The organism is Rhizobium sp. KNZ2-6A, assembly GCF_056755475.1.
Map to the genome: position 1 here is coordinate 1 of NZ_JBNDIC010000036.1, position 56821 is coordinate 56821.

54 protein-coding genes and 1 other RNA gene (1 of these 55 cut by a window edge) are annotated in these 56821 nt (G+C 61.7%); 34 read left to right on the forward strand and 21 right to left on the reverse strand.

Features of this window, described 5'->3' with window-relative positions; genetic code table 11:
• The first annotated feature begins 408 nt into the window (after positions 1-408).
• Positions 409-615, forward strand: coding sequence for a hypothetical protein (locus ACPYOP_RS22405; protein WP_481412489.1), 207 nt, complete (start codon positions 409-411; stop codon positions 613-615).
• 65 nt (positions 616-680) lie between these two features.
• On the opposite strand, the gene ACPYOP_RS22410 is transcribed toward ACPYOP_RS22405, so the two are convergent.
• Positions 681-2033, reverse strand: a complete 1353-nt coding sequence (locus tag ACPYOP_RS22410; protein WP_481412490.1) for an ATP-binding protein — start codon at positions 2031-2033, stop codon at positions 681-683.
• Between the two features lie 3 nt (positions 2034-2036).
• Positions 2037-2756 carry a response regulator gene (locus ACPYOP_RS22415; RefSeq protein WP_481412491.1) on the reverse strand — a complete coding sequence of 240 codons (720 nt, stop codon included), beginning with the start codon at positions 2754-2756 and terminating at the stop codon, positions 2037-2039.
• Positions 2757-3119: 363 nt separating this feature from the next.
• On the opposite strand from ACPYOP_RS22415, the gene ACPYOP_RS22420 reads away from it, so the two are divergent.
• From ACPYOP_RS22420 to ACPYOP_RS22440, 5 genes are all read left to right on the forward strand, one after another.
• Positions 3120-3920: a pseudouridine synthase gene (locus ACPYOP_RS22420; protein WP_481412546.1), complete on the forward strand. Its 801-nt coding sequence runs from the start codon at positions 3120-3122 to the stop codon at positions 3918-3920.
• A gap of 13 nt (positions 3921-3933) precedes the next feature.
• Positions 3934-4617 carry a phosphoribosyltransferase gene (locus ACPYOP_RS22425; protein WP_481412492.1) on the forward strand — a complete coding sequence of 228 codons (684 nt, stop codon included), beginning with the start codon at positions 3934-3936 and terminating at the stop codon, positions 4615-4617.
• A 144-nt stretch (positions 4618-4761) separates the two neighbouring features.
• Positions 4762-5706: a phosphoribosylaminoimidazolesuccinocarboxamide synthase gene (locus tag ACPYOP_RS22430; protein WP_481412547.1), complete on the forward strand. Its 945-nt coding sequence runs from the start codon at positions 4762-4764 to the stop codon at positions 5704-5706.
• A 351-nt stretch (positions 5707-6057) separates the two neighbouring features.
• Positions 6058-7509, forward strand: coding sequence for an efflux transporter outer membrane subunit (locus tag ACPYOP_RS22435; RefSeq protein WP_481412493.1), 1452 nt, complete (start codon positions 6058-6060; stop codon positions 7507-7509).
• 934 nt (positions 7510-8443) lie between these two features.
• Entirely contained in the window at positions 8444-9262 is an 819-nt protein-coding gene (locus ACPYOP_RS22440) for an SH3 domain-containing protein (protein WP_481412494.1), read from the forward strand.
• A gap of 227 nt (positions 9263-9489) precedes the next feature.
• Here the strand turns inward: ACPYOP_RS22440 and ACPYOP_RS22445 are convergent, their stop codons facing one another.
• The 3 genes from ACPYOP_RS22445 to ACPYOP_RS22455 all read right to left on the reverse strand — a co-directional run bounded on the left by ACPYOP_RS22445 (position 9490) and on the right by ACPYOP_RS22455 (position 10337).
• On the reverse strand, positions 9490-9732 hold the full coding sequence (locus tag ACPYOP_RS22445; protein ID WP_120662521.1) for a DUF982 domain-containing protein: 243 nt from the start codon (positions 9730-9732) through the stop codon (positions 9490-9492).
• Between the two features lie 215 nt (positions 9733-9947).
• Positions 9948-10070 carry a hypothetical protein gene (locus tag ACPYOP_RS22450; RefSeq protein WP_257714005.1) on the reverse strand — a complete coding sequence of 41 codons (123 nt, stop codon included), beginning with the start codon at positions 10068-10070 and terminating at the stop codon, positions 9948-9950.
• Positions 10071-10148: 78 nt separating this feature from the next.
• The gene (locus tag ACPYOP_RS22455) at positions 10149-10337 is read right to left on the reverse strand and encodes a hypothetical protein (RefSeq protein WP_481412495.1); all 189 of its coding nucleotides are present in this window, start codon (positions 10335-10337) and stop codon (positions 10149-10151) included.
• A 352-nt stretch (positions 10338-10689) separates the two neighbouring features.
• On the opposite strand from ACPYOP_RS22455, the gene ACPYOP_RS22460 reads away from it, so the two are divergent.
• The 5 genes from ACPYOP_RS22460 (at position 10690) to ACPYOP_RS22480 (ending at position 18876) form a co-directional block, all read left to right on the forward strand.
• Positions 10690-13071 carry a transglycosylase domain-containing protein gene (locus ACPYOP_RS22460; RefSeq protein ID WP_481412496.1) on the forward strand — a complete coding sequence of 794 codons (2382 nt, stop codon included), beginning with the start codon at positions 10690-10692 and terminating at the stop codon, positions 13069-13071.
• 293 nt (positions 13072-13364) lie between these two features.
• Complete coding sequence (dnaK, locus tag ACPYOP_RS22465) at positions 13365-15281, forward strand: molecular chaperone DnaK (RefSeq protein ID WP_481412497.1); 1917 nt, start codon at positions 13365-13367, stop codon at positions 15279-15281.
• A gap of 82 nt (positions 15282-15363) precedes the next feature.
• Entirely contained in the window at positions 15364-16509 is a 1146-nt protein-coding gene (gene dnaJ / locus ACPYOP_RS22470) for a molecular chaperone DnaJ (protein WP_481412498.1), read from the forward strand.
• A 318-nt stretch (positions 16510-16827) separates the two neighbouring features.
• Positions 16828-17955, forward strand: a complete 1128-nt coding sequence (gene recF / locus ACPYOP_RS22475) for a DNA replication/repair protein RecF (protein WP_481412499.1) — start codon at positions 16828-16830, stop codon at positions 17953-17955.
• Between the two features lie 150 nt (positions 17956-18105).
• A complete protein-coding gene (locus tag ACPYOP_RS22480) occupies positions 18106-18876 on the forward strand; it encodes a molybdopterin-synthase adenylyltransferase MoeB (RefSeq protein WP_481412500.1) in 771 nt (256 codons plus the stop codon).
• 207 nt (positions 18877-19083) lie between these two features.
• On the opposite strand, the gene murA is transcribed toward ACPYOP_RS22480, so the two are convergent.
• The gene (gene murA, locus ACPYOP_RS22485) at positions 19084-20397 is read right to left on the reverse strand and encodes a UDP-N-acetylglucosamine 1-carboxyvinyltransferase (RefSeq protein ID WP_481412501.1); all 1314 of its coding nucleotides are present in this window, start codon (positions 20395-20397) and stop codon (positions 19084-19086) included.
• Between the two features lie 143 nt (positions 20398-20540).
• On the reverse strand, positions 20541-21542 hold the full coding sequence (locus ACPYOP_RS22490; RefSeq protein WP_481412502.1) for a 2-hydroxyacid dehydrogenase: 1002 nt from the start codon (positions 21540-21542) through the stop codon (positions 20541-20543).
• 190 nt (positions 21543-21732) lie between these two features.
• Here ACPYOP_RS22490 and ACPYOP_RS22495 point away from each other — a divergent pair, with 190 nt between their 5' ends.
• On the forward strand, positions 21733-22272 hold the full coding sequence (locus ACPYOP_RS22495) for an SH3 domain-containing protein (RefSeq protein WP_481412503.1): 540 nt from the start codon (positions 21733-21735) through the stop codon (positions 22270-22272).
• Positions 22273-22361: 89 nt separating this feature from the next.
• Entirely contained in the window at positions 22362-22970 is a 609-nt protein-coding gene (locus tag ACPYOP_RS22500; RefSeq protein WP_481412504.1) for a cadmium resistance transporter, read from the forward strand.
• A 95-nt stretch (positions 22971-23065) separates the two neighbouring features.
• Here ACPYOP_RS22500 and ACPYOP_RS22505 read toward each other — a convergent pair whose 3' ends face one another.
• Positions 23066-24058 carry an adenosine kinase gene (locus tag ACPYOP_RS22505; protein ID WP_481412505.1) on the reverse strand — a complete coding sequence of 331 codons (993 nt, stop codon included), beginning with the start codon at positions 24056-24058 and terminating at the stop codon, positions 23066-23068.
• A 402-nt stretch (positions 24059-24460) separates the two neighbouring features.
• On the opposite strand from ACPYOP_RS22505, the gene ACPYOP_RS22510 reads away from it, so the two are divergent.
• A complete protein-coding gene (locus tag ACPYOP_RS22510) occupies positions 24461-25405 on the forward strand; it encodes an AEC family transporter (protein ID WP_481412506.1) in 945 nt (314 codons plus the stop codon).
• Positions 25406-25583: 178 nt separating this feature from the next.
• Positions 25584-26741 carry a patatin-like phospholipase family protein gene (locus ACPYOP_RS22515; RefSeq protein ID WP_481412507.1) on the forward strand — a complete coding sequence of 386 codons (1158 nt, stop codon included), beginning with the start codon at positions 25584-25586 and terminating at the stop codon, positions 26739-26741.
• Between the two features lie 59 nt (positions 26742-26800).
• Here ACPYOP_RS22515 and ACPYOP_RS22520 read toward each other — a convergent pair whose 3' ends face one another.
• Positions 26801-27379, reverse strand: a complete 579-nt coding sequence (locus ACPYOP_RS22520) for a c-type cytochrome (protein WP_149635047.1) — start codon at positions 27377-27379, stop codon at positions 26801-26803.
• Positions 27380-27530: 151 nt separating this feature from the next.
• On the opposite strand from ACPYOP_RS22520, the gene ACPYOP_RS22525 reads away from it, so the two are divergent.
• Both ACPYOP_RS22525 and ACPYOP_RS22530 read left to right on the forward strand, forming a co-directional pair.
• On the forward strand, positions 27531-28286 hold the full coding sequence (locus ACPYOP_RS22525) for a 3-deoxy-manno-octulosonate cytidylyltransferase (protein WP_481412508.1): 756 nt from the start codon (positions 27531-27533) through the stop codon (positions 28284-28286).
• Between the two features lie 24 nt (positions 28287-28310).
• On the forward strand, positions 28311-29165 hold the full coding sequence (locus ACPYOP_RS22530; protein ID WP_481412509.1) for a prephenate dehydratase: 855 nt from the start codon (positions 28311-28313) through the stop codon (positions 29163-29165).
• Positions 29166-29478: 313 nt separating this feature from the next.
• On the opposite strand, the gene ACPYOP_RS22535 is transcribed toward ACPYOP_RS22530, so the two are convergent.
• From ACPYOP_RS22535 to ACPYOP_RS22560, 6 genes are all read right to left on the reverse strand, one after another.
• On the reverse strand, positions 29479-29877 hold the full coding sequence (locus ACPYOP_RS22535) for a VOC family protein (protein ID WP_481412548.1): 399 nt from the start codon (positions 29875-29877) through the stop codon (positions 29479-29481).
• Between the two features lie 346 nt (positions 29878-30223).
• Positions 30224-30592 (reverse strand): VOC family protein, encoded by a 369-nt coding sequence (locus ACPYOP_RS22540; protein WP_481412510.1) that lies wholly within the window; start codon positions 30590-30592, stop codon positions 30224-30226.
• Positions 30593-30719: 127 nt separating this feature from the next.
• Positions 30720-30956, reverse strand: a complete 237-nt coding sequence (locus ACPYOP_RS22545; protein ID WP_481412511.1) for a hypothetical protein — start codon at positions 30954-30956, stop codon at positions 30720-30722.
• Between the two features lie 82 nt (positions 30957-31038).
• A complete protein-coding gene (locus ACPYOP_RS22550; RefSeq protein WP_481412512.1) occupies positions 31039-31725 on the reverse strand; it encodes a helix-turn-helix transcriptional regulator in 687 nt (228 codons plus the stop codon).
• Between the two features lie 12 nt (positions 31726-31737).
• A complete protein-coding gene (gene nudC / locus ACPYOP_RS22555) occupies positions 31738-32697 on the reverse strand; it encodes an NAD(+) diphosphatase (RefSeq protein ID WP_481412513.1) in 960 nt (319 codons plus the stop codon).
• A complete protein-coding gene (locus ACPYOP_RS22560; RefSeq protein WP_481412514.1) occupies positions 32694-33104 on the reverse strand; it encodes an HIT family protein in 411 nt (136 codons plus the stop codon). The genes nudC and ACPYOP_RS22560 overlap by 4 nt, the downstream gene beginning before the upstream one ends.
• Before the next feature lie 91 nt (positions 33105-33195).
• Here ACPYOP_RS22560 and ffs point away from each other — a divergent pair.
• The 3 genes from ffs to ACPYOP_RS22575 all read left to right on the forward strand — a co-directional run bounded on the left by ffs (position 33196) and on the right by ACPYOP_RS22575 (position 35664).
• An RNA gene (gene ffs, locus ACPYOP_RS22565) (signal recognition particle sRNA small type) lies at positions 33196-33292 on the forward strand.
• A 67-nt stretch (positions 33293-33359) separates the two neighbouring features.
• A complete protein-coding gene (locus ACPYOP_RS22570) occupies positions 33360-35237 on the forward strand; it encodes a DNA polymerase III subunit gamma/tau (protein WP_481412515.1) in 1878 nt (625 codons plus the stop codon).
• 103 nt (positions 35238-35340) lie between these two features.
• Positions 35341-35664 carry a YbaB/EbfC family nucleoid-associated protein gene (locus tag ACPYOP_RS22575; protein WP_149635072.1) on the forward strand — a complete coding sequence of 108 codons (324 nt, stop codon included), beginning with the start codon at positions 35341-35343 and terminating at the stop codon, positions 35662-35664.
• 18 nt (positions 35665-35682) lie between these two features.
• Here ACPYOP_RS22575 and ACPYOP_RS22580 read toward each other — a convergent pair whose 3' ends face one another.
• Positions 35683-36159: an Lrp/AsnC family transcriptional regulator gene (locus ACPYOP_RS22580; RefSeq protein ID WP_481412516.1), complete on the reverse strand. Its 477-nt coding sequence runs from the start codon at positions 36157-36159 to the stop codon at positions 35683-35685.
• A gap of 113 nt (positions 36160-36272) precedes the next feature.
• On the opposite strand from ACPYOP_RS22580, the gene ACPYOP_RS22585 reads away from it, so the two are divergent.
• From ACPYOP_RS22585 to ACPYOP_RS22650, 14 genes are all read left to right on the forward strand, one after another.
• Positions 36273-36809 carry an RBBP9/YdeN family alpha/beta hydrolase gene (locus tag ACPYOP_RS22585; protein WP_481412517.1) on the forward strand — a complete coding sequence of 179 codons (537 nt, stop codon included), beginning with the start codon at positions 36273-36275 and terminating at the stop codon, positions 36807-36809.
• Positions 36810-36904: 95 nt separating this feature from the next.
• Positions 36905-37516, forward strand: coding sequence for a LysE family translocator (locus ACPYOP_RS22590; protein WP_481412518.1), 612 nt, complete (start codon positions 36905-36907; stop codon positions 37514-37516).
• 136 nt (positions 37517-37652) lie between these two features.
• Positions 37653-38258: a recombination mediator RecR gene (gene recR / locus ACPYOP_RS22595; RefSeq protein WP_481412519.1), complete on the forward strand. Its 606-nt coding sequence runs from the start codon at positions 37653-37655 to the stop codon at positions 38256-38258.
• A 34-nt stretch (positions 38259-38292) separates the two neighbouring features.
• Positions 38293-39753 (forward strand): lytic murein transglycosylase, encoded by a 1461-nt coding sequence (locus tag ACPYOP_RS22600; protein ID WP_481412520.1) that lies wholly within the window; start codon positions 38293-38295, stop codon positions 39751-39753.
• A gap of 159 nt (positions 39754-39912) precedes the next feature.
• A complete protein-coding gene (gene rimP / locus ACPYOP_RS22605) occupies positions 39913-40518 on the forward strand; it encodes a ribosome maturation factor RimP (RefSeq protein ID WP_481412521.1) in 606 nt (201 codons plus the stop codon).
• 62 nt (positions 40519-40580) lie between these two features.
• Positions 40581-42185 carry a transcription termination factor NusA gene (gene nusA / locus ACPYOP_RS22610; protein ID WP_481412522.1) on the forward strand — a complete coding sequence of 535 codons (1605 nt, stop codon included), beginning with the start codon at positions 40581-40583 and terminating at the stop codon, positions 42183-42185.
• Entirely contained in the window at positions 42182-42874 is a 693-nt protein-coding gene (locus ACPYOP_RS22615) for an RNA-binding protein (RefSeq protein WP_481412523.1), read from the forward strand. The genes nusA and ACPYOP_RS22615 overlap by 4 nt, the downstream gene beginning before the upstream one ends.
• A 101-nt stretch (positions 42875-42975) precedes the next feature.
• Positions 42976-45699 carry a translation initiation factor IF-2 gene (infB, locus tag ACPYOP_RS22620; protein ID WP_481412524.1) on the forward strand — a complete coding sequence of 908 codons (2724 nt, stop codon included), beginning with the start codon at positions 42976-42978 and terminating at the stop codon, positions 45697-45699.
• Positions 45700-45944: 245 nt separating this feature from the next.
• Positions 45945-46352 (forward strand): 30S ribosome-binding factor RbfA, encoded by a 408-nt coding sequence (gene rbfA / locus ACPYOP_RS22625; RefSeq protein ID WP_481412525.1) that lies wholly within the window; start codon positions 45945-45947, stop codon positions 46350-46352.
• 12 nt (positions 46353-46364) lie between these two features.
• Positions 46365-47297, forward strand: a complete 933-nt coding sequence (gene truB, locus ACPYOP_RS22630; protein ID WP_481412526.1) for a tRNA pseudouridine(55) synthase TruB — start codon at positions 46365-46367, stop codon at positions 47295-47297.
• A 92-nt stretch (positions 47298-47389) separates the two neighbouring features.
• Positions 47390-48241 carry an alpha/beta fold hydrolase gene (locus ACPYOP_RS22635; RefSeq protein ID WP_481412527.1) on the forward strand — a complete coding sequence of 284 codons (852 nt, stop codon included), beginning with the start codon at positions 47390-47392 and terminating at the stop codon, positions 48239-48241.
• 152 nt (positions 48242-48393) lie between these two features.
• Positions 48394-48663: a 30S ribosomal protein S15 gene (gene rpsO / locus ACPYOP_RS22640; protein WP_015338271.1), complete on the forward strand. Its 270-nt coding sequence runs from the start codon at positions 48394-48396 to the stop codon at positions 48661-48663.
• Positions 48664-48988: 325 nt separating this feature from the next.
• Positions 48989-51127, forward strand: a complete 2139-nt coding sequence (gene pnp / locus ACPYOP_RS22645) for a polyribonucleotide nucleotidyltransferase (RefSeq protein ID WP_481412528.1) — start codon at positions 48989-48991, stop codon at positions 51125-51127.
• A 307-nt stretch (positions 51128-51434) separates the two neighbouring features.
• Positions 51435-52451 (forward strand): class I SAM-dependent methyltransferase, encoded by a 1017-nt coding sequence (locus tag ACPYOP_RS22650; RefSeq protein WP_481412529.1) that lies wholly within the window; start codon positions 51435-51437, stop codon positions 52449-52451.
• Between the two features lie 39 nt (positions 52452-52490).
• On the opposite strand, the gene ACPYOP_RS22655 is transcribed toward ACPYOP_RS22650, so the two are convergent.
• The 5 genes from ACPYOP_RS22655 to fabA form a co-directional block, all read right to left on the reverse strand.
• Complete coding sequence (locus tag ACPYOP_RS22655) at positions 52491-53717, reverse strand: acyltransferase family protein (protein ID WP_481412530.1); 1227 nt, start codon at positions 53715-53717, stop codon at positions 52491-52493.
• A 157-nt stretch (positions 53718-53874) separates the two neighbouring features.
• Positions 53875-54453: a GNAT family N-acetyltransferase gene (locus tag ACPYOP_RS22660; RefSeq protein ID WP_481412531.1), complete on the reverse strand. Its 579-nt coding sequence runs from the start codon at positions 54451-54453 to the stop codon at positions 53875-53877.
• A gap of 77 nt (positions 54454-54530) precedes the next feature.
• On the reverse strand, positions 54531-55337 hold the full coding sequence (gene fabI, locus ACPYOP_RS22665) for an enoyl-ACP reductase FabI (protein WP_149635023.1): 807 nt from the start codon (positions 55335-55337) through the stop codon (positions 54531-54533).
• Between the two features lie 4 nt (positions 55338-55341).
• Entirely contained in the window at positions 55342-56565 is a 1224-nt protein-coding gene (gene fabB / locus ACPYOP_RS22670) for a beta-ketoacyl-ACP synthase I (protein WP_481412532.1), read from the reverse strand.
• A gap of 53 nt (positions 56566-56618) precedes the next feature.
• Positions 56619-56821, reverse strand: partial view of a 3-hydroxyacyl-[acyl-carrier-protein] dehydratase FabA gene (gene fabA, locus ACPYOP_RS22675; RefSeq protein ID WP_481412533.1) — the 3' portion only. The gene runs 313 nt beyond the window's last position; 203 of the gene's 516 nt are visible here — the last part of the coding sequence; its start codon lies off the right edge, out of view — the gene reads right to left on this strand; its stop codon occupies positions 56619-56621.

Here is a 56821-nt window from a genome sequence, read left to right on the forward strand (position 1 = left end):
TCCAGGAAACACTAGAGCGAAAGACTTCGTCGCCAGCAGCGCCGCCGCCCTCGTTCAGTGATCGGGCTTATAGACCCCACACCCGAACCAAGTCAACACTCCCATTGTAAAAATTCTGACATTTTTGTAACTGTCTGATTTGTAAAGGATATTTGTGATGACAGAGAAGGAAGGGGGAAAGTTTTCCTCAGAGGCCTCGAAAAACTTTGTCCAGATGGTCAAAATTTCCATGCCAGGTGCCTTATCGCCAGTTTTTGACGATTAAGCCCCTCTCAAACCCAACCATCACGCTCATCGGAACCGTCGGGCAGCGATACGAACGCGCCGATAGGGCACTGGCGCGCAAGCCTCATAAAAACCGAGATTTTACATGAGCTTTCTGCTATATATTAGAGAAGGGAGGAAACAATGGATACAACAAGACCGGAAAGCATTATCGAAGTCAGTTTCGACAGCGCCAATGGCCGACGCGCGCTCGGCATCATGAGCATGCGCCAAGCATTGGATCTGCCCGACCTGCCGAGCTTTACCTATACGCATCCGGATCCGCTGAAGGCGGCGGCCGGTATCGTGTTGAGCCAGGAAGAGCTCAGGAAATTCTTGACCTGCCACTGAGCGGGCACTGTTCGCACAGCACCTCGATCGCGCATCCGCACGATTGTCAAATAATCGTGCCTATTTCAGGCCGCCTTCCTTTCCATCACCGCCATCGGCAATAGAACAACGGCATTCAGTCCGCCGCCTTCGCGATCCTCGAGGCGGAGCGCGCCGCCATGCGCATCGACAATCTGGCGAACGATCGCAAGGCCCAGACCGCTGCCGCCGAGATCGCGGTTGCGCGATTCTTCCAGCCGCACGAAGGGTTCGAGCACTTCCTTGCGCCGATCCGCCGGAATGCCCGGCCCACGATCCCCCACAATGATGGCGGTTAGATCTCCGCGACGTTCGACGGCGATATCGGCTCGGCAACCGTAGCGCAGCGCATTGTCCATGAGGTTGTCCAGCACGCGCACCAGCGCAGTCTCGGTCATGGTCACCGCGAGCGGCTGCCCGATCGGCGTGAAAACGACAAGACCCTGCCCATCCTGCCGCTCCGCCAGGTGGCCGCAAATGGCTGCATCGAGATCGACAATGGTCTTGCCGTCCGAAACGACGGTGCTGCGGGCAAAGCCCAGAGCATCCTCCACCAGCCGCTGCATGGCTTCGACATCGGCAATTGCCCGATCACGATGCGGTGTGTCGGGCATCATTTCCATGCGCAGGCGGAAGCGGGTGAGATAGGTCCTCAGATCATGCGAGATCGCTCCGAGGATCAGGGTACGATTATTGACCAGGGCGGCGATGCGCAGCTGCATGGCATTGATCGCCTTGATCAGCATGCGCAGCTCGCAGGCTCCCCTTTCCGGAATACGAACCGGCTGCAATCCGTTGCCGATCGAGTTGACGGTACGGGACAAGCGCGTCAAGGGGCGGGTTTCCCGCGCCACTGCGACAATGGCAATGACTGCGACCAGCATGCCGAGGATGCCCGAGATAAGGCCGATGGGAATTCCGCGCAACCGCACGGTCGGCGTCTCGGGAAGATTGAAGACCGCAATCTTCCCGCCGGCAACGCCGATCGACACTTCCATGATCCGGTCGGGCGCACCGACCGAGAACCAGCCCTGCGGTCTTTCCGACAGCGAGCGCATGTTGAAGTAGCGGTTGCCGAAGGCGATATTGGCGAATTCGCGCGCCAGCTTGCCGGTGAGCGTCAGGTCCGAAGTCTCGTTCTTCTCACCGGGTGCCGGCGCATCGGCGAGCCGGATCGCCAGGCCATTGGCATTCAGCGCCCGCACGGCGATCGGCTGCGCCTCGGGCGGAACGGCATCGAGAAGACGGATCGCCGTCTTGACCCGCATGGCCGGCGACAACTCCGGATTGAAGGATGTATCCGGCTTCAGCTGGGCGGCGGCGAAAGCCGCGAGCTGTATGACGAACAATGCCACGGCGACGATCATGATGATGCGGGCGACGAGACCGAGTTTCAGCATGGCTCAGACATCCTTGACGTCCGTGGTGAGGAGATAGCCGGCATTGCGCACGGTGGTGATGATATGGGCGCCATCGGGCAGGCAATGCCCGAGCTTGGTGCGCAGGCGGGAGACCGTGACGTCGATGGTGCGATCGAAGGGATCGGCGCCGCGACCGCGTGTCCAGTCGAGCAATTGCTCGCGCGACAGGACGCGCCGTGGCCGTTCGAGAAAGCAGACGAGCAGATCGAACTCCGCCGTCGTCAGGTGCACGACGCGTTCGCCTTCCATTTCGATGACGCGGCCGTCGAGATCCACCGTCAAGCCGGCGAAACACTTACGGCGCGACGGGATGCTGACCTCTTCCGGCCGTTCCGGCCCGGATCGCCGAAGGATGGCGCGGATGCGCGCCAGAAGCTCGCGCGGATTGAAAGGCTTGCCAAGGTAATCATCAGCGCCCATTTCGAGGCCAAGGATGCGATCGATATCTTCCGTCTTCGCCGTCAACATGAGGATCGGCACCTTGCTGCGGGCGCGAATGCGGCGGCATGCCGACAAACCGTCCTCTCCAGGCAGCATCAGGTCGAGGATGATCAGATCGGGAAAACCCTTGGACAGAATGCGGTCCATGGCGGCGGCGCTGTCGGCCGCCTGCACGGAAAAACCCTCGCGGCTCAGGAACTCCTCCAGGAGCGCCCTAATCTCGCGGTCGTCCTCGACCAGAAGAAGCGATGCGAAAACCATGGCCCTTCCATGCGGGGCGAGAGGTCATTTTGGCAACAGGGAAACGGCCGGCGTTACAAACTGTAACAAATTTCCCGTCTTTTGAAAAATCCCAGCAAAAGAAGCAGTGCAGGTTTTCCGGGCAAGCGCGATCCCTCCGGAGCGAATGGCGGCAGCCTTGCCGCCTACCCGACCCCATCGCCCGCTCCGGCCCGCGGCAGGGCTCGCATCCACGAAATGCGAGCCCTGTCTGCTTTCAGCCCTGCCTACTCCTCGACAATGCGATTTGCGTCGCCGCCGCCGGCATGCGAAAGGATGTCTTTCCTGGGCGGAACGTCCGGCCACAGCAATGAAGACAGCAATGACGATCGTGAGGCAGAGCGGGTGAGCCAGCGGCAATCACCGCAAAGATCCGGCAGACCAGCGAAGCGCGCCCAGGAGCCCGAAGGCAAGCGCGTAACCTTGCCGCGAGCGCTTTCCAAGCTCGGCTACTGCTCCCGCACCCAGGCGGAGGCGCTGATTGCCGCCGGCCGCGTGAGCGTGGACGGCCGGAGGATCGCGGATCCCGCCACCTGGGTCGATCTGGAGCATTCGACATTCGCGGTCGACGGCATGGCAATATCGGCGGAAAAGAAGCTCTATTTCATGCTGAACAAGCCGCGCGGGCTGGTGACCACCCGTGATGACCCCGAAGGGCGGCCGACGGTCTATGATTGCCTCAAAGAGATCGATGCCCGCCATCTTGCCCCGGTCGGGCGGCTGGACAAGGCGAGCGAAGGGCTGCTGCTCTTTACCAATGATACGGTGCTCGCCCAGACACTTCTCGATCCGGTCAGCCATGTCGGCAAGATCTATCACGTGCAGGTCGACCGCATCATGGACCAGGAACAGCTTGCGCGCATGGAGCGCGGCATCATCGACGATGGCGAGCTTTTGACCGCAAGCTCCGCCCGCCTGCTGCGCGCCGGCGACCGCAACGGCTGGATCGAAGTGGAGCTCAAGGAGGGCCGCAACCGCCAGATCCGGCGCATGCTGGAGGCTCTCGGCATCGAATGCCTGCGGCTGGTGCGTGTCGCCTTTGGCGATATCGCGCTCGGCGATCTGCCGAAGGGCGGCGTGCGGGCCTTGACCGAGGCCGAAATCCTTGGGCTGCACCGGCGCGCCGGAATGAAAATCAACAGATAGAAGGCTGCGTGCGATGCTACCCAACGACTTCTGGCAGGAGCTGCATGCGCCCGGCAGCTTCGACCCGATGGAGGCGCGAGCGGATTTCCATGTGGCCGAACTGCCGGACGGACGGCAGCTGCGCCTGCCGATCCGCATGCTTGCCGACGGCGAACACGCGCTGGCATCGCTGATCGTCAATCAGGCGAGCTTCACCGTGCTGGAGGCGCTGGCGACAGCGCTGGCGGCGCGGATCGCGGCTCATGATATCGATGTCGTCGCCGGATTGCCGACGCTCGGCCTGACGCTGGCAGCCGCGGTGGCGCGCGCGCTCGGCCATGCGCGCTATGTGCCGCTCGGAACATCACGTAAGTTCTGGTATCGCGAGGAGCTGTCGGTTGCGCTTTCCTCGATCACCACGCCAAACCAGGAAAAGCGCCTTTATATAGATCCGCGGATGCTGCCGCTGCTGGAAGGAAAGCGCGTGGCGCTTGTCGACGACGTGATCTCCAGTGGCGCCTCGATCGTCTCCGGGCTTTCTCTCCTGACGTCCTGCGGCATCGAGCCTGTCGTGATCGGCGCGGCCATGCTGCAATCCGAGCGCTGGCGCGATCATGTCGATAGGGACGGCAGGCAATGGAGCGAGCGGATTGTCGGTGTCTTTTCCACGCCGATCCTCGAACGAAGCGAAAACGGTTGTTGGCGCCGGCCGTACTGACCGTTTTTCGCCACGGCAACCACGCGATCGGCAACGGATTGCATATTATATATGGGAAAACCGTTCCGCTTCCGGCCGCAATGCGCTAAGGGTCCGCTCAAGAAGCATCCGTCGGGCGGATGCACGAGCCTGTTGGTGGACATGTTGCGAATTCTCTCCGAAGCCCATTTTCCGGAATTGCCCAACTACTATCGCGGCAAGGTGCGCGAGAATTACGATCTGCCCGACGGCAGCCGCATCATCATCAGCACCGACCGGCTCAGCGCCTTCGACCGCATCCTCACCTGCATTCCCTATAAGGGCCAGGTCCTGACGCAAACGGCGCGCTACTGGTTCGAACAGACGCGCGATATCTGCCCGAACCATGTGATCGACTATCCGGACCCGAATGTCGTCGTCGGCAAGCGGCTGAATATTCTCCCCGTCGAAGTCGTCGTCCGCGGCTATCTCGCCGGCACCACCGGCACCTCCATCCTGACGCTCTATAAGAAGGGGCAGCGGAAGATGTATGGAATCACGCTGCCGGACGGCATGCGCGACAACCAGATCCTGCCGGAGCCGATCATCACGCCGACGAGCAAGGAATTCGACGGCGGTCACGACGAGCCCCTGACGCCGACCGAGATCGTCGAGCAGGGGCTTCTGACGCAAGAGCAGTGGCAGACACTGTCGGACTATGCCCTTGCCTTGTTCGCACGCGGGCAGGAGATCGCCCGCAAGCGCGGGCTGATCCTCGTCGACACCAAATATGAATTCGGGACCGACGAAAACGGGACCATCATCCTCGCCGACGAGATCCATACCCCCGACAGCAGCCGCTATTGGCTGGCCGACAGCTATCAGGAGCGCTTCGAAAAGGGCATGCGCCCCGAAAGCTTCGACAAGGACTTCGTGCGCGCCTGGGTCACCGAGCGCTGCGACCCTTACAAGGATGAGATTCCGGAAATCCCGACTGATCTCGTCGAACAGACGTCTAAGGTCTATATCCGCGCCTTCGAAGCGATAACAGGCACGCCTTTCGTGCCTGACGATCACGGCACGACACCGCGCGACCGGGTTCGCGCAAGCCTCGCCCGCTATTTCCCGTAAAAGACCGTCTGCACGGTCGTTTAGCTGAATCGACACGCCGAAACTTCCCGGAAGTTGTGGCGGCGACGGAGTTTTGTGCCGTTCACATCCCTTGATTGCGGATGCGAGGGTATGTTTTTTGCAACACTTCGGATTTTTTTTACCAATAAGCTGATATTTCGCCCGATCCTACATATGTTCGCTCCCGAGAATTCGTAAAAGCCTCTGTGCTATTGCTAAACTCGTTGCTAGATTGACGCCGACCGCTTCGGGTCATTGTTTGTATTGCGTAAGACTGGAGCACCGGTACATGGAGTCATGCTGACTCCGTTAAAGTCACTGATCATGTAAATTGAATTGTGGGACAATGTGATGGTTTCCATTCGTACTGCCGCCCCCGCCCTGCTGCTTATTCTGGCAGGTTGCGTCAGCGGCCCAGACCATAAGCCACCGGAAATGCCTCTGCCGGCCAAATTCTCGGAGGGCGGTACGAAGGTAAACGGCGATATCGCCGGTTCGCAATGGTGGACCGCTTTCAGCGACTCCAAGCTGAATGCCTTCGCCGCACAGGGACTTGGCCAAAACCTCACCATCCAGCAGTCACTGGAGCGCATCAACCAGGCTGAAGCGGCGGTCGTGACCGCGGGCGCTGGCGGCCTGCCGAGCCTGACGGTTACCGGCGACCATACGACCAGCGGCCAGAAGGGCTCGCTGCGCACGCAGACCGAAACGCGGAATATCACCGGTGGTGGCGCCTCGGTTTCGTGGCTGCTCGACCTCTGGGGCCAGTATCGCCGCGCAACGGAAAGCGCCAACGCCTCGCTCGATGCCGCCTACTCCAATGTCGATACTGCACGCCTGACCTATCTGCAGGATCTGGCCAACAGCTATGTCAACGCCCGCTACTACCAAGCGCTGGTGGCGATCGCCCGGGAAAACCTGAAGTCCCGGCGCGACACGCTTTCGCTGACCAAGTTCCAGCTCGAAGCTGGCGCTGCCTCACGCCTCGATGTCGTCCAGGCCGAAGGCCTCGTCAACTCGACGCTTTCAACGATTCCCGGCTTCGAGATCAGCTATCGCCAGGCGGTGCATCACATCGCGACGCTGCTCAACGTGCCTTCGTCCACGATCATCGCGCAGATGCAGGGCGGCGGCAGCCAGCCGGTATTCCGCGGCAGCGTCCGCACCGGTGTTCCCGCCGATCTCATCCGCAATCGTCCAGACATTCGCGCCGCAGAGCGTAATCTTGCCGCTGCTACCGCTCAGATCGGCGTCGCGGAAGCCAAGCTCTTCCCGTCGATCACGCTCAGTGGCGCGATCTCGCCGTCCTATATCCACAGTTCGTCCACGAGCGGCGGCCTCACTAGCTGGTCGTTCGGCCCGGCGCTGAACCTGCCGATCTTCGACGGCGGCACATTGCGCGCCGGCGTCAAGAGCGCGGAATCCTCAAGCCGCGAACAGTACATCGTCTGGCAACAGACGGTGAGGACTGCTGTCCAACAGGTGGAAGACGCCCTGTCGGCCGTCAGCCGCGATGCGCAGACGGTTGCGGCCCTGCACGCCCAGGTCAAGTCCTACCAGGAAGCCCTGCAGCTCTCGACCGCCAGCTATAAGGATGGTGCATCTTCGCTGCTCGACGTTCTGGACGCCCAGCGCAACGTGACCAGCGCTCAGCAGAGCCTTGCACAGGCCGTTCAGACGAGCGCCATCGACTATATCTCGCTGAACGTCGCCATCGGCGCCGGCTACGTTCCTGCCGGCAAGGCAACCGTGGCCGCAGCTCCGGCCAAGGTCGTCAAGGTCGCTGCCAAGAAGGCGAACTGACAAGGTCGCCCGGTCCGCCGGGCACTTTGCCGGAACCAAAAAGCTTGAATCGGAAAACCGCCGCATCCCCTGCGGCGGTTTTTCTTTTGGCGTCGCAGAGATGCTGACGCTCCAGAGCATTTCCGCGTTTCTTTGAATCCCGAAAACGCTCTATGCTCTTGTTTTTACGCATTCCGGACGGAAAACCGCTGCGCACTTTTCCTGGAAATGCTCCAGTGCCTAAACTGAAAATGGCGCGCCCCGCTTCCGCAAGAGCACGCCATCGCTAGAGCACTTTCCGCTTTTCTTCGAATCGCGAAAACGCCCTATCTTATTGTTTTGCTACGCATTCCGGACGGAAAACCGCTGCGCACTTTTCCTGGAATTGCTCTAAAAACAAAAAGGCCGGAATGACCCGGCCTTTCGCCATCCGCTATCGCATCAGTGCCAGTACATCCGTGGTCAAAGGCAACGCGGAACTGCAGCCAGATTGATCATGAAAGGTTAACCGAAGGTCAACTTCGCTTCCAAGACCACGATGAACGGAAACGGCTCGCTTTGAAGCGCGCCAGCCGCCATCGGCTGCATGACTGAGCCTGATATCGGTGGGCAAGGTGGCAATTTCAAGGCCGCATTTCACTTTCTTCGATCGATCTTTCCAGTGACCGCCGCCGATGACACCAAGATCTTGAGCCGCAACCAGGCCATATCAACGAATCCGGCAGATTTTCCGGCTGCCGCGCGCCATCGTTCAAGCTGCATTCATGCGAATACTTCTAAAACACATGTAAAGATTGAAGGCTTGCCGTGGAGTCCTATCAGATTCCGTGCATGCGAAGGCTTTTATCTTGCTGGATTTGGAAAGTCTTACCGAATAGCGCCGGGGTAGGCGCATGACATGCGGAAGACATTCGTTGGCGGTTTCGCGACGACGGTGCGCAAAGGGAGAGTATTCATGAGGTTCAAGGTTCTTGCCGCAAGCTTGCTGGCCGCTTTCGTTGCGCTGCCGGCCATTGCGGAAGCCGCGGAGGGCTTTGCCACCGCAAACGTCAACATGCGGTCAGGTCCGAGCACCGCCTATCCGGCGGTGACGATGATCCCGGTCGGAGCGCCGCTGCAGATCAACGGCTGCCTCAACGAGACGCCCTGGTGCGATGTCTCGTTCTATGGCGGTCGCGGATGGGTCGCCGGCCGCTATATCCAGGCCACCTATCAATCACGCCGCATCTATGTCGGCCCGCAATATTATCGACCGCTCGGCATTCCGACGGTGGTTTTCAACTTCGATGATTACTGGGGTCGCTATTATCGCGGCCGCGACTTCTATCGTGACCGCGACCGTTGGCGGCGCGGCCCCGGCTGGGTCGATCGCCGGCCCGACCGCGGCTGGGATCGCAATCCTCCGGGTTGGGATCGCGGATCGAACTGGGATAACGAGCCGGACCGTAACTGGGACCGCCGTCCCGATCGCAACTGGGATCGGCAGCGCGACGACAATCGTAACTGGGGCCGGCGGCGGCCTGATAATAACCAGGACTGGGATAACCAGCCGGATCGCCCGCGCGACAACAACCGTCCTCGCCCGGAACCCCAACGGCAGCAGGCTCAGCCGCAACCTCAGCCTCAGCCGCAGCCACAACCTCAGGCGCAGCCGCAGCCGCAGAACAATCCGCGACAGGATACGCGTCAGCCGGGACCCTATAGCCCGGATCATAAAGATTGTCCGGCCTCGGAACCGGATTGCCGCATGTCTGTAAGGGGTTCAAACCGCTAACAGCGCCTTGAAGATTCCGCAAAATCAAAGCCAGCGATCTTGGAGATCGCTGGCGTTTTTGATGCGCTATACGCCGAGGAGTGGCAATTGCCGACGCGCGACCCGCATCCGAACAGATGCTCGGACAAGCGGCATTCAAACGGAAATATCTTGAACGGAATCTTTGGCGCGCCTCTATCGGCTCGCAAGGCTCGAACGAGCAAACGGCTTGAAAATGCCGACCGGTTTCAGTGCATCTTCAGATGCGCTTCACGCGTCGCCGAGATGAACATTTCCCGCGCCTCTTCGGCGGACTTGCGACCGTCGATGGCGGCCCGGCAAAGGCTTCTTGCTGCAACATACAAGGGACCGCGCCGATCGGGCCAAAGATCGGCCATGCAATTCAATGCATCGGAAGGACCGGTCACTACCTGGAAACTACCATGAGCAAAACCGACTTCAATGGGATTGCTCCATTTAACGTGCCGCATGAATACTCCTCCTCACGCGCTGCCAATTACTTGGAACCGTCTTCCACGACGGCCACATGACAGTACTATAACCCTGATCAGAACTTTCGAAAATATGAAAGATTTCGAGCTTGCCGCGACATATCGGGCCTGTCTGATCGGGCAAGTACGGCTCGGATGACATGCCCGGGCTCAAGCTTTCCCGAGGGAACGGTCATCGATGCATCGCATACGATTTATTTCTCACGGGCGATGCGCCTTGCCTCGTCCGGGGAAAACCCTGCCCGGCGGGCGAGCCGCTCCAGGCCGAATATCCGGTCGATCTGATCGACCAACCATAGTTCGAAACGTTTCCACATTGGCGCAGCCTCCTCCACTGCCAACCCTGCGGTCGTAGCGGCCCACGATGTCCATCGCGCCCAGTCTGCCAATTCCTTTCAGCGAAATTGCGGCGGCCTCTGGGCGTTGGAGAGCAGTTCCTGCTTTGTCGCAAAGTCGCCGAACAGCTTCTTCAGCCGGGCTTCCTCCTCCTTGCAAAGCCGGTGGCGGCGGGCAAAATCCTGGACACTCCAGACTTCCCGCAATCTGCTCCTGTCGACTTCCTCTACTTTGATCAATGAACTCATGTGCTCGCCCTCTTTGTTCTTGTCATTTGTTAATGCCTAAAAGGGCGAAAAGTTCCCTCAACGGCCCGCCGCCCAGGGGGCCGGAGCCGGCCCGCCGGCTCGGGTTGGAATTGTTCTTAATCCCTCCTTAAATCGCCGCATTTACAGTTCAGGCGGGATTTGATGTCTTCACGAGGGTTCGTGAACAAATGGCGGGTAGCCCCTCGACAGCCGATATCGGCTCTCGGGCGATGCGCCCGGCTTAAAGCGCGGCCGAACGGGCGCAAGGATTTCTGCCGCAGCTGCGATCAACCTTATAGAAGACATAGGAATACTGGGGAAATAATGGGCACCGAGGTACGACCGGCCGGCAATGGCAGATAAGAAGAAATCACGCCAGAGAATAGAACCATCCTTTTCCAGCGGCCGGGAACGCATCGATGACGGATTCAATGCCGGCGAGCGCATCGTCGGCAGCAGGCGCTCGGCCAAGACATATTACCAGGAGCCGGAACCGGACGAGGAAGAAGATGAGGACGACGAGGACGAACCCGTGGTCCAAAGGCCTCGCCGCGCCCGCAGCCGCCGCAAACCCGCGCGGCGCGCGCGTCCGCGACGCGGCTTCTTCGGCTTTATCCGGTCCACGATCTATTGGGGTCTGGTGCTTTGCCTCTGGGCCGGCATCGGCCTTGCGGGCCTTGTCGCCTATTACGGCTCGCGCATGCCGAGCGCCAGCACCTGGTCGATCCCCGAGCGGCCGCCGAACGTAAAGATCAACGATCTCGACGGCACCCTGCTCGCCAATCGCGGCACCACGGGCGGCGAAGCCGTGGCGCTTGGAGACATGTCGCCCTACATACCGGAGGCGATCGTCGCCATCGAGGACCGTCGCTTCTATTCCCACTTCGGCTTCGACCCGATCGGCCTTGGCCGCGCGGTCGTGACGAACGTCCTGACCGGGCACGCCGTCCAAGGCGGCTCGACGCTGACGCAGCAGCTCGCCAAGAACCTGTTCCTATCCCCGGACCGCACACTGGAGCGCAAGGTGCAGGAAGTACTGCTGGCGCTGTGGCTGGAGCACAAGTACACCAAGGACCAGATCCTGACGATGTACCTGAACCGCGTCTATTTCGGCTCCAACGCCTATGGCGTCGAGGCGGCCTCGCGGCGCTACTTCAACAAGTCGGCGAAGGACGTGAACCTCGGCGAAGCGGCGATGCTCGCCGGCCTCGTCAAGGCGCCTTCGCGGCTGTCGCCTGCCCGCGATCCCGCCGCCGCCGAGGCCCGCGCGCAGCTGGTGCTGCAAGCCATGCATGATCAGGGCTTCATCTCCGAGGCCGACATCAAGACCGCCATGTCGCAGCCGCCGACCCGGTCGAAAAGCTATTGGACGGGCGCCGAGAACTATGTCGCCGACATGGTCATGGACCAGCTTCCGAAGCTGATCGGCGGCGACATCAAGGAAGACCTGATCGTCGACACCACGCTCGACATGTCGCTGGAGGAGAAGGCCGAGAAGGCGCTGGAAGACGTGCTTGCCAAGGACGGCAAGAAACTGAGCGCCTCGCAGGCTTCGCTCGTCTCCGTCGACGCGACGGGCGCGATCCGCGCGCTGGTCGGCGGCCGGGACTATGCGCAGAGCCAGTTCAACCGCGCCGTGACGGCCAAGCGCCAGCCGGGCTCGGCCTTCAAACCGTTCGTCTATACCGCTGCGCTGGAAGCCGGCCTGACGCCCAACTCGATCCGCAACGACATGCCGGTCAAGATCGGCAATTGGGCGCCCGAGAACTACGAACAGCGCTATAGCGGCCCGGTGACGCTCGCCACCGCGGTGGCCCACTCGTTGAATACGGTCGCAGCCCAGCTCGTCGCCGAGGTCGGGCCGGATCAGGTCATCAAGGTCGCCCGCAGGCTCGGCATCGAATCGGACCTACAGGCCAATGCCTCGATCGCGCTTGGCACGTCCGAAGTGTCGCTGCTGGAACTGACTTCCGCCTATGCCACCTTCATGAACGGCGGCTTCAAGGTGGCGCCGCATGTCATCACCAAGGTGACGACCGCTTCCGGCAAGGTGCTCTACCAGGCCAATACCGATAATCCAGAGCGGGTGCTGAACCCGGATATCGTTGCCAACATGAACGCCATGATGGCCGGCGTCATCGCCTACGGCACCGGCAAGGCGGCGCGCCTTCCCGGCTGGCAGGCGGCCGGCAAGTCGGGAACGACGCAATCCTTCCGCGACGCGCTGTTCGTCGGCTTCACCAGTCATCTGACCACGGGCGTCTGGTTCGGCAATGACGACGGCAAATCGATGCGCAAGGTCACCGGTGGCGGGCTGCCGGCCAAGGCATGGAAGGAATTCATGGTCGCCGCCCACAAGGGCATCACGCCGACGACGATCTTCGGCGGCGGCCAGATCATCGACAACGGCCCGCCGATGGCGCAGGCGCCGAATGGCGACCAGCCGACGACGATCGGCAGTATCATCTCGGGCGTTGCCGACGGCGGACAGGGCGTGCAGCAGCCGACACTGCAGCAGAGGCCGGTCCAGCCGCAGACCGTCAACCAGACCGCGATCAATGAAGACGTACAGGACCTGCCACCGGCAAACCTCGCGGACGATACCAATCCCTACAGTTCCAACCCTTATGACAGCGGCGATATCCCGCCCGCGGATATCGGCGACAGCGGCGCTCCGGTCGCAACGGCGCGGCCGCATCGCTCCTCGCTGCTCGACGTCATCCTCGGCCGATAAAATCGCAATTTTGCACCTTGCCGCTTGCATGGCCGCTGCAAGGCTGCTCTGATACGCGGTCGCGTCAAATCCACGTGTCCTCGGCGCACATGGGGCTGAATGGAAATTGCGCGACAAACCATTTGTTTTGCTGGATTTCGGGCAATTTCCTGCCTTGCAGTCAGTAAAACCGCTACTTATATACGCGGCATCACCGCAGTCATGGCTGCGCAATCCTCAAGACCATCCCGTAAGGGGCTGTCAATGGAATGCCTGACAGGGGTTCCGACAGCTTGCTTCAAGGAGAGAATGACATGGCAAAAGTAATTGGTATCGACCTTGGAACTACGAATTCCTGCGTCGCCGTCATGGACGGCAAGGACGCGAAAGTGATCGAAAATGCCGAAGGCGCCCGCACCACCCCCTCGATGGTTGCCTTCACCGACGACGGCGAACGTCTCGTCGGCCAGCCGGCCAAGCGCCAGGCTGTCACCAACCCCACCAATACCCTCTTCGCTGTCAAGCGCCTGATCGGCCGCCGCTACGAAGATCCGACCGTCGAGAAGGACAAGCACCTTGTTCCTTTCACGATCGTCAAGGGCGATAATGGCGATGCTTGGGTAGAAGCGCAGGGCAAAGGCTATTCGCCCGCACAAGTTTCCGCAATGATCCTTCAGAAGATGAAGGAAACCGCCGAATCCTATCTCGGCGAAAAGGTCGAAAAGGCCGTCATCACCGTTCCCGCATACTTCAACGACGCGCAGCGCCAGGCAACCAAGGATGCCGGCAAGATCGCCGGTCTCGAAGTTCTGCGCATCATTAACGAGCCGACGGCCGCAGCTCTTGCCTACGGTCTCGACAAAAAGGACGGCAAGACCATCGCCGTTTACGACCTTGGCGGCGGCACCTTCGATATCTCCATCCTGGAAATCGGCGACGGCGTCTTCGAAGTGAAGTCGACCAACGGCGATACCTTCCTCGGCGGTGAAGACTTCGACATGCGTCTCGTCGAATACCTCGTTGCCGAGTTCAAGAAGGACAACGGCATCGACCTCAAGGGCGACAAGCTCGCTCTGCAGCGCCTGAAGGAAGCTGCCGAAAAGGCCAAGATCGAACTCTCCTCTTCGCAGCAGACCGAAATCAACCTGCCCTTCATCACGGCAGACGCGACCGGCCCGAAGCACCTGACGCTGAAGCTGACCCGCGCCAAGCTGGAAAGCCTGGTCGACGATCTCGTTCAGCGCACCATCGCGCCTTGCAAGGCAGCGCTCAAGGATGCCGGCGTCACCGCCGCTGAAATCGACGAAGTCGTTCTCGTCGGTGGCATGAGCCGCATGCCGAAGGTTCAGGAAGTCGTCAAGCAGCTGTTCGGCAAGGAGCCGCACAAGGGCGTCAATCCGGATGAAGTCGTGGCGCTCGGCGCCGCGATCCAGGCCGGCGTCCTGCAGGGCGACGTCAAGGACGTTCTGCTCCTCGACGTGACCCCGCTGTCTCTCGGCATCGAAACGCTGGGCGGCGTCTTTACCCGTCTGATCGAACGCAACACGACGATCCCGACGAAGAAGTCGCAGACCTTCTCGACTGCCGACGACAACCAGTCGGCCGTGACCATCCGCGTTTCGCAGGGCGAGCGCGAAATGGCTGCCGACAACAAGCTGCTCGGCCAGTTCGACCTCGTCGGCCTGCCGCCGGCACCGCGCGGCGTGCCGCAGATCGAAGTCACCTTCGATATCGACGCCAACGGCATCGTCCAGGTTTCGGCCAAGGACAAGGGTACCGGCAAGGAACAGCAGATCCGCATCCAGGCTTCCGGCGGTCTTTCCGACGCCGACATCGAAAAGATGGTCAAGGATGCAGAGGCCCATGCTGCCGACGACAAGAAGCGTCGCGAAGGCGTCGAAGCCAAGAACCAGGCTGAGAGCCTGATCCACTCCAGCGAGAAGTCGCTGAAGGATTACGGCGACAAGGTCACGGAAGCCGATCGCACCGCGATCTCCGACGCGATCGCAGCGCTCAAGACGGCAACCGAAGCTTCCGAGCCGGACGCCGAAGACATCAAGGCCAAGACCCAGACGCTCATGGAAGTTTCCATGAAGCTCGGCCAGGCAATCTATGAAGCCCAGCAGGCGGAAGCTCCTTCGGCCGATGCCTCCGCAGCCGGCAAGGACGATGTCGTCGATGCCGACTACGAGGAAATCAAGGACGAAGACGACCGCAAGCGGTCTGCATAAGCGCGAACCGAAAGGTTCTAGGAGACTTAAATCCGGCTGCCTTCGGGGCAGCCGGAAATCCATTTCCGGGGTCTAGTCCTTAATGGCAAAAGCGGATTTTTACGAGACATTGGGCGTCTCAAAAACAGCGGACGAGAAAGAGCTGAAGAGCGCCTTTCGCAAGCTGGCGATGCAATTTCATCCGGACAAGAACCCGGACGACAGCAATGCCGAGCGGAAGTTCAAGGAAATCAACGAAGCCTACGAAACGCTCAAGGATCCGCAAAAGCGCGCAGCCTATGACCGCTATGGCCACGCAGCCTTCGAACATGGCGGCATGGGCGGTGGCGGCGGCTTCGGGGCCGGTTTCGGCGGCGGTGGCTTCTCCGATATTTTCGAGGATATTTTCGGCGAGATGATGGGTGGCGGCCGCTCGCGGGCGCGCTCTTCCGGCGGTCGCGAGCGCGGCGCCGATCTCCGCTACAATATGGAAATCTCGCTGGAGGAAGCTTTCAGCGGCAAGACGGCGCAGATCCGGGTACCGACGTCGATCACCTGCGATGTCTGTTCCGGCTCGGGCGCCAAGCCCGGCACGCAGCCGAAGACCTGCGGCACCTGCCAGGGTTCCGGGCGCGTTCGCGCTGCGCAGGGCTTCTTCTCCGTCGAGCGCACCTGCCCGACCTGCCATGGCCGCGGCCAGATCATTCCCGATCCCTGCACCAAGTGTCATGGGCAGGGCCGCGTGACAGAGGAGCGTTCGCTCTCCGTCAACATTCCCTCGGGCATCGAAGACGGCACGCGCATTCGCCTGCAGGGCGAAGGCGAAGCCGGCACGCGTGGCGGACCCGCAGGCGATCTCTACATCTTCCTCTCCGTCAAACCGCATGAATTCTTCCAGCGGGATGGCGCCGATCTCTATTGCGCGGTGCCGATTTCGATGACGACGGCGGCGCTCGGCGGCACCTTCGATGTCGCGACGCTCGACGGCACCAAATCACGCGTCACCGTTCCCGAGGGGACGCAGGTCGGCAAACAGTTCCGCCTGAAGGGCAAGGGCATGCCGGTGCTGCGTTCCAGCCAGGTCGGCGATCTCTATATCCAGATCCAGATCGAGACGCCGCAGAAGCTGACAAAGCGCCAGCGCGAGCTGCTGCAGGAATTCGAGCAGATCTCTTCGAAGGACAACAATCCCGAATCGACGGGCTTCTTCGCCCGCATGAAGGATTTCTTTGATACGTTCAGCGACTGAAGCCGCGAATCAAAAGTGTTTCACATGAATCCGGCCGAATCATCGGCCGGATTTTTTGTTTTGGTACGCGAATCACCCGCCCTCGTGATTCGAGACGGCCCGATGGGCCTCCTCACCATCAGGGCTCATCCCCTCGCCTTGCCCGTAACTTTCCCAGGCCTGTGGCTCACTCCACCCTCATCCTGAGCCCGTCGAAGGACGAGGGTGGCCTCTCAACTCGCCCCAATCCGCCTTGCGCCCATAGCCATCGGCAAAAACCTTGCACTTGGGCGGGGTTCGGCATACCCCTCGCCCATCGACCAAGATTCCGAAAGACCGATGCCGAACAAGGTTTTCATCTCGCGCCTGAAGCTCTCAGACTTCCGCAATTATGCGGCGGCGACGCTGACGCTTGACGAGCGGCATGTGGTGCTGACCGGTGACAATGGCGCGGGCAAGACCAATCTCATGGAGGCGGTGTCGCTGCTGTCGCCCGGCCGCGGGCTGCGCCGCGCCGCCTATGCCGATGTCACCCGGGTCAACGCGCCGGGCGGATTTTCGATCTTCGCCGAGCTCGAAGGCATGGAGGGTGCCGTCGAAATCGGCACCGGCATCGATGCGACCGACGAATCAGCCGCGCGCCGGCTCAAAATCAACGGCACGCCGGCCAAGACCGTCGACGAACTGACCGATCATTTGCGCGTTCTCTGGCTAACGCCGGCCATGGACGGCCTGTTTACCGGCGGTTCCTCCGAGCGCCGCCGTTTCCTCGACCGGCTGGTGCTTTCGCTCGATCCCGCCCATGGACGCCGCGCCAGCGATTTCGAGCGTGCCATGCGCAGCCGGAACAAGCTGCTGTCCGAAAGCCGGTTCGATCCATCCTGGCTTGCCGGCGTCGAGGAGCAGATGGCAAGCCTCGGCATCGCCATGGCGATCGCGCGCCAGGAAATGCTCGGCCTTCTCTCGCGGCTGATCGCCGAAACGCGCGAGACGACGCCGTTCCCCTCGGCGACACTGGAGCTTTCCGGCTTCCTCGACGGACAGTTCGATCGGCCGGCCGTCGATCTGGAGGATGCCTATGCCGATATGCTGCGCGAAGGGCGTTATCGCGACGCCGCCGCCGGCCGCACGCTGGACGGGCCGCACCGGGCCGACCTTCTGGTGCGGCATCGCGAAAAGGACATGGAGGCGGAACGCTGCTCGACGGGCGAGCAGAAAGCCCTACTCGTCGGCCTTATCCTTGCCCATGCGCGTCTTGTCGGCAATCTCACTGGCTATGCGCCGATCCTGCTGCTCGATGAGATCGCCGCGCATCTCGACGAGGGACGGCGCGCAGCACTCTTCGATCTCATCGATGGGCTCGGCGGCCAGGCCTTCATGACCGGCACTGACAGGTCGATGTTCTCGGCCCTTGGCGAGCGCGCGCAATTCTTTACCGTGGCGCATGGCGGCATTACGAAATCCTAGAGCATGATGCCGAAAAGCGTGAGCGGTTTTCGGACGACATCATGCTCTACTTATTTGATTGTAGAGCCGGATTCAGATTTTAGGTCGAATAGACCTAAAATCATCCGGTTCTAGCGCCTCCTTCGCCGCGATTGTGATAGACTCGCGCCTATGGACCCTTTGACCTCAGACGAAATCGCCCGCTATCACCGCCATATCCTTCTGCCGGAGGTCGGCGGCGCCGGTCAGCAAAAATTGAAGGCGGCCCGGGTGCTTGTCATCGGCGCCGGCGGCCTTGGCGCGCCGGTGCTGCAATATCTCGCTGCCGCCGGCGTCGGCACGCTCGGCATTGCCGATGACGACCGCGTTTCGCTTTCGAACCTGCAGCGGCAAGTGATTCACGACACGGGCACGATCGGCGAGATGAAGACGCAGAGTGCGGCCGACGCGATCGCGAGGCTGAACCCGCATGTGCGCACCATCCGCTTCGAGGAGCGGTTCAGCCCCGATACGGCCGCACGGCATCTTGCGGGTTTTGACATCGTCATCGACGGCTCCGACAATTTCGATACGCGTTATGCAGCGGCCGATGCGACAGAGGCGGCGCGCCTGCCGCTGGTGACCGGTGCTGTCGGTCGCTTCGACGGATCCGTGACCACCTTGAAGCCTTACGAAAGCGATGCTGACGGCAACCTCAATCCGCGCTATCGCGATCTGTTTCCCGCCCCACCGCCGGAAGGCCTGATCCCGAGTTGTGCGGAAGCAGGTATCATCGGCGCCTTGACCGGCGTCATCGGTACGCTGATGGCGATGGAGGCGATCAAGCTCATCACTGGCATCGGCGAGCCCCTGATCGGCCGCCTGCTGCTCTATGACGGCTTGGCGGCAAGGTTTGAAACCATCCGGTACAAGCGCAGGAAAGCGCGGATCGCTGCGGAGTGACGCGCTTCGATCGGCGTTGCCGGCCCGCCCTTGTGGTTCGAGGGCGCTTGCGCGCCACCTCACCCTGAGGGCTGCCTATTCTGCCGCCAAAGAGCAGCAAGCCCTACCGAAAACCGAGCCTGCTCCACCTCATCCTGAGGTGCGGAGCTCGAAGAGCGAAGCCTCGAAGGGCGAGGTGGCCACCGCTGCCCACCCGTCCTCGAAAAATCAGCTCTCGCGGGGCGGGATGCGGGTGATGCGGGCGCCCATGGCATTCAGCCTTTCTTCGATGCGCTCATAGCCGCGCTCGATCTGCTGGGCATTGTTGATGACGCTGGTGCCCTCGGCGCACATCGCCGCGATCAGCATCGCCATGCCGGCGCGGATATCGGGGCTTTCGAGCTGGGCGGCGCGCAGCTTCGAGGGGCCGGCGACGATGGCGCGATGCGGGTCGCACAGCACGATGCGGGCGCCCATGGCGATCAGCTTGTCGACGAAGAACATGCGGCTTTCGAACATTTTTTCGAACATCAGCACGACGCCGTCGCATTGCGACGCGGTGACGATGGCGATCGACATGGTATCGGCAGGGAAGGCCGGCCAGGGCTGATCCTCGATCTTCGGAATATGACCGCCGAAATCAGGCTGGATCTTCATTTCCTGACCAGAGGGAATGACCAAATCGTCACCTTCGATGCGGCAGCGGATGCCGAGACGCTCGAAGGTCATCAGGGTCGAGCGCAGATGCTCGACGCCAGCACGGCGGATGGTGATTTCCGAACCGGTGACGGCGGCAAGGCCGATCAGCGATCCGACCTCATTGTGATCCGGGCCGATCCGGTGCGTGACAGCGCCGAGCGGATGGCCACCATGGATGGTCATCATATTAGTGCCGACGCCCTCGATTCGAGCGCCCATGGCAATCAAGAACCGCGCGAGATCCTGTACATGCGGCTCGGAGGCGCAATTGCGCAGGATAGTCGTCCCCTCGGCGAAAACCGCAGCGCAAAGCGCATTTTCCGTCGCCGTCACAGATGGCTCGTCCAGGAAAACATCGGCACCGCGCAGCCCTTCCGTGCGGAAGCTGTAGACGCTGTTGACTTCGATCCTGGTACCGAGCTGTTCCAGCGCCAGGAAATGCGTATCGACGCGCCGGCGGCCGATGACGTCGCCGCCGGGCGGCGGCAAGGTGATCTCGCCGCAACGCGCCAGCATCGGACCGGCAAGCAGGATGGAAGCACGGATGCGGGCGCAGAGATCGGGATCGAGATTGGCGGGGCGAAGCTCCCGCGCCTCGATTTCGAGCTCGTTGCGACCGAGCCAGCGCACCCTGGCGCCGACCGACTGGATCAGCTCCACCAGCGCCTCGACATCGCGGATGCGCGGCACGTTGCTGAGCTCGACGCGTTGATCGGTCAAAAGCGAGGCGGCGATGATCGGCAATGCGGCATTCTTGTTGCCGCTCGGTTCGATCTCGCCCGACAGCTTGAAGCCGCCCTCGACCACATATTGAATCCGCTCATGCGGCAGCGCCCGCGCCATCGTTTCCGCCCTTCCTGATTTGTGTTTGCCGACACCTCTGAGCCGGCTTTGTGACATGCACATGACCGACCGGAGGCAAGAAAGATCGAATTTGAAGCCGACACTATCGGCTTCGTTTTGGCCGGAGAATCAGAGCGATTCGCTTATCGGAACGGCAGCACGCGGTTGGGTGGGCGATGGCCGTCGATGAAGGTGCGGATGTTGATGATGACCTTGTCGCCCATGTCGATGCGGCCCTCGAGCGTGGCCGAACTCATATGCGGCAGGATCACCACCTTGCCCTCATTGGCGAGCTTCACCAGCTTCGGATTGACTGATGGTTCGTTCTCGAACACATCGAGCCCCGCGCCGGCGATCTTCCCCTCGCGCAGGATCTTGATCAGCGCCGTTTCGTCGATGACATCGCCGCGCGCGGTGTTGACGATGTAGCTCGTCGGCTGCAGCAGCGCCAGGCGGCGGGCCGAGATCAGATGATAGGTGGCCGGTGTCGAGGGGCAATTGACCGAAACGATATCGACGCGGGCCAGCATCTGGTCGAGGCTGTCCCAATAGGTCGCCTCCAGCTCGTCCTCCGTCGCCGGATTGACGCGCTTGCGGTTGTGATAGTGGATCGAAAGGCCGAAGGCCTTGGCGCGGCGGGCAACGGCGGTGCCGATGCGCCCCATGCCGACGATGCCGATACGCTTGCCGTGAATGCGGCGGCCGAGCATCCAGGTGGGCGACCATCCGGCCCATTCGCCGGGGCTGTCGGTCAGCACGCGCGCACCTTCCGCCAGCCGCCGGGGCACGGCGAGAATAAGTGCCATGGTCATGTCGGCGGTGTCTTCGGTCAGCACATTCGGCGTGTTGGTCACGGTGATGCCGCGGCGGGCGGCGGCTTCGACATCGATATGATCCGTGCCGTTGGAGAAGCTGGCGATCAGCTTCATCTGCGGGCCGGCCTCGTCGATCACCTCCGCGTCGATGCGGTCGGTGACTGTCGGCACCAGCACATCGGCCGACCGGACGGCCTGGATCAATTCGTCCTTGGTGCGCGGGCGATCGTCGATATTGAGTTCGGCATCGAAGAGTTCGCGCATCCGCGTCTCCACCGCATCCGGCAGTTTGCGCGTGACGTAGACCTTCGGTTTTTTCTTCGTGGTCATGGAGAGCGGCGACGCCTTGTTCAGATGTTCTTAACCAAGAAGCGGGATAATTTTCCCGTTCCGGGCATTTCTACCAGACCCGCAGGCGAAGACAAACAAAACTCGCTGACGCGATCCGGGGATTTGCCGCTCACCGGAGCGAAAGGTTGCCGGAACGGCGCCTTTGTCATGACGAACGAACGGAATCCCCATGCGTGGCAAAGTATTGAAGTCCTGCGCCATTTTCGCAATCGGCCTGTTGATGGCCGCTGCTTCAACGGATCTTGCCGCCGCCCAGGCCGCTAAGGGGCCTAGCGGATTGCCGCTGCCGCGATTCGTCACGCTGAAGTCGAAGCGGGTCAATCTGCGCATCGGTCCGAGCGCCGACTATGCAGTGTCGTGGCTCTACCTCAAGCAGGGGCTGCCGGTCGAAATCATCCAGGAATATGATAATTGGCGGCGCGTGCGCGATGCCGACGGCACGGAGGGCTGGGTCAACCAGTCGCTGCTGTCGGGCCAGCGCTCGGCGATTGCCGCACCGTGGATGAAGGGCAAGGGCAAGGCCGTCTTCGTCAATATGCGCCGCGAATCCCAGCCATCCGCCTCCGTCATCGCCAAGCTTCAGCCCGGCGTGATGATGAACATTCGCGAATGCACCGGCGACTGGTGCCATGTCTCCGCCGACGGCACCGAGGGCTGGGTGGCTCAATCCGAGATCTGGGGCGCTTACCCCGGTGAGGCCTTCAAGTAACCAAACCCGCACCGTTCCACGATGAATGCAGCCACGCGATTTTCCCGGCGCAGTGATATACCCGGTATCGCAAAGAGAGAGCGGCGATCTTGGGTTATGCACTTGGTGTTTTCGGCGTTGCCATCGCCACGTTCGTGTCGACGAACATAGACGACATCTTCGTTCTTCTCGGCTTCTTTTCCGATCCCAAATTCCGGTTGAGGCAGATCGTCATCGGCCAATATCTCGGCATTGGCGCGCTCTATGGCTTCAGCGCCGTCGCCTCGCTGCTCGTCCTCGTCATTCCCGCCGCCTATATCGGCCTGCTCGGCCTTGCTCCGATCTATTTCGGCCTGAGGCGATTGTGGGAGAACTGCAACGGCATCGAGACGGGGGGCGATGCGGAAGATCACCAGAAAGCTTCAGCCGGGCACGGCAACATCGCGGCCGTCGCGCTCATTACGATCGCCAATGGCGGCGACAATATCAGCATCTATACGCCGCTCTTCGCCACCCGCTCCGCTTACGAGATCCTGACCATCGGCTGCATCTTCGCAGTGCTGACGGCGGTTTGGCTGGGCGCGGCCCACTCCCTCGTCAATCATCCGAAGCTCGGCGCGCCGATCAGGCGACACGGACACAGGGTCGTGCCGTTCGTGCTGATCGCGCTTGGTATCCTCATCCTGTATGAGGCGGGAACCGCGACGCTCTTTTGGTGATGGCCTAATTCGGCCGCTTCATAATAAAAGCCGCCCCAGCGATCTGCTGAAGGCGGCTTTCAAGGTCTGCCGATGAGAATCTGAGGGCGCCACTATCAGAGCAGCCCGAACTCCTTTGCGGCTTCCGAGAGCGACCGCATCGGCCGCGGGCCGATCTGTTCGATGACGATGGCCGCGGCGAGGTTGCCGAGCTTGCCGCAATCTTCCAGGCTACGGCCCTTCGTATAGCCGAACAGGAAACCGGCGGCGAAGAGATCGCCGGCGCCGGTCGTATCGACGCGCTCCTCGATCGGATGGGCATCGACCACATAGCGTTCGTTGCCGCGCACGATGACGGCGCCGTCCTTGCCTGTCGTCACGGCTGCAATCTTGCAGTCGGCCGATATCAGCGTCAGCGCCTTCTCGAAATCATCGGTTTCGTAGAGCGACAAGGCCTCGTCGCGATTGGCGAAGACGATATCGACGGTGCCGGACCGCATCAGGTCAAGGAATTCGTGCCGATAGCGGCCGACGCAGAAGCTGTCGGACAGCGTCATCGACATTTCCCGGCCATTGGCGTGGGCGATGCGGGCGCAGTCGCGGATAGCTTCCTTGGCGCGTGGCGGATCCCAGAGATAGCCTTCGAAATAGGTCACCTTGGCATCGGCGACGACCTCTTCCTCGACATCTTCAGGGCCGAGTTCGACGCAGGCACCGAGATAGGTGTTCATCGAGCGCTCGCCGTCCTCGGTCACGAAGATCATCGAACGGGCGGTCGGCGGGAAGGTGCCCTTCGCCTCGGTCTCATAATGCACGCCCTGGGCGCGGATATCATGCGCGAAGATCTGCCCAAGCTGATCCTCCGCAACCTTGCCGAAATAGGCTGCCCTCCCGCCGAAATTCGCGACACCAGCCGCCGTATTGCCGGCGCTGCCGCCCGAAGCTTCCAGAGCCGGGCCCATGCGCGAATAAAGAAGCTCGGCGCGCTCGGCGTCTATGAGGTTCATCGCGGCTTTGGTGATCTCGTTGTCGATCAGGAACTGATCGTCGCAACGGGCGATAATGTCGACGATGGCATTGCCAACGGTCAGTACATCGAAGCGAGTCATCTATTGGAGGATCCCGGTATTGGTGATAGCCGGTATCCGGTATTATCGGTTTTTCCGAAGTTTGGAAGAAAAATCAGCGCCGGCGCGGCCAACTAAATTCCAATCAGTCATTTGCCTGTCACTTTCTATCTCTAAATGCTTATCTAGCGGCTGGGATGGGAAGCTCACAAGGCTTCCGAGCCAGCCTGGGAAGGGATGATACCTTCCGCCTCACCGGTACGCGGGCCGACCACGGATGAACTGGCGGCATGTGCACCGGGGGGACTTTCCGGCGGGGCCGGACACATAAGCGGGCATTGCCCGCTTTTTTGTTTTTTACGGGTTCCCACCTGTAGGCGAGCTGCTACAACTCCTGGATCACCCTTCCGCCCTTATCCACGATTTTCACGAACCCCGCCCGGCATGTCCGAAATCTTCACCGACGTCCTCCCGGTCTTCCTGCTGATTCTCGTCGGCTGGGTCATCGTGCGCACCGGCCTTCTGAAAGCCGAGGTCGGCGAGGCGATGAGCGAGTTCGTCTTCAAGATCGCCGTGCCGCTCTTGCTGTTCCAGACCATCGCCGAGGCGAATTTTCGCGGCGCTTCGCCGTTCCGGCTGTGGATCGCCTATTTCTCCGGCGTCGCCGTCACCTGGACCGCCGGACATATCGTCGCAACGCGGATGTTCGGCCGGGACGCGCGGATCGGCGTGCTTGCGGGCGTGTCATCCGCCTTCGCCAATACGATCTTCATCGGCCTGCCACTGGTGGGACGCACCGTCGGGCCGGACGGCGTCATGGCGATGTCGATCCTGATTGCCGTGCACCTGCCGACCATGATGATCGCCGGCACACTGTTGATGGAGCAGGCCGAGCGCAAGGAGAATGCCGGTGCCGGCCGCAGCACCGGCGAATTGCTGCGGCAGGTCGGCAGGAACCTGGTGCGCAATCCGCTTGTCATCGGGCTTTTCTGCGGACTCGTCGTTCACCTCACAGGCATTCCCATCCCCGCGCCGCTCGGCGCCGTGGCCGACAGCATCGCCAATATCGCCGGCCCGGCGGCGCTGATCTCGCTCGGCATGGCGCTGCGCCAATACAGGCTGTCGGGCAATCTCGGCATCACCAGCGTGATTGCCGGTTTCAAGCTGCTTCTGCTGCCGGCCTGCGTACTGGCGGCCGGCCTTCTGCTCGGGCTGAGCCCGGAATGGCGGGCGGCGCTCGTGCTCACGGCGGCCGTTCCCACAGGTGTGAACGCATGGCTGATTGCCAATCGCTTCGGCGTCGGTCACAGTCTCGCCGCCTCGACGATTACCTTGACGACTGCGCTCGGGGCATTCTCGGTGTCGCTCTGGGCCTATTTGCTCGCCTAGAGCAATTCCGGGAAAAGTGCATAGCGGTTTTCCGCCCGGAATTGCGTAGAGTTCTAGCGCCGGTCCGGACCCGCCGATTCGCAATGGCATCTCTCCGCATTCGGAGAAGCAGGCAGGAAAATGGTCATATATTTGCGCATCCCGGCTTTCCCACCCGGAGCGCAGCAAAGGATGGCACATGAATATTGCAGCCCCACTTAGCAATCCCGCTTCAGCCTATTCGCAGAAGGTATTCGTGCTGCAGGGCGGCGGCGCGCTCGGCTCCTACCAGGCAGGTGCCTTTCAGGCACTCCGAGAACAGAATATCGAACCGGACTGGATCGCCGGCATCTCGATCGGCGCCATCAACGCCTCCATCATGGCCGGCAACGTGCCGGGCGAGCGGCTCAAGAAGCTGAGCTCCTTCTGGAACAAGGTCACCATCCAGCTTCCCGTCGACCTCCTGATGGAGCGGCAGCGAGAGACGAACCCTTTCTATCGCACCGTCAGCAGCTGGTGGGTATCGACCTTCGGCGTGCCCGGATTCTTCTCCCCCTGGCAGCTCCCGGCCTGGTTTCAGGCGCGCGGTTCCGCAGGCGCTACCAGCGTCTACGATACCGAACAATTGCGCCAGACGCTGCTCGACCATGTCGATTTCGACCGAATCAACCATGGCCCGGTGCGCCTCAGCCTCGGCGCGGTCAACGCGCGCACCGGCAACTTCGCCTTCTTCGACAACCGGGACATCAAAATCACACCGGAGCACGTCATGGCGAGCGGCGCGCTGCCACCCGGCTTTCCGGCGATCAAGATCGGCGGTGAATATTACTGGGATGGCGGCCTCGTCTCGAACACGCCGCTGACCTACGTGCTGCGCAACGGTGCCGCGATCGATACGGTCGTCTTCCAGGTCGATCTCTTCAGCGCCATAGGCCCGCTGCCGCAGGACCTGGAAGAGGTGGAAGAGCGGCGCAAGGACATCACTTATTCCAGCCGCACCCGGCTCAATACCGATCTCTTTCTGGAGCGTCATCGCCTGCGGCGGGCAATATCGGAGCTTTATGCGCGCCTTCCCGAAGAGGCAAAGGCCGATCCGGACATCAGCAAGCTGGAGCGGCATTGCTCCGACTACGGCGTCACCATCATTCACTTGATCTACCGCAACAAGCAGTTCCGCTCGCATTCGAAGGACTACGAGTTTTCGGCGCTATCGATGCATGAGCATTGGGAGGCCGGCCTGCGCGATGCCCGCAAGGCGCTGGTCGCGGAAGACTGGCGCATGCCTCCGAGCGCCGAGGATGGCCTCAAGGTCTTCGACCTCGATCAGAGGACGAAATCACGCCGCCATTCGGCCTGAATAGCAACACGAAAACCCGGCTCCGACGGCCGGGTTTTCAATCCATTATTCAGATTATCTCAGTTCGTGGCAGCCGGCGCGTTCGGATCCGGCAGCGGCACCTGCGTATCGGCGAGCGTGCGCAGATAAGCGATCACGTTGGCGCGATCCTCTTCTTTCGGCAAGCCGGCAAAGCCCATCGCCGTACCGGCGACGAACTTCTTCGGAGCCGCCAGGAAGTGATAGAGGTGGTCGTAGGTCCACTTTTCCGAACCGCCCTTGGAGAAATCCTTCATGCCGGCCGAATAGGCAAAGCCCTCATGCTCGGCCACCGGGCGGTCGACGATGGCCCAGAGATCGGGGCCGACCTTATTCGGTCCTCCCTTCTCCCCGGAATGACAGGCCTGACACTTCTTGAAGATGGCTTCGCCGGCCTTGGCATCAGCCTTCTGCAGCAGCTGGGCGATTGGCGTTTCCGCCTTGGCGGCCGCACCCTTGTCGCCGCCCGCAGCCGGTTCTTCGGTCGCGACAATGGCGAAACCGGGCTTTTCCGGCGTCTCTGAATGGAAAATAAATCCTGACGCGAGCGACACGGACTTCAACACGAACAGCGTGGCCAAAAGCGCCCCGACACCCATGTTCACGTAGGATGAATTCATCTGCTATGCTCCCCTCGCCGCCAGCATCCTCCGCCGGCCCATCTTGAATTCGCGCGAAACCTATGTCTTTTGGCTGTTTCTTGCAACTCTGGAAACGGCCTCCACCGTGAGACGTTTTGACACTTTTCCTGCGGGAATAGAAGGCCCAACAATGACAGATCCAAATTTAGACAAGACGCTGGTCCTCATTCCCGCCCGCATGGCTTCCACACGCCTGCCGGGCAAGCCGCTCGCTGATATTTGCGGCCTGCCGATGATCGTACAGGTTGCCAAGCGCGCGCGCGAGGCGGCGATCGGTCGCATCGTCGTCGCCGTCGACCATGCGGATACCTATGCTGCGGTCGCTAATGCCGGTTTCGAGGTGGTCATGACACGCGGCGACCATCAATCCGGCTCGGACCGCATCTACGAGGCGCTGCAGGCCGTGGACCCGCAGGGCCGCGCCGAAATCGTCGTCAACGTGCAGGGCGACCTGCCCACGATCGATCCCGACACCATCCGCGCCTCGCTGCGCCCGCTCGAAAACCCCACCGTCGACATCGCCACGCTGACTGTCGAGATCAAGGACGAGGAAGAAAAGACCCTGCCGAGCGTCGTCAAGGTCGTCGGCTCGCCGATCTCGGACAGCCGCCTGCGCGCCCTCTATTTCACCCGCGCCACCGCACCCTACGGCAAGGGGCCGCTCTACCACCACATCGGCCTCTATACCTATCGCCGCGCCGCGCTGGAGAAATTCGTCAGCCTCGGCCCTTCGACACTGGAAAAACGCGAATCGCTGGAGCAATTGCGGGCGCTGGAAGCCGGCATGCGCATCGATGTCGAGATCGTTGACACGGTTCCGCTCGGTGTCGATACTCCCGCCGACCTCGAAAAGGCCAGACGCATCCTCTCCGCCGCCTCTCTTTGACGGCAGTCCTCCAAAGGCAGTTCCATGATCAGCAAGACCAACAAGATCTCGTTCCAGGGCGACTACGGCGCCAATTCCGACATGGCCAGCCGCGACATGTTCCCGACCATGGAGCCGCTGCCCTGCCAGACCTTCGAGGATGCCTTTTCCGCCATCGACAACGGCGAGGCGGATCTGGGCATGATCCCGATCGAAAATACGATCGCCGGTCGTGTCGCCGATATCCATCATCTGCTGCCGGAATCGCGCCTGCATATCGTCGGCGAATATTTCATGCCGATCCGCTTCCAGCTGATGGTGTTGCCGGGGGTCAAGAAGGAAGAAATCCGCACGGTGCACAGCCATATCCATGCGCTCGGCCAATGCCGAAATATCGTGCGCGCCAACGGCTGGAAGCCTGTCATCGCCGGCGATACGGCGGGTGCTGCCAAGCTGGTGCAGGAAACCGGCGACCGCAGCATGGCGGCGCTGGCGCCACGACTCGCAGCCGATCTCTACGGCCTCGAAATCATCGCCGAGAATGTCGAGGATACCGAAGACAACATGACGCGCTTCGTCGTTCTGTCGCGCGACGAGAACTGGGCCGAGCGCAGCTCGCCGGACGAGAAGATCGTCACCACCTTCGTCTTCAACGTCCGCAATATTCCCGCCGCCCTCTACAAGGCGCTCGGCGGTTTCGCCACCAACGGCATCAACATGACGAAGCTGGAAAGCTACCAGCTCGGCGGCCGTTTTGTAGCAACGCAGTTCTATGCCGACATCGAAGGCCATCCTTCGGATCCGCATGTGCGCCGCGCGCTGGAAGAACTGCGCTTCTTCTCGGAGAAGGTCCGCATCCTCGGTGTCTACAAGGGACATCCGACGCGGGGCGATCTTTAAGAGCTGATCTCTTAAGCCTGATGGCGTCGGAGGCCACCTCGTCCTTCGAGGCTCCGCTCTTCGAGCTCCGCACCTCAGGATGAGGCGGGGCGAGTTTCGTTATTGACGCAGGAGGTCGGTCCTCATGGTGAGGAGGTCTGCAAGGCCGTCTCGAACCACGAGGGCGGGTGGCTAGAGCCGGATGATTTTAGGTCTGTTCGACCTAAAATCTGAATCCGCTCTAGAATCAAAAAAGTAGAGCATGATGTCGTCCGAAAACCGATCACACTTTTCGGCATCATGCTCTAGGTCGCGACAATTTTCGCCCGATTGGTTATCCTTCGGCCTTGGTAATGACCTCGATACGATGCCCATCCGGATCGATGACGAAGGCGGCGAAATAATTCGGCCCGTAATGCGGCCGGAGACCAGGCGGCCCATTGTCAGCGCCGCCGTGAGCCAATGCGGCTTTATGGAAGAGGGCGACGGCATCTCGACTCGGTGCCGCGAAGGCGAGATGAAAGCCCGAGCCGGGAGCTCGCGCGTCCTCTCCCCGCAGCTTGATGGCGAACTTATCGCCCCCATCCGGCGGACCATATCCGATCGCCTGGTCGGGCTCGCCGGGGTTCAAGTCTTCCCAAACCCTGACATAGCCGAGCGGTGCGAAGGCGGCATCGTAGAACGCGGCGGATTTTTCGATATTCGACACGCCGAATGATATGTGATGGAGCAATTGTTCCTCGCGTGGCTCTGGATTTATCAATCAGTCTCTTCTGCGAATGCCGCAAGTCAACTCGGAGGACGGCGCGGATGCTTCAGCAACGCCGAATGCTTCGTAAGGATGCGGCAAGCAAGGAAGCTCCACCCGAAGCGACGAGAGCTTTAACATCCAACATGAGCCCAGGCCACCTCGTGGTTCGAGGCACCACCGTTTTCGCTGCGCTTAACGGCGCTGCACCCTCACCATGAGGTGGAGCGAGTTTCGCTATTGACGCAAAAGGTTAGCCCTCATGGTGAGGTGCGAAAGCCCGCAGGGCTGCAGCCTCGAAGCACGAGGGCGGGTGGCTTGGGAGAGAAACTTACTTATCCGGCTCACAAACACGAAGACGATGACCGTCGGGATCGAGGACGACGAAGGTCGGGCCGAAATCCATCATCGTCAGTTCCTGCGCGATCGGCAGGCCGCGCGCCTTCCAATCCTTGTAATGCTGTTCGACGGCGCCGGCGCCTTCGATCATGAAGCCCAGTTCGCCGCGATTGCCGATGGCGGAGGGTTGCGGCTCGACGCTGCTGCGGCGCCAGAGGCCGAGACTTAAGCCGTTGTCGAGCGAGAAGGACACGAAGTTCGGCGAGGCAAAGGCCGGCTCGCGGCCGAGTAGGTCGCGATAGAACGGCGTGCTTTCGCCGGGGTCCTTGACGTAGAAGATGATGAGATTCGGGCTGGTCATTTGGATATTCCTCTGGTTTTTGATGGATATAAGGGCATGAAGATGCGATCCGGCAGGCAGAGCGGAGCCTGCCGGTAGAAGGGCAATGGATCGTGTCGATAGGTAAGCCTGGAATTGGCGGATGCGTTCAGCGCATCCGGTCTTCCTCACGGTAAGGGGCGCGGCCGTCCAGGAAGCCCAGGTCGCGCTTCACGGAATTCGGCGTTTCCTCGATATCGAGGCGATCCCAGCGGCGGATAAAATAGCCAAGCGCAATCTGCGAGAGGCGAGCGGGCCATGCCGGCGTCGAACGGTTTTTGTCTTTGCGCACCCTGACGCCACCGTGATGCAGTTGCTTCGTGGTGATGACAACATTGCTTGCCATGATCGGTCCTCCTTCCTGCTTGGATGGTGCCCATCATAGTCGCCCCTACTGACAGTTTCTGGCAGTAGTGTACGCCAGCACGTCAATCGTGGACCATGCCCTCGCGGGCGTGCCATTCCCTTGCGAGCGCGATACGGCGGCGCGGGTAGCGAGCCTCCAGCACCGCGAAATCGACGATGCGGTCGGCGCGGAAATGGCGAAAGTCCTGGCGCAGCTCGCACCAGGCCATGACGATGCGGGCATTGTCGAAATAGCCGAGCGCGAAGGGCCAGATGCGCCGGGTCGAGATGGCGCCGTTCACGTCGCCATAGGTCAATTGCACCATGCGCTCGGTGCGGATCGCCTTGCGCATGAGGGAAAGATCGGCCTTGTCCTCCGTTATCCGCCGCGTGGCGACGACCACCGCGGCCTGATCGATGGCCTCGCGCATCTCTGCCGGCAGCACGGCGGCAATCTTGGCAAGCGCGTCGGTTCCGGCGGCCGCCAGACGCGCATCGGTCGCGCGCGCCACCCATCTCGACCCCAGCACCAGCGCCTCGATCTCATCCTGCGAAAACATCATCGGTGGCAGCATGAAACCCGGCTTCAGAACATAGCCGATGCCGGGCTCGCCCTCGATCATGGCGCCCTGCGATTGCAGGCTGGCGATATCGCGATAGAGCGTGCGCAGGCTGACGCCGGTTTCCTCCGCCAGAACGGCACCGCTCACCGGACGACGATATCGCCGCAGCGTCTGCAGCAGCGTCAGTAAGCGTTCGGAGCGGGCCATGGCAGGATAGTCCTAGCGCTTCCACTCCACCCAGTCGCGCATCAGGCGATGGGCGATGGCGCCCTTGGGCGGAGAGGTGTTGCCGGATGCCGAGACGCGATCGAGCATGGCAAGCGTCTCTTCCGGCGTGAACCAGCGGCAATCCTCGAGCTCTGCCTCGTCCATGTGGATGTCCGTCGACTTCGCCTCGGCATAGCAGCCGATCATCAGGGAATGCGGCATGGGCCAGGGCTGCGACGCATGATAACGCACCCGGCCGATATGGATGCCGGATTCCTCGTGCGTTTCGCGGCGCACCGCATTCTCGATGGTTTCACCCGGCTCGACGAAACCGGCGAGACAGGAATACATGCCCGGCGCAAAATGATGGCTGCGGCCGAGCAGGCAGCGATTCCTTTCCTCGTCAATCGTCAGCATGATGACGACCGGATCGGTGCGCGGGAAGATCATATGTTCGCAGGCCGTACAGACCCGCTTATAGCCGCCGATGCGGCTTTCCATTGCCGAACCGCAGCGGCCGCAGAAGCGATTGTCGCCGTTCCAGCGGATGAGGCTCATGCCCTGAGCCGCCTCGCCGAGGATTTCGCCTTCGAGCAAAAGATCGCGCCAGAGCGCGCGCATGTCGGCCGGCTTGTACTGGCTGGCAAGTTCGTCGGCATGGACCCGCACCGGCACGGCAAGCCTGGGCTCGCCGGTCTTGCGATAGCCGAGCAGCACGGCTTCCTCCCAATTCGGATCGAGCTCCTGCAGCTCGTAGCGGGCAAACAGCGGGTCGAGCACCTGCCCGTCATGCTTCAGGACAAGCCGTTCCTGAGCAAAAGCGAGGATATGCGTGCCCTCCTTGGCGAGCGCATGCTTGATCGATTCCTCGTCGCGATGCTCGGCATCCCGGTTGAGCTGGTTTTCCGCAAAGGCGGTGAGACTGCTGGCTTCCGGATGGGGCGCATCCGAGGAAAAGATGGATTGGCTCATTGTGAAAGCGTTTCCCGCAACTTGGCTATGAGGCTGTTCATGTCTTCGTCGGAATAGGGTTCCGCCTTGCCGTAGCCCCAGACGGGACCTGGCCAGTTGGCATCACCTTCGAACCGCGCAATGACATGAACATGAAGCTGACGGACGATATTTCCAAGTGCCCCGACGTTGATTTTTGTCGCCCCCGTCACCGTCTTCAGCGCACTTGCGACCTTATCCGTTTCGAAGGTCAGCAGGATCCGGTCGAGCGGTGTCAGCTCGAAAGCCTCCGCTTTGCCCGGCCGGCGGGGGATCAACACGAGCCATGGCCAGCGGCGATCCTTCATCAGCCGCACATCGCAAAGGCCTGTCATCGCGACGGAAACGCTGTCATTCGCCAGACGGTCGTCGAGCGTAAACTCCTTCAAGGGGACATCCTCCATTGTTTTATCAAATGTTTAGCAGTTTTTTTTGACCTTGGCTTGCTTTTGATGACGATATTGCCGATATGTGCATCCGGGAGGTTGGTGGTGGACGAGCCACTCGCCAACCGGGTCAGGTCCGGAAGGAAGCAGCCCTAACGAGCCCGGCACGGGTCATCGTGCCAGCCTCCCACCCTTTCCGAAAGCAAGACCCGGCTTTCGCCGGACAATAAGCTGGGCACCGGGCAAAAAAGCAGGGCGATGAGCGACAGCGAGCGACAAGCAAAAGATGCCGTCTCGACCGGCACCGGTTACCGGGTGCTGGCCCGCAAGTACAGACCCAAGGACTTCACGGATCTGATGGTCGGCCAGGAGCCGATGGTTCGCACGCTGACCAACGCGTTCGAGACCGGCCGCATCGCCCAGGCCTATATGCTGACCGGCGTGCGCGGCGTCGGCAAGACCACCACCGCCCGCATCCTGGCACGCGCCCTCAACTACAAGACATCAGTGGTCGATCGGCCCACCATCGACCTGCGCGAACCCGGCGAGCATTGCCAGGCGATCATGGAAGGCCGGCATGTCGACGTCATCGAAATGGACGCCGCCTCGCACACCGGTATCGACGATATCAGAGAGATCATCGAGCAGGTGCGCTACCGGCCGGTTTCGGCCCGCTACAAGGTCTATATCATCGACGAAGTGCACATGCTGTCGACGGCGGCCTTCAACGGCCTGCTGAAGACGCTCGAAGAGCCGCCCGAGCATGTGAAGTTCATCTTCGCCACGACGGAAATCCGCAAGGTGCCGATCACGGTGCTGTCGCGCTGCCAGCGCTTCGACCTGCGCCGCATCAGCGCTTCCGATCTCGTCGGGCTGTTCACCACCATCGCCGGCAAGGAAGACATCGAGGCCGAGCCCGAAGCGCTTGCCATGATCGCCCGTGCCGCCGAAGGCTCCGCGCGCGACGGCTTGTCGCTGCTCGACCAGGCGATCGCCCATGGCAGCGGCTTCGTCGCCGCCGACGCGGTGCGCGCGATGCTCGGACTTGCCGACCGCGCCCGCATCGTCGATCTCTTCGGCCATATCGTCAAAGGCGATGTTTCGGCAGCCCTTGCCGAATTCAACAGCCAGTACGAGGCCGGCGCCAATCCCGTCGTGGTCCTGACCGATCTTGCCGATTTCACCCATCTCGTGACCCGCCTCAAATATGTGCCCGATGCCGCCGACGATCCGTCTCTCAGCGAAATCGAGCGCACGAAAGCGGCGGAATTCGCGCAAGGCGTCGCCGTGACGGCGCTTTCCCGCATCTGGCAGATGCTGCTCAAAGGCATTACTGAAACCGAGAATGCCTCGCGCACCGCGGGTGCTGCCGAAATGGTGCTGATCCGGCTCGCGCATGCCGCCCATCTTCCCGCGCCTGAAGATGCGGCGCGCAGGCTGGCGGAATTTTCCGACGGCAATGGCGGCGCACGCGCACCATCGGGTGCCCCCACCGGCAATGGCGGCGGATCACCGGTTTCCTATCAAGGCAGTGCGGTGGCGAGAGCCATCGAAACATCGGCGCCGCGGCCCATGCCTTCCGCGCCGGTCGCCATGCTGCGCGCCGTGCCGAATACCCAGCCGGATTCGCAGCCCGTCGGCCGCATCGAGCAGAAACCGGCCGAGGCGCCGAAGCCGCTCGTGCCGGTCAATTCGATGGCCGATATTGCCGAACTTGCCAGCCAGAAGCGCGATCCGAAGATGAAGGCGCTGGTGCGCGCCTTCGTGCGCCCCGTAAAGCTGGAGCCGGGCCGGCTCGATGTCAGTCTGGCACCGGGCGCTCCCGGCACGCTGCTGAACGAGCTTGCCGTCAAGCTTAAGGAATGGACCGGCATTCATTGGATCGTCAGCCTCAGCCGCGAGGAAGGTCAGCCGACGCTTGTCGAAGCAGAGGCGAACGCCCAGAAGCAGCGGGTCGCCGACGCGCGGCAGGATCCCGATGTCGCCGCGATCCTGGCGCAGTTTCCGGGCGCAAAGATCATCGACGTGCGGGTGCGGGCGCCCGAGACGGACGATGAAGAGGAAGCAGCCGCCCCGCCGGCCGTAGCCGAATCCGTCGATGGCGATATCCTGCCGGGCGACGACATAGAATTCTAAGGGTAAGATAGAGGGTAGCGGAACCGCTCGGCGACGACCGTGGCGGCCGACGGCACATCTGAGCCGATGGAAATAGAAGCATAGAGCAGAAGGACCAATGACGATGCGCGACATCATGGGCATGATGGGCAAAGTGAAGGAAATGCAGGCCAAGATGGAGAAGATGCAGTCGGAGATCGCCGACATTCGCGTCGAAGGCAAGGCCGGCGGCGGCCTCGTCACCGTCACCGTCAACGGCAAGAGCCAGATGCTGGGCCTCAAGATCGATCCGTCGCTCTTCAAGGAAGACGATGTCGAAATCCTCGAAGACCTGATCGTCGCGGCCCACAAGGACGCCCAGGAAAAGGCCGAGGCATTGGCCGCCGAAAAGACCCGCGAACTCACCGCCGGCCTGCCGATCCCGCCCGGGTTCAAGCTGCCGTTCTGAGACCGACGCCTGACTCCATCACCGGGCGGTCGCCTTGCGGATGAGATCGCGGCCGATCGCCTTTGCAGGTTCGTTTCGCAGCACCAGCGACGTCGTCACCGCGCCATGGCGGGCAATGGAATCGACGATGGTTTCAAGGTCCGATGGTGTCGGCACGAGAACCTTGAGCAGAAAGCAATCCTCGCCCGTCAGCCTCAAGACCTCGATGATCTCGGGCATTTCGGAAAACTGCTTCAGATAGGGCCGGATGTGCTCATGCGTGGTGCGCAGCCGGATGACCGCCATCATGCCGAGCCCGACGGCGGCGGGATCGACGACCGCGCGGTAGCCGGCGATGACGCCGCGCTCTTCCAGCCGCTTCAGCCGCTCCGAAGCAGCCGGCTGCGAAAGGCCGACGCGGCGGCCGAGTTCCGACACCGAAATTCTTCCATCCTGCTGCAGGATCTCAATGATCGACAGATCCGTCGGATCCAGCCCTCTTTCGATACTATCCATCACTCACCTTCAATTCATCGGTTCGTAAAAACTTTATCCGATGGATTGCAATGTCAATCGATGAAACGACATGCCAGTTTTTCTCCATCGTAGACTATGGAGAAAGGATTGACGTGAGCGATATCATCATGCTTCCGGGGCTTGGCGGCTCGGACGAAGGCCACTGGCAGACATTGTGGGAACGGCAGGACCCCAACATGCGCCGCTTCCAGCCGTCGAGCTGGGACAGACCGATGCTCGCGGACTGGATTGCCGCGCTCGAGCGGGAAATCTCCCGTTCAAGGACGCCGCCGATCCTGATCGCGCACAGCCTTGCCTGCCAGCTCATCGCTCATTGGGCACCGATAAAGAAAACGGCGATCCTTGGCGCCCTCCTGGTGGCCGCCCCCGACCCCACCGGCGAAATCTATCTTGCCGAAGCCGGCAGCTTCGCCAACCCGCCGCGGCAGCGGCTGCCTTTTCCATCCCTGCTTGTCGCCAGCACCGACGACCCCTTCGGCTCCCTCGACCATGCGCGCCACAGCGCCGAAATCTGGGGCAGCGCCTTGGTCGATGTCGGGCCACGCGGGCACATCAATGCGGCATCCGGACTGGGCGACTGGCCGGAAGGCAAGGCAATCTTCGGGCGTTTTCGCGCCGAGCTTGGCTGAACGCAAATCTGGCGTTTGGAAAAGCCGCGCCGGAATGCTATCTCTGGCGCTCTTCTTCCAGATATCGTCCAACTTGCCCTGTTGGAGGGAATGCGATGAGCTTATCGACGCTACTTGTTTTTGCCGGTGCCTTGTTCATTGCGGCGGGTTCGCCGGGGCCGAACATCGCGGCACTCGTGGCGCGCGTGCTGACGAAGGGCGCGCGCAATGTGCTGCCCTTCCTGTCCGGCATGTGGCTTGGCGAGGCGATCTGGCTGACCTGTGCCGTTGCCGGCCTTGCGACCATCGCCGAAACCTTCCATCTCGCCTTCGTGGCGATCAAATGGCTTGGTGTCGCCTATCTGCTCTATCTCGCGTGGAAGATGTGGTTTGCGGCCTCCGATGCGACCGAAGAACAGCTGCCGGATGCGCAATCGTCCCCAAGGCTCTTCCTCGCTGGCTTCACGGTCACCATGGGCAATCCGAAGATCATGGTATTTTACGTGGCGCTGCTGCCCTCGATCATCGATCTGCATGCCGTCACGATCTCCGGCTGGGCCGAGCTGGTTGCGACGATGTTTGCGGTGCTTGTCGTCATCGACCTTTCCTGGGCGATGCTTGCGGCCAAGGCCCGGACCTTCCTCAAAAGCCGCCGTGCCGTGCGCATCGCCAATCGAGCCAGCGCCGGCACCATGGCGGGCGCGGCCGTGGCGATCGCCATGCGGTGAGGCTGGGGCCGGCATCGCCTTCCAGCACGACCTGGCTCGGCAATCATCGCTCGCTATGGGAAATGGCCGGAATTTTCATCGGTCAACCGTCCCTTCCGTGATTTCGTTCCGTGAGCTTATGAGCTAAAAGCCTCCCATGGCAAAGCGAGTCACCGGCCCCGAAATCGAAAAACTCATCCAGCTTCTGGCGAAGGTGCCGGGCCTCGGGCCGCGCTCGGCGCGCCGTGCAGCGTTGCACCTGATCAAGAAGAAGGATCAGCTTCTCGGGCCGCTGTCCCATGCCATGGGCGATGCCTATGACAAGGTGAAAATCTGCTCGCGCTGCGGCAATGTCGATACCGTCGACCCCTGCACCGTCTGCACCGACGACCGGCGCGACCAATCCGTCATCATCGTCGTCGAGGATGTGTCCGATCTCTGGGCGCTGGAACGATCGGGCGCGATGAACGCCACCTACCACGTGCTCGGCGGCGTCCTCTCGCCGCTCGATGGCGTCGGGCCCGACGATCTCAATATTCGCGGCCTGATCGCACGCGTCGGCGAAGGCGGCGTCCGCGAAATCATCATCGCCGTCAACGCCACGGTCGAAGGGCAAACCACAGCACACTATATAACCGACCAGCTTGATGGCCTCGAGGTCAAGATCACCCGCCTTGCGCACGGCGTGCCGGTGGGAGGCGAACTCGATTATCTCGACGAAGGCACGCTGGCGGCGGCGCTCCGGGCCCGGACGGCGATTTGAGGCGATTTTTTCGCGAAGACATAAAGGACTGCGTATGAGGAGAGTGCACACCCCCCTCTGTCACTTCGTGACATCTCCCCCACAAGGGGGGAGATTGGTCGCCCGCAGCGGCGATCTGCCTCAAACCAATATCCTGCCTGCAGATGCCGAGAGAGATTTTACGGATAAGGGCCGCAGCAAACTCCCAACGATCTCCCCCCATGTGGGGGAGATGTCGCGACAGCGACAGAGGGGGGTATCGGCGGCACGGCATACACACCGCTTCCTTTCGTTCCTTTTCGTCCTCCTCCTCGCCCTCCTCCCCATTCCCACCTTCGCCGCCTCCAAGGCCGATGTCGAAGCGCAGTTTCAGGCTTGGATCCAGAAGGATCTCTGGCCGGAAGCTAGGAAAGCCGGAATTTCGGAAAAGACCTTCCAGGCCGCCTTCGCCGGCGTGACGCTGAACTGGGATCTGCCTGACCTCGAGCCGCCGGGTTTCCCGAAACCCAGGGAACAGGCGCAGAGCCAGGCCGAATTCTCCTCTCCCGCCCCCTATTTCAACGAGGGGCGGCTGCAGAAGCTGGCGGCGACCGGGCGGAGCCTTGCGTCGCAATATGGGCCGGTGCTGCGGCGGATCGAGAAGACTTATGGCGTGCCGGGACCGATCCTGCTTGCCATCTGGGGCCGCGAGACCGGCTTCGGCATCGCCAAACTGCCGAACTCGGCGGTCCAGGTGCTGGCAACCAAGGCTTTCATGTCCACCCGCAAAGACATGTTCCGCACCGAAATCATCGCCGCCCTGCGCATTCTCGAACATGGCGACGTCACGCCGGATCAGTTCAAGGGCTCCTGGGCCGGCGCCCTTGGCCAGCCGCAGTTCATGCCGACCAACTATCTGAAATACGCAGTCGATTTCGATGGCGACGGCCACCGCAATATCTGGACTTCCGTGCCGGATACGCTGGCCTCCATAGCCAACTATCTGGTGCAGAAGGGCTGGCAGCGCGGCCGCGGCTGGGGCTACGAAGCCACGATCCCGCCGGCCGTCTCCTGCGCCCAGGAGGGGCCGGATCTTGCCAAGCCGATCTCGCATTGGGCTTCGCTCGGGATTACGCGCGTTTCCGGCAAGGCATTTCCCCCGGACGAACTGCGCGCCAGCGGCATGATGCTGGTGCCGGCGGGCCGCGACGGGCCGGAATTCATCGTCACGCCGAATTTCTACGTCGTCAAGGAATACAACAACTCCGACCTCTACGGCCTCTATATCGGCAATCTCGCCGACCGCATCGCCTATGGCAGCGGCGCCTTCCAGGAAAAATGGGGCGATGTCGGCAAGATGCTGCGCTCTGACGTCGCCAACATGCAGAAGGCTTTGGAGCGCAAGGGATACGATGTTGGCGGCACGGACGGCCTGCCGGGCTACAAGACGAGACGGTCGATCGGCCAATGGCAGGAAAAGGGCGGCATGAAGCCCACCTGCTATCCCGATAGTTCGATGCTCGGGGTGCTCAAATAGGCAGCGGAGCAGGTTTCGGCGCGAATGCCTTGCAATTTGCCGGGAACGGGCTTATATCCGCATCAAATTCTTGATCGTGCGATGAAGAGTGGGCCGCAAGGACCCGCTCTTTTTTATTAGCACGATCTCCCAATGCATGGACACTGCAGGAGTGAATGCTTGTCGGACGTGACAAACGCAGACAATACCAATGAACCCAGGCTGATCGTCGAAACCGGCCTTGACCAGCGCGTTGCCGCTATCATCGAGCCCGTCCTTGTGGGCATGGGCTTCCGCCTGGTGCGCGTGCGTCTCCTGAACCTGAACGGCCTGACGCTGCAGATCATGACCGAGCGTAACGACGGCACTATGACCGTCGAGGACTGCGAAGAGGTCTCCACGGCCATTTCGCCGGTTCTTGATGTGGAAGATCCGATCGATAAGGCGTATCATCTCGAAGTGTCTTCGCCGGGTATCGACCGCCCGATGGTGCGGAAATCGGATTTCCAGCGCTGGACCGGCCACATCGTCAAGTGCGAAACGTCGATCCTCGTCGATAACCGCAAGCGTTTCCGCGGCAAGATCGCTGACGTTAACGATGAAGGTTTCACGATCGAACGCGACCAGGTTGCCTATGGCGAGGAACCGAAGGTGACCATTCCGTTCAGCACGCTGGCCGAAGCCAAGCTGATCCTGACGGACGATCTCATCCGCGACGCGCTGCGCGCCGACAAGCTGGCCAAAGCCGAGGCTGCGAACCAGAACGAAGCGGACGAAGAAGAATAACCGATCAACGAACCGCCTGACGGAACGGGAACCAAAGGGCAGGAAGACGGAGACTAAAGACAATGGCAGTCAGTGCGAACCGGCTAGAACTTCTGCAGATCGCAGATGCAGTGGCGCGCGAAAAGGTCATCGACCGCGAGATCGTGCTTGCCGCAATGGCGGACGCGATTCAGAAGGCCGCGCGTTCGCGTTACGGCACGGAATCGAACATCCGCGCCGACATCAACCCGAAGACCGGCGAAATCCGCCTGCAGCGCCTGCTCGAAGTGGTCGAGAAGGCCGAAGACTATTCCACGCAGATCCCGCTGGAACTGGCCCGCGACCGCAATCCGGACGCGGCCCTTGGCGATTTCATCGCCGATCCGCTGCCGCCGATGGATTTCGGCCGCATCGCCGCCCAGTCGGCCAAGCAGGTCATCGTGCAGAAGGTGCGCGAAGCGGAGCGTGACCGCCAGTTCGACGAATTCAAGGATCGCGTCGGCGAAATCGTCAACGGTACGGTCAAGCGCGTCGAATACGGCAACGTCATCGTCGATCTCGGCCGTGGCGAAGGCATCATCCGCCGCGACGAAATGATCCCGCGCGAAAACTTCCGCTACGGCGACCGCGTCCGCGCCTATGTCTACGACGTCCGTCGCGAGCAGCGTGGCCCGCAGATCTTCCTGTCGCGCACGCATCCGCAATTCATGGTCAAGCTCTTCACCATGGAAGTGCCCGAAATCTACGACGGCATTATCCAAGTGAAGTCGGTTGCCCGCGATCCGGGCTCGCGCGCCAAGATCGCCGTCATTTCCAACGATAGCTCGATCGATCCGGTCGGCGCCTGCGTCGGTATGCGCGGTTCGCGCGTTCAGGCCGTCGTCGGCGAACTGCAGGGCGAAAAGATCGACATCATTCCCTGGTCCAACGAGCCGGCGAACTTCGTCGTCAACGCGCTGCAGCCGGCCGAAGTCGCCAAGGTCGTTCTCGACGAGGACGCAGAGCGCATCGAAGTCGTTGTTCCGGACGAGCAGCTGTCGCTCGCCATCGGCCGCCGCGGCCAGAACGTCCGCCTCGCCTCGCAGCTGACCGGCTGGGATATCGACATCATGACGGAAGCCGAGGAATCGGAACGCCGTCAGAAGGAATTCAACGAGCGCACCAACCTGTTCATGGACGCGCTCGATGTGGACGAAATGGTCGGTCAGGTTCTGGCCTCGGAAGGCTTTGCCGCCGTCGAGGAGCTGGCCTATGTCGATCTCGACGAAATCTCCTCGATCGATGGTTTCGACGAAGACACCGCCCAGGAAATCCAGACCCGTGCCCGCGAATATCTCGAGAAGCTCGAGGCCGAGATGGACGAGAAGCGCAAGGCGCTCGGCGTCTCCGACGAACTGCGAGAGATCAACGGCATGACCGCACAGATGATGGTCGCCCTCGGCGAGGACGGCATCAAGACGATCGAGGACTTCGCCGGCTGCGCCGCCGACGATCTCGTCGGCTGGAGCGAGCGCAAGAACGGCGAAACGAAGAAGTTCGAAGGCCTGTTCTCCAAGCTCGAAGTCTCGCGCGTCGAAGCAGAACAGATGGTCGTGCAGGCCCGCCTGCTGGCCGGCTGGATCACCGAGGCCGATCTTGCCGTTGAGACCGAAGAGGTCGCGGAGGATGAGACCGAGCAACAAGCATGACGATCACCGAGGGGCCCAGCGCACCTGCCGAGGACGATGGTCTCGGCGATGACGGCGCAAACGGCCGCATGTGCATCGTGACACGCGAAAGCGGATCGCCCGATGAGTTGATCCGCTTCGTCGCCGCTCCCGACGGGACCGTTGTTCCCGACCTGAAGCGGCAACTGCCGGGACGCGGCTGCTGGGTCAAGGTCGACCGGGCGCTGGTGGACAAGGCAGTGGCAAAGAAACTGTTTTCCCGCGCCTTGAAGGCGGAAGTGACGGCACCGGCCGATCTTGGTGCCATCGTCGACCGCCTTCTCGTGGCGCAATTGGCCGGGATGATGCACATGGCGCGCAAAGCGGGCCGGTTCGTCAGCGGTTCATCAAAGGTTGATGGCGCCGTTCGCAACGGCTCGGCACTTGCCGTGTTTCATGCGATCGCCGCCGCCGCCGATGGCGTCCGCAAGATCGACCAGGCGCGAAAGGCCTGGCATCTCGGTATGGAAACCGAAAAGGAAATACCCTCCTTCCGTGTCTTCACGGAGGCGGAAATGGAAGAACTGATGGGCCAGAATGCTTTTATCCATGCCGCAGCGCTTGCAGGGCAGGCGGGTGAGGGTGTAGTGAAGCGCGCAAACCTGCTCGAACGGTACCGCAACGGCGGTCAGTCCCGGGCAACGGGCGGCGCTGGCCGGCGAAAACAATGACGCGGTCACCGGCCTTTGCCGGACGCCTCATTAAGGTACATGCATTGAACGACAGGGCCTGACGGACGTTTCCGAGCCCTGTCCGAAGGAACAGGAACGGAATGACCGACAATCAAGACGACAAGACGCTGAGTGTTTCGGGTAAGAAGACCCTCACCCTGAAGCCTTCAGGCGTAAACCAGGGCACCGTGCGCCAGGACATGGGCCGCGGTCGCACCAAGGCGGTCGTGGTTGAGACCCGTAAGCGCCGCCCTCTGCGCCCCGAAGACGAAAAGCCGATCGTTGCTTCAACGACGACGGCTGCTGCAACGCAATCGGTGACGCGGGTTGCGGAACCGACACCGCAGCCGCCGCGCCCACCGCAGCCGGCTCCGCGCATTCATCAGCCTGGTGGCCAGCAGCAGCGGCCGGGACAGCCCAACCAGGGTCAGCAACGCCCGCAGCAGGAACGCTCGTCGCGTCCGGTGGTTCTGAACCACCTGTCCGCCGATGAAATGGATGCGCGCCGTCGCGCACTTGCGGACGCCCAGGCCCGCGATGCCGCGGATGCCGTGCGCCGCGCCGAGGAAGAAGCGCGCCGCCGTCAGGAAGACGAGGCACGCCGCATCGCCGAACAGGCCGAAGCTGCCCGTCGCGCCGCCGAAGAGGCCGCCCGCGCCGCCGAAGCCAAGGTCGAGACGCCCGCATCGGTGGAAGCGCCGAAGCCGGCGGTTCAGACGCCTGCTGCTCCCGTCGTTGCGCGTCGTCCGGATGCGGCTCCTCAGCCGGCACGTCCTGGCGCTCCCGCCGGCGAAGCACCGGCCAACCGCCGTCGCGTCAATGAAGAAGAGAGCGATCGTGGCCCGCCCCGTGGCGCTCCGGCCCGCGGCAAGGTTACGCGCCCTGAGCCGGCAAAGCCGGTTACCACGCGTCCGAAGACTGAGGACGAGCGTCGCCGCGGCAAGCTGACGGTAACGACGGCCAATGTCGACGAGGACGGCTCCGCCCGCGGCCGCTCGCTTTCGGCCATGCGCCGCCGCCAGGAGAAGTTCCGCCGCAGCCAGATGCAGGAAACGCGCGAAAAGATCTCGCGCGAAGTCGTGCTGCCTGAGACCATCACCATTCAGGAACTGTCGCAGCGCATGTCCGAACGCGCCGTCGACGTCATCAAGTTCCTGATGAAGGAAGGTCAGATGATGAAGCCGGGCGACGTCATCGACGCCGATCTGGCCGAACTCATCGCCGGCGAATTCGGCCACACGGTCAAGCGTGTTTCGGAATCCGACGTCGAACAGGGCATCTTCAACGTTGCCGACGAGGAAGGCGAACTGGTTTCCCGTCCGCCCGTCGTCACCATCATGGGTCACGTCGACCACGGCAAGACGTCGCTGCTCGACGCCATCCGCCACGCCAACGTGGTGGCCGGTGAAGCCGGTGGCATCACCCAGCATATCGGCGCCTATCAGGTCGAGCAGAACGGTCAGAAGATCACCTTCATCGACACGCCCGGCCACGCCGCCTTCACGGCAATGCGTGCCCGTGGCGCCCAGGCGACCGACATCGCCATCCTGGTGGTCGCGGCCGACGACAGCGTGATGCCGCAGACGATCGAATCGATCAACCACGCCAAGGCGGCGGGTGTTCCGATCATCGTGGCGATCAACAAGATCGACAAGCACGAAGCCAATCCGCAGAAGGTCCGCACGGAACTGCTGCAGCACGAAGTCTTCGTCGAATCGATGGGCGGTGAAGTTCTCGACGTGGAAGTCTCCGCGAAGAACCGCACCAACCTTGACAAGCTGCTGGAAGCCATTCTGCTGCAGTCTGAAATCCTTGATCTCAAGGCCAATCCGAACCGCACGGCCGAAGGCACCGTCATCGAAGCCCAGCTCGATCGCGGCCGCGGCTCGGTGGCTACCGTGCTCGTGCAGAAGGGTACGCTGCGTCCCGGCCAGATCGTCGTTGCCGGCGATCAGTGGGGCCGCGTCCGCGCGCTCGTCAACGACAAGGGTGAGCATGTGAAGGAAGCAGGCCCGGCCATGCCGGTCGAACTGCTCGGCCTTTCCGGCGCACCGCAGGCCGGCGACAAGTTCGCCGTCGTCGAAAGCGAAAGCCGTGCCCGCGAGATCTCGGAATATCGCCAGCGCCTCACCCGCGACAAGGCGGCTGCACGCCTGTCCGGTCAGCGCGGCTCGCTCGAGCAGATGATGACCCAGCTCCAGGCTGTCGGCGTGAAGGAGTTCCCGCTGGTCATCAAGGGCGACGTGCAGGGCTCGATCGAAGCCATTGCCGGCGCTCTCGACAAGCTCGGCACCGACGAAGTTCGTGCCCGCATCGTCCATTCGGGCGCAGGCGGCATCACCGAGTCGGATGTCTCGCTGGCGGAAGCTTCCAACGCGGCCATCATCGGCTTCAATGTCCGCGCCAACGCGCAGGCACGTCAGTTCGCCGAGCGTCAGGGCATCGAAATCCGCTATTACAACATCATCTACGACCTGGTAGATGACGTGAAGGCGGCCATGTCGGGCCTGCTCTCTCCGGAGCGTCGCGAAACCTTCCTCGGCAATGCCGAGATCCTCGAGGTGTTCAACATCACGAAGGTCGGCAAGGTCGCGGGCTGCCGCGTCACCGAAGGCAAGGTCGAGCGTGGCGTCGGCGTCCGCCTGGTGCGCGACAACGTCGTCATCCACGAAGGCAAGCTCAAGACGCTCAAGCGCTTCAAGGACGAAGTGTCGGAAGTCAATGTCGGCCAGGAATGCGGCATGGCCTTCGAGAATTACGAAGATATCCGCGCCGGCGACACCATCGAGTGCTTCCGCGTCGAGCATATCACCCGTACGCTCTAAGCAATCTTCGATTTGCCAGATATCAAAACCGCCGGCCGAAACCGGCGGTTTTTTCTTGGGTTCCGCCTCCTTCGCGGCCTATGTCCCGGCATCCATTTTCTCCCCCAGGCGGAGCAGGAGATCGTATTTGAAGGGATTCTCGGCTTCTGGCGGGCCGCAAACCCTCTCCAGCCTTGACCTTTGCGCCGGATCGAGTCATTTGACCCCCTTTATCGCGTCCAAGGGACGCTGCTAACGGAACAACCATGACCAGACCAACTTCTTCCGCGCCCTCGCAGCGCATGCTTCGCGTCGGCGAGCAGGTGCGCTCAGCGATCACGCAGGTTCTGCAGCGCGGCGAAGTGCGCGACGACCTGATTGAGCGTACCGTGATCTCCATTTCCGAAGTGCGCATGTCACCGGATCTGAAGATCGCCACCGCTTTCGTGACCCCCCTCGGCGTCTCCGACCACGGCGCCATCATTGAGGCGCTGAACCGCCATGCGAAATATATCCGCGGCCGCCTCGGCCCGCAGCTTCGCCAGATGAAGTACATGCCGGAAGTCCGCTTCCGCGACGATACGAGCTTCGACAATTACAAGAAGATCGACGAACTGCTGCGCTCGCCCGAGGTCAGCCGCGATCTCGACGACGATAACGACCAAGATCAATAACAGAGACAGAGAATGTCCAAACCACGCAAGCCCAAGGGCCGCCCGATTTCGGGCTGGCTCATCCTCGACAAGCCGGTCGATTTCGGCTCGACCGAAGCCGTTTCCAAGATCAAGTGGCTGTTCAAGGCGCAGAAGGCCGGTCATGCCGGCACGCTCGATCCGCTCGCATCCGGCATGCTGCCGATCGCGCTCGGCGACGCCACCAAGACGGTCCCCTACGTCATGGACGGCCGCAAGATCTATGAATTCACCGTGACCTGGGGCGAGGAACGCGCCTCCGACGACCTCGAAGGCGAGATCACCGCCACCTCGGACAAGCGCCCGAGCGAAGAGGCCATCCGCGCGCTGCTGCCGAACTATACCGGCGTCATCCAGCAGATCCCGCCGCAGTTCTCCGCCATCAAGATCGCCGGCGAGCGCGCCTACGATCTCGCCCGCGAGGGGGAAACCGTCGAGATCCCCTCGCGTGAAGTGGAGATTTTCCGCCTGACACTGCTTGCCTGCCCGGATGCCAGCACGGCACATTTCGAGGTCGAGTGCGGCAAGGGCACCTATGTGCGCGCACTTGCCCGCGATTTCGGCCGCGATCTCGGCTGCTACGGCCATATTTCCGGCCTGCGCCGCAGCTTCGTCGCTCCCTTCGCCGAAGAAGCCATGGTGCCGCTTTCCGACCTGGTGGCGCTGGAAGAGATCGAGAATGCCGACGAGCGGCTCGCGGCCCTCGACGCGCTGCTGATCGACACGGCCGAAGCCCTGTCCTCGCTGCCGCATCTCGTCATCAGCGACGACCAGGCGCATCGCCTGAAGATGGGCAATCCGATCCTGGTGCGCGGTCGCGATGCGCCGGTCGCCGAAACCGAGGCCTATGCCACGGCCCGCGGCAAGCTGATCGCCATCGGCGAGATCGGTCAGGGCGAATTCCGCCCCAAGCGCGTGTTCGGCTGATCTCAATCAACCGGAAATAGCGGCTATTGCGGGCAACGGCGATGCGATATGTTTCCCGACGGGCCATCATGGCCCGTCCAAAGGGGGCAAACATGCGCAGAGTTGCATTCGGAATACTTGCATTCCTTTCCCTGTTCCTGACAGTTACGAACGCCCAGTCCGCCGAGCGGTGGGCCGGGCTACCGCCATTTCCGCCAATGCCGCAGCCGAAAACGAGCGGCATGGCCGATGTCAACGACATCAAGATGTATTATGCCGAATATGGCCAAGGCGACCCGATCCTCTTCATCCATGGCGGCCTCGGGAATGCCGACGTCTGGGGCGCTCAGGTTGCCGATTTCGCGAGGGATCACCTGGTGATTGTTGCCGACAGCCGCGGGCATGGCCGCTCGACGCGCAGTGAGCAGCCCTTCGGCTATGATCTGATGACCTCGGATTACGTCGCGCTGCTCGACTATCTGAAGATTGGCAAGGTGACGCTGGTCGGTTGGTCCGATGGCGGCATCATCGGCATCGACATGGCGATGAAACATCCGGAAAAGCTGACGCGCGTGATCGCGCAAGCGGCCAATGTCACGACCGACGGCGTGAAGCCTGACGTCATGAGCGATAAGACCTTCAACGATTACATCAATGTCGCCGGCGAGTATTACAAGAAGCTGTCGCCGACGCCGAACGAGTATGATGCCTTCGTCAACCAGATTTCGCAGATGTGGGCGACGCAGCCTGCATGGACGGCAGCCGACCTTGGAAAGATCGCCGTGCCGGTGACGCTTGCCATCGGTGACCATGACGAGGCGGTGAAGCTCGACCATACGCAGATGATGGCGAAGGAGATTCCGGGTGCCAAGCTCGTCATACTGAAGGACGCGAGCCATTTCGCGATGCTGCAAGATCCGGAGGGCTACGATGCCATGATCCGGGACGCCATGGCGGACCGCTGAAACCGCTGCAGGGAGAACCCTCTTTCCATTGGCGCTCATTTGGTTTATAGGCAGCGCCAGCATCGGGCTTGCCTGATTGCATTCGCGGCCAATGCTGGACGACATCCCGGCGTTTGGCGACTTTAATTTCCTCTCATAGAAAGGACTATCCGATGTCGATCACTGCTGAGCGCAAGGCTGCGCTGATCAAGGAATATGCGACCGTTGAAGGCGACACCGGTTCTCCGGAAGTCCAGGTTGCGATCCTGACCGAGCGCATCAACAACCTCACGGAACACTTCAAGGACCACAAGAAGGACAACCACTCCCGTCGTGGTCTCCTGACGATGGTTTCCAGCCGGCGCTCGCTTCTTGACTACCTCAAGAAGAAGGACGAAGGCCGTTATACCAAGCTGATCACCAGCCTCGGTATCCGCCGCTAACGGAATCTCCGGCGGGCGTTCTGCTGAACGTCCGCCGGTTGCTTATGAGGGGTATGAACCCCTTGAGACTGTTTCGCTTGCGCCTTGAAATTGCGCGACGCGAAACTGCCGGCAGGCCGGATGGGCCGGTACTGCCAACAACAACTGTTGACCTGTCATGGGGCAGGATTGCCGGATGCTTTCAGCCGAAGCTTCGTGCTTCGGCCGATCTTCGAAAGCCTCTCGTTGTCTTGCCCGTGATGCGTCACATTTCGTGCGGTTGAAGATGCGCCCTGCCGAAATCGTCGGCCACGGCGCCTTTTCCCGCATAGTGCAAGGACAAGACATGTTCGATATCCATACCGTCGAAATCGAGTGGGCAGGCCGCCCGCTGAAGCTGGAAACCGGCAAAATCGCCCGCCAGGCCGACGGCGCCGTCGTCGCCACCTATGGCGAGACCGTGGTGCTTGCGACCGTCGTTTCCGCCAAGGCTCCGAAGCCGGGCCAGGACTTCTTCCCGCTCACCGTCAACTACCAGGAAAAGACCTACGCAGCCGGCAAGATCCCCGGCGGCTACTTCAAGCGCGAGGGCCGTCCGAGCGAAAACGAAACACTCGTTTCGCGCCTGATCGACCGCCCGATCCGCCCGCTTTTCCCGGAAGGCTACAAGAACGATACGCAGGTCGTCGTTACCGTTATCCAGCATGACCTGGAAAACAATCCCGACATCCTGTCCATGGTCGCCACCTCGGCTGCCCTGACGCTCTCGGGCGTTCCCTTCATGGGTCCCGTCGGCGGCGCTCGCGTCGGCTACATCAACGGCGAATACGTGCTGAACCCGCATCTCGACGAGATGGACGAATCGAGCCTCGACCTCGTCGTCGCCGGCACGCAGGACGCCGTTCTGATGGTTGAATCCGAAGCCAAGGAACTGCCTGAGGACGTCATGCTCGGCGCCGTCATGTTCGGTCATCGCGGCTTCCAGCCCGTCATCGACGCGATCATCAAGCTCGCCGAAGTCGCCGCCAAGGAACCCCGCGACTTCCAGCCGGAAGACTATTCCGAGCTCGAGAAGGAAATGCTGGGCCTTGCCGAAGCCGAACTGCGCGACGCCTACAAGATCACGCAGAAGGCTGATCGCTATGCCGCCGTCGACGCCGTCAAGGCGAAGGTCAAGGCACACTTCCTGCCCGAAGAAGGCGAAGCCAAGTACACGGCCGAAGAAGTCGCTGCCATCTTCAAGCACCTGCAGGCGAAGATCGTCCGCTGGAACATCCTCGACACCTCCAGCCGCATCGACGGCCGCGACCTGCAGACCGTTCGCCCGATCGTCTCGGAAGTCGGCCTGCTGCCGCGCACGCACGGCTCCGCCCTGTTCACCCGCGGCGAGACGCAGGCGATCGTCGTCGCCACGCTCGGCACCGGTGAAGACGAACAGTATGTCGACAGCCTGACGGGCATGTACAAGGAGCGCTTCCTGCTCCATTACAACTTCCCGCCCTACTCGGTTGGCGAAACCGGCCGCATGGGTTCCCCGGGTCGTCGCGAAATCGGTCACGGCAAGCTCGCATGGCGCGCTATCCGCCCGATGCTGCCGACGGCTGAACAGTTCCCCTACACGCTGCGCGTCGTTTCCGAGATCACCGAGTCGAACGGCTCGTCCTCGATGGCAACGGTTTGCGGCACCTCGCTCGCGCTGATGGACGCCGGCGTTCCGCTGGCCAAGCCGGTTGCCGGTATCGCCATGGGTCTGATCCTGGAAGGCGATCGTTTCGCCGTTCTTTCCGACATTCTCGGTGACGAAGACCACCTCGGCGACATGGACTTCAAGGTCGCCGGCACTGCCGACGGCATCACCTCGCTGCAGATGGACATCAAGATCGCCGGCATCACGGAAGAGATCATGAAGGTCGCTCTCGGCCAGGCACAGGGCGGTCGTGCTCACATCCTCGGCGAAATGTCCAAGGCAATCACCGAAAGCCGTGGCCAGCTCGGCGAATTCGCACCGCGCATCGAAGTCATGAACATCCCGGTCGACAAGATCCGCGAAGTCATCGGTTCGGGCGGCAAGGTCATCCGCGAAATCGTCGAAAAGACCGGCGCCAAGATCAACATCGAGGATGACGGCACCGTCAAGATCGCCTCCTCTTCCGGCAAGGAAATCGAAGCGGCCCGCAAGTGGATCCACTCGATCGTCGCGGAACCGGAAGTCGGCCAGATCTACGAAGGCACTGTTGTCAAGACCGCCGACTTCGGCGCCTTCGTCAACTTCTTCGGCGCCCGTGACGGCCTCGTCCACATCTCGCAGCTCGCTTCCGAGCGCGTTGCCAAGACGCAGGACGTCGTCAAGGAAGGCGACAAGGTCTGGGTCAAACTGCTCGGCTTCGACGAGCGCGGCAAGGTTCGCCTGTCCATGAAGGTCGTCGACCAGGCGACCGGCCAGGAAATTGCTGCCGACAAGAAGAAGGACGACGCGGCCGAGTAAGCTGCGCCTTCATTTCCGTTCCGGGGCGCGGGATCTTTTCCGCGCCCTTTTTATATTGAAGAGGCTGGCGATTTCGGTTTTTCCGAAGCTCTGTGCCCAGCCCCTCACCCTAGCCCTCTCCCCGCATTGCGGGGAGAGGGGATTTGACAGTGCTTGATGATCGCCCTCTCTCAAACTGGGCATCTTGTCTTGCTCCGTCGTCCCCTCTCCCCGTCCCGACGGGGAGAGGGCTAGGGTGAGGGGCACGCGCGGAAACAGACACCTGCCAGCAAGCCTGACCAACGAAACCCATAACGAGACGACGCCCATGAGCCGCGATGCCCTGAAGACCCTGTTTCATCCCTTTGCCTCCGGCACTGTCGACGCGCCCGGCGAGGGTCAGCGCATCCTGTTTCTCGGTGCCGAGGCGGGCTTTGCGCTGCCGGAAGGCTTTGCCGCCGAGCTGTCCGCCGTCCAGGGTTTCCGCCCCTTCTATCGCCAGCTGCAGGCGCAGCGGATCAACGTGACGCCGGAGATCGAAGGCGAAGGCTATGACGGCGCGCTGGTGCTCTGCGGCAAGCACAAGGGCGAGAATGAGGATCATATCGCCGAAGCGCTGGCGCGCGTTAGGGAAGGCGGTCTGATTGTCGTTGCCGGCGGCAAGGAAGACGGCATCCAGCCGCTGCGCAAGCGCGTCGAGGCCTTCGGTCTCGAGATCCAGCACATGCCGAAATATCACGGCGTTGCCTTCTGGTTTGCCCGTCCCGCCGACATCAAGCTGTTGACGGCGCAGCTTGCAAAGCCGGCGATCCTCGTCGACGACAGTTTCACCACGGCGCCCGGCATGTTCTCGCATGATCGTGTCGATGCCGGTTCCGAACTGCTCGCCTCGCGCCTGCCAACTGACTTTGCCGGCGATGCCGCCGATTTCGGCGCCGGCTGGGGCTATCTCTCCGTCGAACTCGCAACGAAATCGCCGAGGATCGAGCGTATCGACCTCTACGAGGCCCACTACGGCGCTCTGGAGGCCGCACGCGCCAATCTGCTGTCGCACTGCCCGAAGGTCGCCCAGCGCTTCTTCTGGCACGATCTGGCAAGCGAGCCGGTCAAGGACAAGTACGATCTGATCATCATGAACCCGCCCTTCCATGAGGGCCATGCCGCCGAGCCTTCGCTTGGCCAGGCAATGATCAAGACGGCCGCCTCGGCGCTGCGTGGCGGCGGTCGGCTGATGCTGGTCGCCAATCGCGGCCTGCCCTACGAGCCGGTGCTGGCCGAGAATTTCAAGGAATTCGGCGAGACCTGCCGCAATGCCCGCTACAAGGTGCTCTGGGCAAAGAAATAAGCGATGAAGGCGGCCAAAGGGCCGCCTTTCTTTTATGGATCAGGTTTCGTCGGCGCGCCGTGCGCGCGGCATCAGATGATCCCGCAGGATCAGGAAGTTCCTTTCGACGAGAAACCAGAGCGTCGCCGCCACGATGAAGCAGGTGGCGAGATAGATGACGAAGCCTGATAGCCCTTGAAGATTGTCCTTGCCGAACACCATCTGGTCGAGATGGTAGACGCCCTTATGGGTGAGATAGAGGCTGTAGGAGAGCGTCGCGATGCCTGATATGGCCGGAAGGTGCCAGCGCCAGATCCTCGGCTGCAGGTCCAGCAATGCGCCGAGAATGAACGCCACGCCCGCCGAGAATAGCGGAAAGCCGACGACCGCGCCTGGAAGAGGCTGGAACACCAGCGGCAGATTGGCTTCGGCGAGCGGCCCTCGGACGGAAAAGATCACGAGCGCCGCCATCACGAACATGCCGCCGATACCGAGCGCGATGTGGGACGGCATGTATCGTTCCCACAGCAACGGCTTGAACAGCCGGATCGCCGCCAGAACGACGCCGAAGGTGAGCCCGTCCAGCCGGTTATATGTCGGGTAATAGACATCCCTGAGATAGACGGCGAAGGCCTCCCTGTAGATTTGCATTTCGGCAATCGGGCCGACATGGCTCTGCCAGAGCGCGAACCGCAGACCCATGCCGGCGATCACGATCGTCGCGACCAGAAGGGCGACGAAGCCCACCGTCGCTCGCCGCTTGAGCAGGACGACGAAAACCGGCAGAACGAGATAGAAATGCTCCTCGACGCTCAGTGACCAGGTTTCGGTGAACGCGCTGCCGAGACGAGGGTCAAGCCCGAAATTGACCGTGAAGGTGAGGAACCGCCAGGCGGATTGCATCGTCGGCGCATCGCGCAGGGATGGGAAGAATGTGTAGACGGCGAGCACGAGCAGAAAGGCCGGCAATATGCGGAACGCCCTGCGCAGATAGAAGGCCTTGAAGTCGATGGCGCGGCGGCGCGCGGCTTCCGCCATAAGTTGGCTTCCGATGAGATAGCCGCTGAGCACGAAGAAGATGTCGACGCCGATCCAGCCATAGGGCCTGATCCCGGCGAGCGGCAGCGGCGTCGCTTCCAGCGGCAGATGCACGAGCATGACGAGGAGAATGGCAAGCGCTCGCAATAGATCCGGCCCCAATGCCCTCGGGGTGGCGGCGGATTCGAGCGATGTCGTATCGCCCAATGGATCGAGCGGTTTGGAGCTGGCAACAGTTATGGTGTTCACGGCTGGGGTTCCCGTAAATGGATGGTGAATGCCGATGGACATGCAGGAAATACTGTTGATTGCCTGCCTTGTATCGGAATTCCGGCCAGCCGTAACTGGCCGTCCCCGGCAAGATAGAATTAACCTAAAATTTTCGTAAAATCTTATCGAATGGAGGTTAACGCGCCTGATTCGGCGCCCTTGCAGCCCATTCGCGGCTCAGCACGGCGTAGACGCATTCGTCGCCCCAGACGCCATTGAAGCGATCGTTTTCGATCAAAAGCGCCTCACGGCGGAGACCCAGCCGTTCGACGACACCGACTGAGCCGGCGTTCTTCGCATCCAGCCGCGCGAAAATCCGGTGAAAGCCGAATTTTTCGAAGCCGAGGGTAATCAAGGCTTCCGTCGCCTCGGTGGCATATCCCTTCCTGGCATAGGCGGGGTTCGAGGTATAGCCGATCTCGGCTTGAAGTGCCGCCTTGTTTGCGAATGTCAGGCTGACATCACCGACCAAGGCACCATCCTCCCGCCGAATGGCAGCACATAGCAGCGTATCCCCATCATCGGAGAAAGGGGAATTCAAGCGGGCATCGAAACGCTCTCGCAATACCTCTGGCGAAGGCGGGTCGCGGTACAGGAAACGGTAGATTTCCGGCAGGGAGCGGTAGGCGCTATAGGCTTCGAAATCCCCGGGCATGAAGCAGCGGAGGATGAGGCGTTCGGTCGATGCGAGGGATTTTGCGTCGTTTGATGTCATCGGGAATCCTCTGGAAGGATATCCGGAAATGTGGTCCTCCCGACCAAGGGCCGAGAGGACGATTCAGATGAGTGCGCTTATTCCGCGTCCGCGCTCGACAGCGTTTCCAGCGTCGGCATGGAGGTGATGTTGTAGCCGGCATCGACGAAGTGGACTTCGCCGGTGACGCCTGCCGCCAGATCCGACAGCAGGTAGAGCGACGAGGAGCCGACCTGGTCGATGGTGACGGATTTGCGCAGCGGCGCGTTGCGCTGGTTCCACGACAGGATGGCGCGGGCATCCGAAATGCCGGCGCCGGCAAGCGTGCGGATCGGGCCGGCGGAAACGGCGTTGACACGGATACCGCGCGGGCCGTAATCGGCGGCGAGATAGCGAACGGAAGCCTCGAGCGCGGCCTTGGCGACGCCCATGACGTTGTAGTTCGGGATCACGCGCGTCGAGCCGTTGTAGGTCAGCGTCAGCATGCTGCCGCCTTCCGTCATCAGATCGGCGGCACGCTTGGCGATCTCGGTGAAGGAGAAGCAGGAAATCACCATGGTGCGGGTGAAATTCTCCCGCGTGGTGTTGGCATAGAGCCCCTTCAGCTCGTTCTTGTCGGAAAAGCCAATGGCGTGGACGATGAAATCCAGCCTGCCCCAGCGCTCCTTGATCGCGTCGAAGACGGCATCAACGGAGGCCAGATCCTCGACGTCGCAAGGCAGCAGGAAATCCGAGCCAACTTCGGCTGCGAGCGGCTTGACGCGCTTGCCGAGCGCCTCGCCCTGGAATGTGAACGCCAATTCCGCACCTTCGGCTGCAAGCGCCTTTGAAATACCCCAGGCAATCGAGTGATTGTTTGCGACGCCCATGATGAGGCCGCGCTTACCCTGCATGATTCCCGTCATTGCCTTATCCGTTGTAGCGCTGGAACACGAGCGTGGCGTTGGTGCCGCCGAAACCGAAGGAGTTCGAAAGAGCGATATCGAACTTGGCGTTGTCGATGCGCTTGCGCACGATCGGCACGCCTTCGAATTCCGGATCGAGTTCGGCGATATGGGCGCTTTCGCCGATGAAGCGCTCCTGCATCATCAGGATCGAATAGATCGATTCCTGAACGCCGGCCGCGCCGAGCGAATGGCCCGTCAGCGACTTGGTCGACTGGATCGGCGGGATCTTGTCGCCGAAGACTTCGCGAATCGCGCCGATTTCCTTGCTGTCGCCCACCGGCGTCGAGGTGCCGTGGGTGTTGACGTAGTCGATATCGCCCTTCACCGTGGCGAGCGCCTGGCGCATGCACCGCACCGCACCTTCGCCCGAAGGTGCCACCATGTCGTAACCATCAGAGGTGGCGCCGTAGCCGACGATCTCGGCATAGATCTTGGCGCCGCGTGCCTTGGCATGCTCGAGCTCTTCCAGAACCAGTACGCCGGCGCCGCCGGCGATGACGAAGCCATCGCGCTTGGCATCATAGGCACGCGAGGCGGTTTCCGGATGGTTTTCGTTGAAGTCGGACGACATGGCGCCCATGGCGTCGAAGAGGTTCGACATGGTCCAGTCGAGATCCTCGTGGCCGCCGGCGAACATGACATCCTGCTTGCCCCACTGGATCATCTCGGCGGCATTGCCGATGCAGTGCGCCGAGGTCGAGCAGGCGGACGAGATGGAGTAGTTGACGCCGTGAATCTTGAACCAGGTCGCAAGCGTTGCAGACGCGGTCGACGACATCGACTTCGGCACGGCAAACGGGCCGATGCGCTTCGGGCTGTTGTTCTTGCGGGTGATGTCGGCCGCTTCGATCAGCGTGCGGGTCGACGGGCCGCCGGAGCCCATGATGATGCCGGTGCGCTCGTTGGTGATATCGCCTTCCTCGAGGCCGCTATCGGCGATCGCCTGCTTCATCGCGACATGGTTCCAGGCGCCGCCCTGCGACAGGAAGCGCATGGCGCGGCGATCCACCAGATCGGTCGTATCGATCTTCGGCGAACCCCAGACCTGGCACTTGAAGCCGTGCTCGGCGAAATCGGGAGAGAAAGAAATGCCGGATTTGGCTTCGCGCAGCGAGGCGGTCACTTCTTGCGCATCGCTTCCAATCGAAGAGACAATGCCCAGACCCGTAACAACTACCCGTCTCATGTCGATGACCTTTTCTAAAACGTCTGTCTTTGTGGAGGCGGCGGCGCCGCAGTTCAGGCGACCTTGTCCTTCGACAGGCCCACGCGCAGGTCCGTCGCCTGATAGATGATCTCGCCATCGGCCTTCAGCCAGCCGTCGGCGGTGCCGAGGACCAGGCGGCCGCGCATGACGCGCTTGAAGTCGATGCCGTATTCGAGAAGCTTCGTATCCGGGCGGACCATACCCTTGAACTTCACTTCGCCTGTCGAAAGCGCCA

Coding starts and splice junctions, on each gene's coding strand:
- ACPYOP_RS22405 (WP_481412489.1), top strand. CDS start 409: ATGGATACAACAAGACCGGAAAGCATTATCGAAGTCAGTTTCGACAGC.
- ACPYOP_RS22410 (WP_481412490.1), bottom strand. CDS start 2,033: ATGCTGAAACTCGGTCTCGTCGCCCGCATCATCATGATCGTCGCCGTG.
- ACPYOP_RS22415 (WP_481412491.1), bottom strand. CDS start 2,756: ATGGTTTTCGCATCGCTTCTTCTGGTCGAGGACGACCGCGAGATTAGG.
- ACPYOP_RS22425 (WP_481412492.1), top strand. CDS start 3,934: ATGCTACCCAACGACTTCTGGCAGGAGCTGCATGCGCCCGGCAGCTTC.
- ACPYOP_RS22435 (WP_481412493.1), top strand. CDS start 6,058: ATGGTTTCCATTCGTACTGCCGCCCCCGCCCTGCTGCTTATTCTGGCA.
- ACPYOP_RS22440 (WP_481412494.1), top strand. CDS start 8,444: ATGAGGTTCAAGGTTCTTGCCGCAAGCTTGCTGGCCGCTTTCGTTGCG.
- ACPYOP_RS22445 (WP_120662521.1), bottom strand. CDS start 9,732: ATGCGGCACGTTAAATGGAGCAATCCCATTGAAGTCGGTTTTGCTCAT.
- ACPYOP_RS22450 (WP_257714005.1), bottom strand. CDS start 10,070: ATGTGGAAACGTTTCGAACTATGGTTGGTCGATCAGATCGACCGGATA.
- ACPYOP_RS22455 (WP_481412495.1), bottom strand. CDS start 10,337: ATGAGTTCATTGATCAAAGTAGAGGAAGTCGACAGGAGCAGATTGCGG.
- ACPYOP_RS22460 (WP_481412496.1), top strand. CDS start 10,690: ATGGCAGATAAGAAGAAATCACGCCAGAGAATAGAACCATCCTTTTCC.
- dnaK (WP_481412497.1), top strand. CDS start 13,365: ATGGCAAAAGTAATTGGTATCGACCTTGGAACTACGAATTCCTGCGTC.
- dnaJ (WP_481412498.1), top strand. CDS start 15,364: ATGGCAAAAGCGGATTTTTACGAGACATTGGGCGTCTCAAAAACAGCG.
- recF (WP_481412499.1), top strand. CDS start 16,828: ATGCCGAACAAGGTTTTCATCTCGCGCCTGAAGCTCTCAGACTTCCGC.
- ACPYOP_RS22480 (WP_481412500.1), top strand. CDS start 18,106: ATGGACCCTTTGACCTCAGACGAAATCGCCCGCTATCACCGCCATATC.
- murA (WP_481412501.1), bottom strand. CDS start 20,397: ATGGCGCGGGCGCTGCCGCATGAGCGGATTCAATATGTGGTCGAGGGC.
- ACPYOP_RS22490 (WP_481412502.1), bottom strand. CDS start 21,542: ATGACCACGAAGAAAAAACCGAAGGTCTACGTCACGCGCAAACTGCCG.
- ACPYOP_RS22495 (WP_481412503.1), top strand. CDS start 21,733: ATGCGTGGCAAAGTATTGAAGTCCTGCGCCATTTTCGCAATCGGCCTG.
- ACPYOP_RS22505 (WP_481412505.1), bottom strand. CDS start 24,058: ATGACTCGCTTCGATGTACTGACCGTTGGCAATGCCATCGTCGACATT.
- ACPYOP_RS22510 (WP_481412506.1), top strand. CDS start 24,461: ATGTCCGAAATCTTCACCGACGTCCTCCCGGTCTTCCTGCTGATTCTC.
- ACPYOP_RS22515 (WP_481412507.1), top strand. CDS start 25,584: ATGAATATTGCAGCCCCACTTAGCAATCCCGCTTCAGCCTATTCGCAG.
- ACPYOP_RS22520 (WP_149635047.1), bottom strand. CDS start 27,379: ATGAATTCATCCTACGTGAACATGGGTGTCGGGGCGCTTTTGGCCACG.
- ACPYOP_RS22525 (WP_481412508.1), top strand. CDS start 27,531: ATGACAGATCCAAATTTAGACAAGACGCTGGTCCTCATTCCCGCCCGC.
- ACPYOP_RS22530 (WP_481412509.1), top strand. CDS start 28,311: ATGATCAGCAAGACCAACAAGATCTCGTTCCAGGGCGACTACGGCGCC.
- ACPYOP_RS22540 (WP_481412510.1), bottom strand. CDS start 30,592: ATGACCAGCCCGAATCTCATCATCTTCTACGTCAAGGACCCCGGCGAA.
- ACPYOP_RS22545 (WP_481412511.1), bottom strand. CDS start 30,956: ATGGCAAGCAATGTTGTCATCACCACGAAGCAACTGCATCACGGTGGC.
- ACPYOP_RS22550 (WP_481412512.1), bottom strand. CDS start 31,725: ATGGCCCGCTCCGAACGCTTACTGACGCTGCTGCAGACGCTGCGGCGA.
- nudC (WP_481412513.1), bottom strand. CDS start 32,697: ATGAGCCAATCCATCTTTTCCTCGGATGCGCCCCATCCGGAAGCCAGC.
- ACPYOP_RS22570 (WP_481412515.1), top strand. CDS start 33,360: ATGAGCGACAGCGAGCGACAAGCAAAAGATGCCGTCTCGACCGGCACC.
- ACPYOP_RS22575 (WP_149635072.1), top strand. CDS start 35,341: ATGCGCGACATCATGGGCATGATGGGCAAAGTGAAGGAAATGCAGGCC.
- ACPYOP_RS22580 (WP_481412516.1), bottom strand. CDS start 36,159: ATGGATAGTATCGAAAGAGGGCTGGATCCGACGGATCTGTCGATCATT.
- ACPYOP_RS22590 (WP_481412518.1), top strand. CDS start 36,905: ATGAGCTTATCGACGCTACTTGTTTTTGCCGGTGCCTTGTTCATTGCG.
- recR (WP_481412519.1), top strand. CDS start 37,653: ATGGCAAAGCGAGTCACCGGCCCCGAAATCGAAAAACTCATCCAGCTT.
- ACPYOP_RS22600 (WP_481412520.1), top strand. CDS start 38,293: ATGAGGAGAGTGCACACCCCCCTCTGTCACTTCGTGACATCTCCCCCA.
- nusA (WP_481412522.1), top strand. CDS start 40,581: ATGGCAGTCAGTGCGAACCGGCTAGAACTTCTGCAGATCGCAGATGCA.
- ACPYOP_RS22615 (WP_481412523.1), top strand. CDS start 42,182: ATGACGATCACCGAGGGGCCCAGCGCACCTGCCGAGGACGATGGTCTC.
- infB (WP_481412524.1), top strand. CDS start 42,976: ATGACCGACAATCAAGACGACAAGACGCTGAGTGTTTCGGGTAAGAAG.
- rbfA (WP_481412525.1), top strand. CDS start 45,945: ATGACCAGACCAACTTCTTCCGCGCCCTCGCAGCGCATGCTTCGCGTC.
- truB (WP_481412526.1), top strand. CDS start 46,365: ATGTCCAAACCACGCAAGCCCAAGGGCCGCCCGATTTCGGGCTGGCTC.
- ACPYOP_RS22635 (WP_481412527.1), top strand. CDS start 47,390: ATGCGCAGAGTTGCATTCGGAATACTTGCATTCCTTTCCCTGTTCCTG.
- rpsO (WP_015338271.1), top strand. CDS start 48,394: ATGTCGATCACTGCTGAGCGCAAGGCTGCGCTGATCAAGGAATATGCG.
- pnp (WP_481412528.1), top strand. CDS start 48,989: ATGTTCGATATCCATACCGTCGAAATCGAGTGGGCAGGCCGCCCGCTG.
- ACPYOP_RS22650 (WP_481412529.1), top strand. CDS start 51,435: ATGAGCCGCGATGCCCTGAAGACCCTGTTTCATCCCTTTGCCTCCGGC.
- ACPYOP_RS22660 (WP_481412531.1), bottom strand. CDS start 54,453: ATGACATCAAACGACGCAAAATCCCTCGCATCGACCGAACGCCTCATC.
- fabI (WP_149635023.1), bottom strand. CDS start 55,337: ATGACGGGAATCATGCAGGGTAAGCGCGGCCTCATCATGGGCGTCGCA.
- fabB (WP_481412532.1), bottom strand. CDS start 56,565: ATGAGACGGGTAGTTGTTACGGGTCTGGGCATTGTCTCTTCGATTGGA.